Source organism: Photobacterium sanctipauli (genome assembly GCF_003026495.1).
Classification (GTDB): Bacteria; Pseudomonadota; Gammaproteobacteria; order Enterobacterales; family Vibrionaceae; genus Photobacterium; species Photobacterium sanctipauli.
Genome location: NZ_PYMA01000007.1, coordinates 168649 through 225790 on the forward strand (window position 1 = coordinate 168649; position 57142 = coordinate 225790).

Genomic DNA, 57142 nt, shown 5'->3' on the forward strand with positions numbered 1-57142 from the left:
GATAAAGGCAATGGCGAACAGCATCGGTACCTCAAAGGTCATCGAGCCGCGCCACATGGTGGCAACCCAGTTGAAGACCTTCACCCCAGTCGGCACCGATATCAGCATGGTGCAATACATGAAGAACAACTCGGCGGCCACCGGCATCCCGGTCGTGAACATATGGTGTGCCCAAACCAAGAAGCTCAAGCCGGCAATCGATGCCGTCGCGTACACCATTGAGCTATAGCCAAAGAGCTTCTTGCGAGAAAACGCGGGTATAATCGCCGAAATGATACCGAAGCTCGGCAAAATCATAATGTAAACTTCAGGGTGGCCGAAGAACCAGAATATATGCTGGAACATCACCGGATCCCCGCCGCCCGCAGCGTCGAAGAAGCTGGTGCCAAAGTATTTATCGGTCAATACCATGGTCACCGCCCCCGCCAGCACCGGCATGACCGCAATAAGCAAGAAAGCGGTAATGAGCCAGGTCCAAACGAATAGCGGCATTTTCATGTAGGTCATGCCCGGTGCCCGCAGGTTGACAATCGTCACGACCACGTTGATGGCACCCATGATGGAGCTGATCCCCATGATATGGATAGCAAAGACAAACAAGCCTGTGCTTTCGGGGCTATAGGTGGTCGACAGCGGCGCATAGAAAGTCCAGCCGAAGTTTGGCCCGCCCCCTTCCATGAACAGCGAAGCAAGCAGCATGGCGAAGGCAAACGGCAGGATCCAAAAGCTCCAGTTGTTCATTCGCGGCAGTGCCATATCCGGCGCCCCAATCATCATTGGGATCATCCAGTTAGCCAAGCCGGTAAAGGCCGGCATCACCGCGCCAAATACCATGATCAGGCCGTGAACGGTGGTCATCTGGTTGAAAAAGTTCGGCTCAACCAACTGCAGGCCGGGCTGGAACAACTCTGCGCGGATCACCATCGCCATCGCCCCGCCAATCAGGAACATGGCAAAGCTAAACATCAGGTACAGCGAGCCGATGTCCTTGTGGTTGGTGGTAAACAGCCAACGCTTCCAGCCTGTCTGGTGGTTATCGTGATGCTCATGCTCGGTCTGGGTTTCCTCGACCTCGGTTTGCTCACGCAACATATCCGTCATGGTTTTTCTCTCCCCTAAAACTCTTCACCATCCAGCACTGCCTGAACCTCGGCAGCTTGGACTGTTTCACCAGTACTGTTCCCCCAGGCATTACGCTCATAGGTGATCACGGCAGCCAGCGCCTTCAGGCTGAGCTGCGGCCCGAAGGCCTGCATCGCGGTACCCGGCTTGCCGTGGACCACCACGCTGATATGCTCAAGCTTGGCAGCGGAGTCGATTGACACACCCTGCCCTGCCAATGCAGGGAAGGCGCCCGGCAAGCCTTGGCCGTTGGCCTGGTGGCACATTGCACAGCGGGTGTTGTAGACCTTCTCACCCAAATCCATCAGCTCATCCATCGACATTTGCATGTCCAGCAAGCGCTGCTCTTCTTCCCTCGCTTCGCGTTGGGCAACCTTGGTCGCCTGCAGCCATTCCTCATACTCATCCTGCGGTTTGGCAATCACCACCACCGGCATAAAGCCATGGTCTTTACCGCACAATTCGGCACACTGGCCGCGGTAGATCCCCGGCTCGTCAATGCGGGTCCAAGCTTCGTTGATAAAACCCGGGTTGGCGTCTTTCTTCACGGCGAAATCAGGCACCCACCAGGAGTGGATAACATCTTGCGAGGTGATCAAGAAGCGCACCTTTTTGCCAATCGGCAAAACCAACGGGCGGTCGACTTCCAGCAGGTAGTTGTCTCGCTTCTCGCGGAGGTTTTCAATTTGGGCAGAAGACGTTGCAAGGTGGGAGTAAAATTGGACATCTTCGTCGAAATAGCTGTAATGCCATTTCCATTGCGAGCCCGTGACCTGAATGGTCATATCAGGCTTGGAGGTATCTTCCATCGCCAGTAATGTCTGGGTTGCCGGTACGGCCATCACAATCAGGATAACAAACGGGATCACCGTCCAGAGGATTTCGACCTTGGTACTTTCATGGAAGGACGCGGCGATCGCGCCTTTCGACTTGCGGTGGTGGATAATGGCCCAAAACATCACCCCGAAAACCACCAGGCCGATCGCTACACAGATGTAGAAAATGGTCATGTGGAGCTCAAATACCCGCTGGCTGACTTCTGTCACCCCCTGCGTCATATTGAGCGGCATGGATTGGGTTTCACCGTAAGTCGGCAAAGCAAGTAACATACCCAAAGCGCAGATCAATTGGCGAATCATCACCCGGATCCCTCCTGTCCTATCCTGTTTCCGTGCCTTTCTGCCGCACCAAGCGGTGCCGAATAGCACGAATATCATTCAATGAAACAACGCCTTCCTATCACTAGAAAGCGAAAAGCAGCGCAAGTTCGGTTAACACTTTGTTTACAATTAACTTAGGACAGGATCGAAGAAATGAGCAATAAATTATCGGGAAAAAAATGCGACCCGCGTCACTATGGCACAATGCATGCTAGTGGATTATTGGGTCGACTATGGCATCTATAGGCGAATATGCAGGAGAACCGGTAGCAGGCGGTATTTCAAACCGGGGATCTTGGCAATCCAGCGTTGCCATGAGCGCCAGCGCGAACAAGGCTTATCCAGCGGGCTATAGCGGCCCACCGCTTCTGCCCAGGGTATCAGGTCAAGCAGCTGGCGCTGCGGATCAGCATACCCGTGCGAATACGCCGCCACGCCCATTTTTTGGGCCAATGGCGAATGGCAGAGATCGCCCGCCAGCACCAGGCACACCTCAACTTTATTGAAATGGCAGCCAATGGCTTGGAGGAACTTGGAAACCACGCCGGTATCGCAATGCAGCAGTGCCTGATCGCACAGGAGCATGACGGGGCAAGATGCCGTGCCGGGTAGCGCCTGTAGCCAGGCGAGATCGGTGATCGAGCCGGTGATCATCCGGTAGCGTTCGCTATCGTGGAACAGGCGCTGGCGCCAAACCAGATTCTCGGTGATATCGATATCAAACCAACGGCACAACCCGTTATCAACCCGATAGAAGCGGGTATCCAGACCGGCACCGATATTGATGATCCGCCCGCCGGGATGGCGGCGAAGAAAATCCTCAACCTGGCGATCGCACTGCAACGTCAGGCTCGCATGCAATAGCTGCTGCTCGGTAACATTGCCCGCAAGGCAATCTGGCTTGAGGCTGCACTGGCGACAAGCTGCCGCGGCCATTGGGTCGTAAATTAGGCGATCATCAGCCAAGCTCTCGCGGCTACGGAGCCAGAGCGGCTGAAGCAAATCAGATGGGATATCGTAGCGAGTTGACTGGGCCATTATCACCTCCTAAACACTTAAGAAGATGATAATGACTATCATTAACAATTGCAAAGTCTAAACAATGCAATTGGGAATAGATGGATATTTCAGAATAAAATAGCGCTTTTCCGCTTACATCCAGTCAGTATTACGGATCACCCCGACGGCGATGCCTTCAATACTGAGGTGCTGGGAACTCAAATCAACCACAATCGGTGAAAACTCTTCGTTTTCGGCATGAAGCAATACCTGCGAGCCTTTCTTCTCAAGGCGCTTCACCGTTACATCGTCATCGACACGGGCAACCACGACCTGGCCGTTGTGAACATCCTGGGTCTTGTGCACGGCCAGCAAGTCGCCGTCCATAATTCCGATGTCTTTCATACTCATACCATTAACACGCAGCAAGAAATCGGCACGGGGCTTGAATAAGGCCGGGTCAACTTCATAGTGGGTCTCGACATGCTCTTGGGCCAAGATTGGCTCACCGGCAGCCACCTGGCCGATCAGCGGCAGGCCTGCGTCTTCGTTGTCGTCGGTATTCAGCAGTAGGCGGATCCCCCGCGAGGCACCCGGAATAATTTCAATCACTTCTTTGCGAGCCAGTGCCTTGAGGTGCTCCTCGGCAGCATTGGCAGAGCGGAAGCCTAGTTCACGGGCTATTTCAGCACGTGTTGGCGGCATTCCAGTATCTTCAATTTTTGCTTTGATCAAATCAAAGACTTCTTGTTGGCGCGGCGTTAACGGCTTCATAGCTCACCCTGTCTTTTTATACAGTTCACTGTGAGTATATCCAGTGTTAGCGCGCTTGAAAAGGGCATTGTTCAGGAAAACAGCAATTTTAGCCGTGATGCAGCCAAAAGCGGCAAATTAAAAAGGGGTGATCTGTTAGTCACTGACTATAAAGATGAAATATATAAAAACATTATGCAAAATAATATTTAACCGCCAAGATGTGCTATTTCGCTGCTTATCGCTGCGTTTTTTCTGCTATCCTTGCCACGCATTAAGAATTCGAGGCTAGTAAAAAGATATGTCAAGTTGGCAGAAAATCTACCAAAAAATACTGGATTTGCCGCTTTCTCTGCTGGTTAAAACCAATTCCATTCCCTCAGATCCCGTTGCTGATTTGGAGCTTGACCTAGAACGACCGATTGTTTACATCTTGCCGTTCAGCTCCAACACCGATCTTATGACGCTGCGCCGCAGCACCCAAGAACTCGGCCTGCCTGATCCGCTAACCCCGCTGGAGATTAACGGCCAGCTATATACCCGCTATGTCTATATCGCCAGCGGGCCAAGCGTGTTCGGCACCAATGGCGACTTGCCGCCAGAATCCATCGAGCTATTCACTGCCCTGCTAGAACAACACAAACAAGACAGTAAATTGGATGTCCAGGTTGTGCCTGCATCGATTCTGTGGGGACGCAAGCCAGGCAAAGAAGATAACCACCGCCCTATCCTGCGCCCGCTAAACGGCCCGGAAAAGTTCTTCACCATTCTTGGCCACGGCCGGGACTGCATGGTACGCCTAAGCCCGGCAGTGTCGCTGCGCTACATGGCCGACCACCACGGTACCGACGACTCGATTGCCAACAAGCTGGCCCGTGTTGCCCGCATCCACTTCTCGCGCCAGCAGTTGGCGGCATCGGGGCCCAAGCTGCCTGATCGCCAAGTGCTGTTCAACCGCCTGCTGGCATCCAAGGCTATCGAGAAGGTGGTCGCCGAAGAAGCGGCAGCACGCGATGTACCTGTCGAGAAGGTGCGCAAAGAAGCCATCGACATGATGGAAGAAATCGCCGCCGACTTCTCCTACTCGCTGATCAAAAACGGCGAGCGCTTTCTTGGCTGGCTGTGGAACAAGCTCTACCAGGGGCTGAACATCCACAACGCCCAGCGTGTGCGCCGCTTGGCGCAAGACGGCCATGAAATTGTGTATGTGCCGTGCCACCGCAGCCACATGGACTACCTGCTGCTTTCCTACGTACTGTACCGGGAGGGCTTGGTACCGCCGCACATTGCTGCCGGTATCAACCTGAACTTCTTCCCTGCCGGTCCTATTTTCCGCCGCGGCGGGGCTTTTTTCATTCGCCGTAGCTTCAAGGGCAACCGCCTGTACTCAACCGTCTTCCGCGAATACTTGGCTGAGCTGTTTGCCAAGGGTTATTCGGTGGAGTACTTCAGCGAGGGCGGCCGCTCGCGTACCGGCCGTCTACTGCCAGCCAAAACCGGCATGCTGTCGATGACAATCCAAGCCATGCTGCGCGGCCTCAACCGCCCGGTTACGCTGGTGCCTGTCTACATCGGCTACGAACACGTGATGGAAGTAGCGACCTATGCCAAGGAGCTGCGTGGCAAGCGCAAAGAAAAAGAAAACGTCGGCCAGGTACTGCGCACCTTGCGCAAGCTTCGCAACCTAGGCCAGGGCTACGTTAACTTTGGTGAGCCAATCCCGCTTAACCACTACCTTAACGAGCACGTGCCTGAGTGGCACAAAGACATCGACCCTATCGAGCCACAGCGTCCAAACTGGCTGAACCCGGTGGTCAACGATCTGGCTGTGAAGATGATGACGCACATCAACGATGCCGCCGCCACCAACGCCTTGACGCTATGTGGCCTGGCCCTGCTGTCGTCCCGCCAGCGCGCCCTGAGCCGCGAAGAGCTTGAGCAGCAGATGGATTGCTACTTGCAGCTGATGCGCAACGTGCCTTACTCGGATCAGTTCACCATGCCGGATGCCGATGCCAAGGCTATGGTCGAGCATGCCATCGAAATGGACAAGTTTGTGGTTGAGCGCGACAGCCTGGGCGAGATGGTGTCGCTAAATCGTCAGCAGGCGATCTTGATGACCTACTACCGCAACAACATTATCCACCTGTTTGCGTTGCCATCACTGATTGCCAACATCGTGATCCAGCACCAAAGCCTGTCGGTTAAAGCGATTCAGGACCAAGTGGCCGATCTCTACCCGTTCCTGAAAGCCGAGTTGTTCCTGCGCTTTGACGAAAGCGAGCTTGCAGAGGTGGTTGAGTCGCAGATCGAAGAGTTGGCCCGCCAGCGCCTGATCTTGCGCGACGGCGATACCGTTAGCCTGAACAACAGCCGGATTGGCCCGCTTCACCTGCTGGCCCGCACCATCACCGAGACCTTGCAGCGCTATGCTATCGCCCTGACCCTGCTGCGCTCCGAGCCGCAGCTGATGAAGAGCGATCTGGAGCAGCAGAGCCAAATGATGGCACAGCGCCTAAGCCGCCTGCACGGTATCAACGCGCCGGAGTTCTTCGACAAGGGTGTCTTTGCCACCTTGGTAAAAACCCTGCGCAGCGAAGGCTACCTCAACGAAGAGTGCCACGCCGTATCGCAACCGGTCGAGCACCTTGCCGAGTTGCTGGCCGCCTTAGTATCACCGGAAGTGAAGCTGACTATCCAAGCCGTGATGAACCGCGAAGAGCGCCTGGAAGATACCGACGCCGATGCGTAAACCGCAATACTATACTTAAGCGAAACGGGCTGCCTTGCAGCCCGTTTTTGTTTTCGCCAAACACCAAACTCCCGCACTATTTCGGATTGCGTACAGGCAATTGAGCTTTTTATCTATCGTGCCCCAAAAGCTGTACGCAACAGCAAAAGGCAAATACAGCCATTAAAATCAAACACTTAAACCAAGCTCTATATATACCGAGTCAATTGGCGTACACCTTGTACAGCTTTTAGCTTGCGATAACCCAAAAGCTAGCCCGCCGGGCAACAACTTATCACCAAGCATAAAAAAAGCGCCCGTAGGCGCTTTTTACTGTTTCGATAGCGTTATATACACACGCTAATGGCAATACCGATACAAACGAGCATGCCAAAATAATTGTTGTTCAAGAAAGCCTTGAAGCAGGGTTCGCGCTCGCGCTCGCGGATCAGCATTTGCTGGAATACGAACAGCGACGATGCCAATAGCAAGAACCAAAAGTACACCTGTGAGAGCGACAATACCGCGCCGATCACAATCAGCAATACCAAGGTACCCAATTGCAGCAAGCCGACAATCATCTTGTCGAATCGGCCAAATAAAATAGCCGTCGATTTGATCCCGACCTTAAGGTCGTCATCCCGATCAACCATGGCATACAAGGTGTCATAAGCAATGGTCCAAAGGATATTGGCCGCAAACAACAACCATGCCACCAATGGCAGCTCACCCGCCTGTGCGGCATACGCCATCGGGATCGACCAGCCAAACGCCATTCCCAATACCAGTTGCGGCAAATGGGTATAGCGCTTCATAAACGGATACGCCGCGGCCAAAGCCAGACCCACCACCGATAGCATGATCGTCAAGGTGTTCATGGTCAGCACCAGCAAGAAGGACACCAAGACCAGCATTGCAAACAGTGCCAATGCCTCGCGCTCCGACACCTTGCCAGAAGGCATCGGCCGCTGGGCGGTGCGCTTCACATGGCCGTCAAAGTTGCGATCAGCAAAGTCATTGATCACGCAGCCTGCCGCCCGCATGAAAATCACCCCGAGGACAAAGACCGCCAGCACATGCAGATCGGGGATCCCATCGGCGGCGAGGAACAAGGCCCACAAGGTCGGCCACAGTAGTAACAAACTCCCAATCGGGCGATCAAAGCGCGCCAACTGCCAAAAAGCTTTCGCTTTGGTCATTTCCAATGTTGAGTCTCCTTATATAACGGGGCTTCCTGCAAAAATAACTCTGCCACCAATAGCGGCTTTTCATTTACCCACAAACGGGAACGGCGGGCCCATAGCGGTGCCGACGCATTGCCAACGTTCGCCACCACCAATGCATCCCGGCGGGCACTGCGGTCAGTGAAAATCCGAAAACCAAGCGGCATTTCCCCTAACTGCGCCAAATCTTGCTCTTGCCCGGTGAGGGTCGACAACGGGATCAAGGTGCGGGCAAAAACCCAAGGTTGGCCATCGCCAAACAATACGACCTTGCGCAACAAGCAATCATTGTTGCCAATCAGGGCGCGTTCATCGTCCTGAAGCTGTTCACGCCCTATCTTTACCTGCTCGATCAGCGAGACGGTAAATTCGCTACAATGACGCTCGAACCGGCGCGACAGCGAATCACGTTCAAGCAACCAATGCCCAAACTCGGTCCCTTCTATGGCAGCTTCTTTCGGTGCTTGCCATTTTGCACCATCCAATAAGGGCTTGTACAACTGCTTGAATTTCGACATTTTTCCAATAAAAACCCTACCCTTCGCCTATCAAAGGCTTGGTAGAATCCGGTTAATTTATTACCATGAAGAAACACTATTGTAGCAAGCTGTAACGTGTACGAATATCGTTACGATCGAAAGATGACAATTCATCACCAGAAAATTATGTAACCCAATGAGTGTACTAATGAAATCAATAATCTCGAGTCTTGTAATCCTATTTGCGGCTATCACGGCGTCTTTCCCCGCCCTTGCCGAAGCCGAAGGCACTGCCTCACCACAGTACACCTATTACACGCTTGCCCCGGATATCACCACCAACTACACCACCCAGGGCAAAAAGCTCGGCTACCTGCGCCTGCAAGTTGATTTGATGGTTGCCGACCCGAAACTGGTGAAAGAAGTCGAGCACCATGCCCCGCTGATCCGCGACGCCATCATCAGCATCATTGGCCAACAGCCAGAAGCCCGGATCAAGTCTTTGGCGGGACGGGAGGAAATCCGCCAGGCCTGCCTGAGCAAGGTCAACGAGCTGCTGATCACCGAAACCAACCAAAAGCTGGTCACCGAGTTACTGTTCACCAAGTATCTATACCAATAACGACACCAATAACCACACCAATAACAGCCAATGCGGACACAAGCCGGCAAGCGGTTCACCCCGCTTGCCTGGCATAAAAAAACCGGTACCCCTATGTGGTACCGGTTTTTTTGTTGGTTATCGCTTCGCGACTAGCTCGCAATCGATAGGCGCTGGCGGCTATCAAGGTAATCTGCCACGGCCTGCTGCTGCGATTCATTCAGGTACAAGCCAAGCTTGCTGCGGCGCCAAAGGGCGTCTTGCGCATCGCAAACAAACTCATGCTCGACCAAGTAATCGAGTTCGCGGGCATAGAAGCCCTCGCCAAAATGCTCACCCATATCGGCTTCGCCTCTCACCCCAGCCATGATCTGCTCGGTGCGGCTACCATAGTTGGTCACAAGGCGCTCGGCAGTCAGTGCCGGCATCCAAGGATAGGTACGGGTTAGCATCGAGATACGCCATTTGGCATTGAACCCTGCCTCGCCACCCGGTAGGTAGCTCTGCGCCGTCCACGGCTGTCCCATTGTCGGGAAAAAGGGTGCCAGCTTGACCATCGCCGTTTCCGCCAGCTTGCGATAGGTTGTCAGCTTGCCGCCAAAGATAGACAGCAACGGCGCTTCGTCGCCTTGCTGCTCGAGATCCAGGGTGTAGTCGCGGGTGATCGCCTGAGGCGAATCCGACTCATCATCGCATAGCGGGCGAACACCGCTATAGGTCCACACCACATCGTCACGGGCAATTTGGTGGTTGAAGTGCTGGTTGTAGACATCGAGCAGGTAACCGATTTCCGACTCGTCGATGGCGACCTCACGCGGATCCCCCTTGTACTCGACATCAGTGGTGCCGATTATCGAGAAGCGGTCCAAGTAAGGGATCACAAACACAATCCGGTTATCTTCATTCTGCAGGATGTAGGCCTGCTCCTGATCATGCACGCGCGGCACCACGATGTGCGATCCCTTGATCAGGCGGATATTACGCGGCGACGGGGTATCCAAGCCATTGTCATAGAATTCCTTCACCCAAGGGCCGGCCGCGTTGACCAACGCGCGGCTACGGCGTTCAAAGGTTTCGTTGCTTTGCATGTCGCGCAGTGTCACCAACCATTGGCCATCTTGGCGTACCGCCCTTTCAACTCGGCAGTAGTTACGCACTTCGCCGCCACGCTCTGCCACTTCCATCGCATTGAGCAATACCAAACGCGCATCATCAACCCAGCAATCCGAGTATTCGAAACCCTTGGTGATCTCTGGCTTTAGTACCGACTCGTCACCAAACTTGAGGCCGCAGCTGGCTGGCAGGGTGGCACGCTTGCCAAGGTTATCGTAGAGGAACAACCCGGCACGGATCATCCAGGCCGGGCGCAGGTGCGGGCGGTGCGGCAAGCGAAAACGCATCGGGCGGGCAATGTGCGGGATCTTGCGCAGTAGCACTTCACGCTCGGCCAAGGCTTCGCCCACCAGCCTGAACTCGTAGTGCTCAAGGTAGCGCAAACCACCATGGATAAGCTTGGAGCTGGCGGAAGAAGTAGCAGAAGCAAAGTCCTTGGCTTCGTATAACCCTACGGTTAACCCACGGCCCGCGGCATCGGCGGCAATACCCGCCCCGTTGATCCCGCCACCAACCACAATAATATCAAGAACCTCGTTGCCCACTGCCATGCCTTTACCTCTAACGAAAATGAAAAGTTCCAAAACGCGCATTTATGTTCGATATCGAGCACTATAGACAATTTTTTGATTGAGATCATTATTAATATTTTCGTTTTTTCACAATCTCATGATCACGCTAACATTTTGGCAAAAAAAACGGGCTACCAAAGGTAACCCGTTTTCTCATGTGTTCGCTGACTGCAGTGTAAGTGTTATTGAATGATCTCGGTATGGATATCCAATTCGGCCAAGCGCTTGGCCAGCTCCTCTGGCGGTTGCTGATCGGTGAACAGCATATCCACCTGGCTAATATCGCCCAGGTTCACCATCGCATTGCGGCCAAACTTGGTGTGGTCGGCACCCAGCATTACGCAGCGGCTGTTTTCAATGATTGCCTGCTTCACCCTCACCTCGTGGTAGTCAAAGTCAAGCAATGAACCATCAAGCTCGATACCGCTGATCCCCAAAATACCGAAGTCCAAACGGAACTGGGAAATGAAATCCAGGGTCGCCTCGCCCACAATGCCACCGTCACGGTTGCGCACTTCGCCACCTGCCAAGATCACCCTAAAGTCATCTTTGCCGGTCAGGATACTGGCGACATTGAGGTTGTTGGTCACGATACGCAAATCATTGTGGTCAAGCAGGGCGCGGGCCACTGCTTCCGGGGTGGTACCGATATCGATAAAGAGTGTCGCCCCGTCAGGAATATGCTGGACCATGGCCTGGGCAATGTTGTCTTTCTCGGCCAGCTGCATCACCTTACGGGTGTTGTACGAGGTATTCACCGAGCTGGATGGAATGGTTGCCCCACCGTGGTGACGACGGATCTTATTGTCGGCTGCCAATTCATTTAAATCGCGACGAATCGTCTGCGGGCTGACATTAAAACGCTCCACAAGATCGTCGGTGCTGACATATCCCTGGGTCTTAACGAGATCAATAATTTCCTGGTGACGTTTGCTCTGCTTCACTGCTGGCGCGGCTCCTATTTCATCCAAAAAGCTGGCATAAAAACAAGGCTTCGCAACTGCGAAGCCTTGTCATCTTACCTAGTGCTAGTTAAAGATGCCAATGATGGCGCCTTCAATCATGCATTTTGTTGTGCTTGCTCACTAACACGCTGGCGATGCACTTTACTTTCGCCCAGCAGCGCAAGTACAAGGAAGAAAATAGATAAGCCACAAGATGCAGTTAGCACCATAAAGCCGCCATCCCAGCCAAAGTGGTCAACGGTGTAGCCCAAGATGGCATTTGCAGCCACCGCGCCACCAAGGTAGCCGAACAGGCCAGTTAATCCAGCTGCCGTACCTGCCGCCTTCTTCGGCGCAAGCTCTAGCGCGTACAAGCCAATCAGCATAACAGGGCCATAAATCAAGAAGCCGATAGCCACCAATGCCATCATATCAATCGTCGGGTTGCCGGCCGGGTTGAACCAGTAAACCAATACCGCCAGGGTCACCAATACCATGAACAAGATACCGGCAGGCGCACGGCGGCCCTTGAAGAACTTATCCGACATCCAGCCACACAATAGCGTACCCGGGATCCCCGCCCACTCGTACAGGAAGTAGGCCCAAGACGATTTATCCACGGTGAAATCCTTCACTTCGCTCAGGTAAACCGGCGCCCAGTCCAGCACACCGTAGCGGATCAGGTAAACGAAGGCATTGGCAATCGCAATGAACCACAACAGCTTGTTGTTAAACACATACTTGAAGAAGATTTCCTTGGCGGTCATCTCTTTCTCGTGCGATGCGTCGTAGCTATCAGGGTAGTCGTTCTTGTGCTCTTCAATCGACGGCAAGCCGCATGATTGCGGGGTATCGCGCATCACCAACAGGGTAAAGGCAGCCACCAACAGCGCAAAGAAGGCAGGAACATAAAATGCGGTGCGCCAATCATCGTTGAATGCCCATAGGCCAAGCAGGAACATTGGGCCAATCAAGCCACCACCCACGTTATGGGCAACATTCCAAACCGACACAATTTCACCGCGCTCCTTGCGCGACCACCAGTGCACCATGGTCCGGCCACAAGCAGGCCACCCCATCCCCTGGAACCAACCGTTCAGGAACAGCAAGATAAACATGGCCGCAATACTGCCCGTTGCCCATGGCATGAAGCCAAAGCACAACATGATGAGTGCCGACATCGTCAAACCCGCCGCGAGGAAGTAACGCGGGTTGGAGCGGTCGGACACGCTGCCCATCAAGAATTTCGACAAGCCGTAGGCAATAGACACCGCCGCCAATGCGACACCCAAGTCGCCCCGGCTGTAGCCATATTCCTCAATCAGGTATGGCATGGCCAAGCTGAAATTTTTACGGACAAGGTAGTAACCGGCGTAGCCAAAGAAAATACCGATAAATAACTGCCAGCGCAGGCGCTTGTATGTGGAGTCGATTTGCCCATCCGGCAGGCGCTCCCGATGCAGAGCAGGTGTAAAGATGCCAAACATTCAATGTTCCTTTTTATAGTATTTATGTGTCTTTTTAGATAAAACGAGCACGGGGCGAGCGAAAATAACCAATAACACTCAATGAGCGCAAATTATTGCTCGAACAAAGGTAAGAAAATGTGAATGGAATCAAATACACAGATTTCTATGCTGGAATATTGATAAAAGTAGGCACTTTTAAGCCATATTTACGGGGGAGTGCCACATATCAACAAAAAAGGTGAACACCATTGCTGGTATTCACCCCATTAAGCCCAAATTAGGGCATGATCAAAGCGAAGGGAGGAGCTTAGTGACGGCGCCCCTTGGTGGCATCAAACAGCGCCAAGCCGCAACCGCTGAGCAAACCAAATAAATGCGCCATGTTCGCGATAGCCATGAACGGCTGGATAAAGCCAATCACCAACCACACCAACATAAAGCCGACATAAGCTCGCGGCAGCGACAAGCCCTGCTGCGGGCTCAGCCATCCCATCCACCATATATAGCCCATCAAGGCGTATACCACCCCGGACAGCCCTCCAAAATAGTAGCTAGGGCCGGGATCGCTCAACCAAAATTGGGCAAAGCCCGAAATTAGCGCCGAAACCAAAAAGACCTGAACCAATTTGGCCACACCGCTATGTTGCTCGAGCTGGCCGCCAAGCAGCCACCACCATAGGCAGTTAAACACAATATGCAGTGCCGAAAAGTGGATCAGCGCATGGGAGAAGAAGCGCCACAGCTGCCACTGATCCCCTTCCATCGAGGGAAAATGCAACCAATCAAACAAGGTTTGCTGGAAGCCCAGAAGCCACAGTACATAAATCACAACAGTGGTAACCATTACCGACAGGCTGAACGGCCCCGCTTGGGACTTCACCACCTTCAATAGGTTGGGGCTGTTGTAGTAGAACTTGGCGGTGCGGCTTTCTGCCACATCCCACGAAGCGGCTTGGTACTTGGCAGCATAAGGATCAGCCAGGAACATATGCAGCTCGGCTTCGGCTTCGACCAGGTGCGTGCTATCTTCCAACCAAATAGCAAAGCGCCCCTCCGGCTCTGGCGCGAGGCTCAAGGCAATCCCCCTCGACGCCATGTAGTCGATAAATGCCTGTGCCTGTCGCGGGTTACTCATTCCGGCTAAGCGATACATCCCACTCTCCACTTCAATTGCGCAGCTTCCCCCAAAGCCTGGAGGCTATGCCGTCTGAATACATGGGTACGATTGGCGCTTCCATGCCTCGAAGCCACCGTCGAGGCTATAGACACAATCATACCCTTGGTTAATTAGGTACTGAGCGGCGCCCTGGCTGCTGATCCCGTGATAGCACATCACAATCACCGGCTGCTCAAAGTCCACCTCGTCCATAAAGGCCACCATTGTATCATTGGTCAGGTGGAAGGCACCCTCGGGATGGGACAGCGCGTAAGATTGCGGGTCGCGAATATCGACCAACACCGCGTTTTCAGACGCTTGGTTTAGTAACGCATACGCCTGCTCGACGCCGATATGTTCAAATTGATCCATGAAGTACTGACTCTCTATAAGTGTGATCCGCGATAATGATCTTGTGCCCGCCACAAAATGTGACGATCGTCCGTTTTCAAGATCACCCGCTGCTTTAATTGTTATTTGCCATTGTACCCCACCAAGTTACTCACAACCCCATAGAGATAACAAGGGTAATCCCAATAAGAAAATTACGTGACAAAGCCAGTCAGGGCAAGGGGTTGCTACATGGATTTATTCATCGCACCCCATCGCTGTACAATTTACCACCAGCTGTGGAAAAATCTGTGGATTGCGTTGATAATGTGGTTTTACAAATTTGGATCCACTATATGTAGTTAGGATCATAAAGAAAACTGTGGATAAAGAAGTTATCCACACTCAGATCCCCTTGTTTGTGTGAGCTATCTCCCAGATTTCAGCCACAAAAAAACCAGCCACAGGCTGGTTTTTAAAAATCATGGTTTGTGGATAGTTTTCGACGATCCTAGATCGCGTCACCCACTGCTTCTTTCAGCTTTTTCATGGCATTTTTTTCAAGCTGGCGGATCCTTTCAGCAGATACGCTGTAGTGATCAGCCAATTCTTGCAAGGTTGCCTTGTTCTCATCCAGCCAACGAGAACGAACAATATGCTGGCTACGCTCATCCAAGCCAGCCAACGCCGATGACAGGCGGTTGTTTGCATGGGTTTCCCAGTTGTTTTCCTCGTAGCTCAATGCCACGTCCGAAGACTTGTCTTCCAGGAAGTAGACCGGTGCCGTGTAGCCGCTATCGCGATCGTCGTCTTCCGACGGCATTTCAAAAGCGGGATCCTGCGCCGCCAAGCGCGATTCCATCTCTCGTACATCGCTGGCATCAACGCCAAGCTGCTCTGCCACCATCTCAACTTCATCGTTATTGAACCAGCCCAGGCGTTTTTTCGACTTGCGCAGGTTGAAGAACAGTTTTCGCTGGGCCTTGGTGGTGGCAACTTTGACAATACGCCAGTTACGCAACACGTATTCATGAATTTCAGCTTTGATCCAGTGCACCGCGAACGACACCAAGCGCACGCCAACCTCTGGGTTGAAGCGCTTAACAGCCTTCATCAAGCCGATATTGCCTTCCTGTACCAAGTCGGCCATAGGAAGACCGTAGCCAGAGTAGCCACGTGCCACATGCACAACAAATCGTAGGTGAGACATAACCAGCGCCTTCGCCGAATTAATATCACCATCAAAGTGAAGACGCTCAGCTAACTCGCGCTCCTGCTCGGCTGACAGCATTGGATAGCTGTTCACGCTCTGGACGTAACTATCCAGACTATCGGCAGAAACTAGAGCCATTGAAGTCATCTCTTGTGCCATTCAACAAACCTCGTGTGTTTTTTGTACCAAAGCGAAATTGCTTGAACCCGTAATAATGCCCAGAAATCGAACGCTATTGCAAGCCGGGGGCGTAATTTACACTATTTATAGAACGAAAAACGTCAGATAGGTTCAATTTCTTTTAAATGGCGTCCGGCAGAAAGCCTGGCGGCCAACAGGCCAAGAAACGCTGCCACCATCAATAAAATCAAGGTTTCATCCCAGCTAAGCCCGACCAATCGGAACTCGCTGGCATAAAGATCGGCCAGGGAGGCAACCGAACCATCAAGCAGCACGGTCACCAATGCGGTCAGTACCCAAGCCACAACACCACCTATCAACCCGTACCATACACCAGTATAGAGGTAAGGGCGGAGAATGAAGCTGTCGGTGGCACCCACCAACTTCATGACCTGAATTTCATCTTTCTGATTCAATACTTGCAAACGCAGGGTATTACCGACAATCAGGAATACCGCAAACAACATCAAGCCGGAGATGATCATGGCCAGCGTGGTGGCCAACTGCTTGATTGCATCGAGCCGCTGCAGCCAATCGCTGTCGAGCCTCACTTCCTCAACGGCCGCTTCCACCCTTAGCTTGGCCGCCAGCTGCCCCGCCTTGTCACTGGTCTGCCAACTGTCGCTAGGCCGAACAACCAGCACGGCTGGCAGTGGATTGTCATCCAGCAAGCTCAGCGCCTGATCGAACCCGGCCTGCTGGCGGAACTCAGCCAACCCTTGCTGGGGGGAGATATATTCCACTTCGGCCACTTCCGGCCATCCAAGCAACTGATCGCGAACCTCATTCGCCACCGACTCCGGCGTCTGTTGTTCGAGGTAGAGGGTCAACTGGGTCGGGCTCTGCCACTGCTGCGCCACCAAGGTGATATTCTTGGCAAACAGGTAAAAGCTCGCGGGCAGGGTCAAGGCAAACGCCAACACAGCCAGGGTCAGGACGTTACCCAGCGGGCGGCGGAACATATCAGTTAGTGCTTGCTTACATTGCTGCTGGTGCAGACTAAAAAAGCCAGTCTTCTCACGCGCCACGGGCTATCTCCCTTAGCATTCCCTGGTGTAAATCCAAGCGACGGTAGTTATGGGTTGTGAGCAACGAGGTATCGTGGGTGGCCATCAAGACCGTCACCCCTACCCGGTTAAACTCCTCGAACAGTGCCATGATTTGCTGGGACAACGCCGCATCAAGGTTACCGGTCGGTTCATCGGCCAGCAGCACCAACGGCTTGTTGACGATCGCCCTCGCGATACCCACGCGCTGCTGCTCACCGCCCGATAGCTGGATCGGCAGGCAGCGGGCTTTGTCGAGCAGCCCCACCTTGTCCAGGGCGGCCGACACCCGCCGCTTGATCTCGTTTTCCGTGGCCTGTTCAACCCGCAACGGCATCGCAACATTATCGTAAATGCTGCGATCCATCAGGAGCTTGTGGTCCTGAAAGATAATCCCGATATTGCGGCGCAAGAACGGGATCTGCTTGTTGTCGATACGCGTTATATCGTGCCCGTTAAACAAGATCTTGCCATCACTTGGACGTTCAATCGCACATATCAGTTTCAGCAGGGTACTCTTACCTGCGCCGGAGTGCCCGGTTAAGAACGCCATGTCTGCGGGTTGCAGATGAAAATCTACTTTTTGCAGGGCCTGACGCCCGCCTCGATAAGCCTTACTGACCTGCTGAAACCGGATCACGATTTATTCCTCGTCACTAAATAGCGCTTCGATAAACTCATCGGCAGCAAAAGGACGAAGATCTTCGATCCCCTCACCAATACCGATGTAGCGGATTGGGATGTTGAACTGATCGGCAATCGCAAAGATCACACCACCCTTGGCCGTACCATCAAGCTTGGTCAGGGTAATGCCGGTGACCGGTGCAACCTCGCTGAACAGCTTGGCTTGGCTAATCGCATTCTGGCCAGTCCCCGCATCCACCGTCAGCATGATTTCATGCGGGGCGTGCGGATCCACCTTCTTCATCACGCGCACGATCTTGCGCAGCTCTTCCATCAGGTTGCCTTTGTTCTGCAGGCGGCCCGCGGTATCGGCAATCACCACATCGACATTTTTCGCCTTGGCCGATTCAATCGCATCGAAAATCACCGAGGCACTGTCGGCACCGGTATGCTGGGCAACCACTGGGACATTGTTGCGCTCACCCCATACCTGCAGCTGCTCAACAGCAGCGGCACGGAAGGTATCACCCGCCGCCAACATCACCGACTTGCCTTCGCTCTGGAACTGCTTGGCCAACTTACCGATGGTGGTCGTTTTACCCACACCGTTAACACCAACCATCAAGATAACGTAAGGCTTCTTGCTGGTATCAACGACCAAAGGCTGCTCAACCTTCGCCAGCATCTCGCTAAGCTCATCTTTGAGCAAGCCGTACAGGGCTTCGCCGTCTTGCAAGTCTTTACGGCTCGCCTTATCGGTCAGGCTCTCGATGATCTTCAGCGTGGTGTCCATGCCGACATCGGCAACAAGCAGTTGCTCTTCCAACTCTTCAAACAAGTCGTCATCGATTTTCTTGCCGCGGAACAAGCCCATGAAGCCAGAGCCGAAGTTGGTCTTGGTCTTTTTCAGCCCTTTCATCAAGCGGGCAAAGAAGCCCTCGCTCTTTGGCTTTTCTTGTTCAACGACAGCCGCTTCGCTAGCAGGCGTATCTGCTATGATTGCAGTTTCTGCTTCACCTTCAGCCTCTGCCGCGGCTTGGGCAGCGGCTTTTGCTTCGGCTTCTGCCGCCGCTTTGGCTGCTGCTTCCGCTTCGGCCTCTGCCGCTGCTTTGGCTGCTGCTTCTGCTTCGGCCTCTGCCGCCGCTTTGGCTGCTGCTTCCGCTTCGGCCTCTGCCGCCGCCTTGGCTGCTGCTTCCACTTCGGCTTCTGCCGCCGCTTTGGCTGCTGCTTCTGCCTCAACCTCTGCTGCCGCTTTGGCGTCAGCTACTTGTGCATCATCATTGGTTTCCACATCACTGTGGGCATCTTTTTGTTCTGTTTGCTCGGCTTGCTCCTCAGAGCCAAAACCCAGCCACGAAAATAATCCGCGTTTCTTTTTTTCTGCCATTGGCAAATCCTAGAGCTTGATTGGTACAATTTGCAGCTTTAACACAGGTGTATACCTCAAGAGGTACCCTAAATCGCGCATATTAAGACGGTTTAGGTATACTATCATTTTCTAAACGGTCGAAGAAATCTATGACGAGACGCAGACAACAAACAGGGCGAAATATGCCAAATAATCGCCGTGAAGGATTCGTAAGGATCATCAGCGGACGCTGGCGCGGGCGAAAACTGCCTGTTCATGATGTTGAAGGCCTTCGACCAACGACCGACCGGGTAAAGGAAACGGTGTTTAACTGGCTGGCGCAAGATCTATTTGAAGCCAATTGCCTCGACCTTTTCACCGGTAGCGGCAGCCTGAGCTTTGAAGCCCTCTCCCGCGGTGCCAGCCATGTCACCATGCTGGAACTCGACAAGAAGGCGGCCGAGCAGCTCGAAAAAAACCGCACCATGATCGGTGCCGACAATGCCAAGGTGCACAACACCGATAGCTTGGCTTTTTTGAAGCAACCGGGCACGCCGTTTGATATCGTATTTATCGACCCGCCGTTTCGTAAGAAACTGCTACCAGAAGTGTTTGACTTGCTTGAACAAAACAACTGGCTGGCACCGAACGCTGTGATTTATATCGAAGCAGAGAAAGAGCTTGGTGAGTTGGATACCCCGGCCCACTGGCATATGAACAAGGAAAAAGCAGCCGGACAGGTTTGCTACCGTTTATTTGAAAGAGAAGAAGCATGAAAGCATTGATTTTACTGGCCAAGGCAGCAATTGGTTTTGTCTGGTTCGTCCTACTGGTTAACATTTTCCACCCATTCCCGGGTGTTGCCGCCATGGCACTGTACATCATGACCGCCTTCCTATTCATGATGCACGGCCTGCAAATGTTGATTTTTATCGGCGCCTTCGGTGACAAAATCAAGATGTCGCGCTGGGAGAAGTGGTCGATACTGATCTTTGGTATCTTCGCCCTGCTCGACATCCGTCGCAAGCATATGATGTAAAAAAAGAAGCGAGGCCATTGGCCTCGCTTCTTTTTATCGCGACCGATCACGGCTAGCCGCCGATAGCAAAAAACTCACGGACCCCGTTTAGGAACATTTGGGTCGAAATCATAATCAGCAACAGCCCCATCAAGCGTTCCACGGCTTTTAGCCCCTTCTCGCCCAATACGCGGTTAAATACCTCATAGAACATCAAAATAATAAATGATGCGCCCCAAGCCAGCAGCACCGCGATAACCCAGTCGCCCGTTCGCCCCGGCTCTTGGTTCGATAACAATAGTAGCGAAGCCAGCACCGACGGCCCGGCAATCATCGGGATCGCCATCGGCACGATAAACGGCTCCTCGCCCGCGGCCAGGCCCGTCACCCCACCCGGTTGAGGGAAAATCATCCGGATAGCAATCAGGAACAAAATAATGCCCCCAGAAATACTGACCGTCTCATTCGACACGTGGAGGAAGTTCAGCATTTGCTGACCACCGAATAAAAACAGCAACAAAATCACCAAGGCAATCAACAATTCACGGATCATAATGAATCGTCGTCTTTTAGGTTCAATATGTCGCAAAATCGACAACATTACCGGCAAGTTACCAAGCGGATCCATGATCAGAAATAGCATGACCGCCGCAGAAATTATTTCCACAGAGCAGACCTCAGACAGAGCGTAATAGTAAGAAAAGAAAGAGATGTAACCAGATCGGCTGACATGCCAATCAGAGGCGGGAGAGTATAACAAACGAACAATAGGGTGGCGATATTTTTGCCACCCTAAAGATAACAATAAAGATTACCGCCAAATAGCAGTTAGTGGCTGCACATACGGTCGCGATTAGCCGTAATAATATCACCATCTTTAACAACTTTGCGGCGATCGAGCAGGAAAGCCATCAGGGCATCAAAGGTAAGATCTTGCTGGCTGCAAGTGTGGAAGCGAACATCTTCACCATATTCAGCCTCAACAGCTTGCTTTAGGGATGCCATCGTAAATGTTGCTTCTTCAGCCAGCAGCATATTCAGGACGTTGTGGGCATGGACTTGGTTCATTACCGGGCTCTCAAGTTGTCATTCAGTCACCACAGTCTAAATCGGCAACCCCAGTGCTGGATTGACCCAAGACAATAAATTGCATTTTATATGAATGTTATTAATCGGCCGAGTCATTCTCCCAGCCACACTGCCAGCAGATTTCAAATTGCCCTTCATTCATTTCACCACATTGTTGGCAATGCCACTCTGGGCGATCAGCTGTTTGGTAATGCTCAATGAACGACTTGGCCACCGCCAGTTGGGCGGGCGCCACCCATAGCGTGACTTCGACCACATCGGCAGGCAACTCGCCAGCGGCAGCACCCAAACCTTCCCCGCTGAGCCGGACTTCGATACCTTCGCTTTCCAACATTCCCTTCACACTATGCGCCTCTAGCGCATTGGCGGCCTTGTATAGCTGACTCCAGTTTTCCACCCTATCCTCCCAAGCAAGTTGAAACAGCCGTGCCTGTTACCAAGACCCAGCAGGCAATCATTTTATTGCATGTCTAAACCAGCAAGCTCGCAACAAACAATGATTGCGCCATGAAGTAGCTGCCCATCACCACGACAGCCGAGGGTTTAAACGGGCCACGAAAGCGCTCGATCGCCAGGCAGAGATCCGAGAACATAAAAATTAAGGCACCACCAAAAGCCAATGCGGCAGCAGTGCTTCCCGACGTTAGCCAGTACTCACCCGCAGCCCACGCCATTTGTACTATCACCGCAATATACACCGCGACCGGCAGGAGCATTTTGCCCAGTGATGGCAGCAGCAATAAAAAGACAATGACCCCCGCGGCAGCAAGCATTGCCGGCAACCACCAAATCATGCCCCCATCCAGTTGGCTCCAGAACCCGACAGAATAAGCGATATGGGCGAAGAGAAAACTCACCAAGCCTGCAATAAATCGATCCTTTGGCAGCATAAGAAAAACATCACCAACCAAAGAAAGTACCAACCCGGCAATTAAGGCATCATGGTAAACCCCTGCAACATCGGCATTCCATGCCAAGCCCAGCAATAGCACCATAGTAAAAGGCTTAAAGAAGAAATACTGCCACCTAGGACCGCAGTATGAAGCTGTTATATGAATAAATGCAGAAAGAGCAATGGCTAACCAAGCCCACATAGTTTCACCGTTATTGTTATGAATACCAAACAGGGTAACTATTCGTCATCCAGAGGCAAACACTAGTTTAGAAAGACATAGGTGATTGTCTAGCTTACATAGCGAATAACTGGCTCCCTATCATAATAATTTATGCTTTCTCCCCACTACCTTTTACTGCGTCAATGTTGGCATGATTGCCTTCTCCCACAAACACAAAAAGCAAACGTTTGGCTCGCCTATTAAGACTGAATAACAGGCATACTGGTTTTTTATCCTGGTAATCATGAGGAAAAACAGAAAGTAAAACATGAAAAAACAAAAATATAATCAAATAAAATCAATAAATTATAAGAAACAAAGCCATCAAAGTTACCTATAGAATGGCGTAGCAACTATTACCCTATAATTTCAATACACTCCACTCATAATCCATCCAGCAATACAGAATTATGCAGCCAACCTATTTTGCCAAGGTATAACCCCACGATAGAAAACAGCCCAACTCAGTATTAACCGAGATATATGATCTTGGCGCAACCAGAGCTCAATTTTCAAAACAAACCTGGAAAGCCGAGGTAAAGCCTAATTTAAACAAAGAGAAACACACAAATAAAACAAATAAAAACAATAAGTTAAATCCATATTGGTTTTTAAAACTTAGCAGCTCACTTTTCACACACTGCAATAAAACACAATTTAAAATAGGAAAATACGCCATTAAACTCTCCATAAACTATTTTTATTACATCAATATGACAATTTGACTTGAGAACTGTATAAAATTAGTGCTATTCTTATTTACATCATCTACCAAGCAGCAAGAAAGGAGCCTTATCATGTTCACTACTTCACAAAAACAAGGGCTTATGATGATCGCAGTGGTTGTCGGTTTAATGACGCTGCCTGTGATTTACTAAGCAAAAAAAATTCATAAAAAAAGGTGCCTTTCGGCACCTTTTTTTATGAATTCATGATCCATTCCCGTTATCGAAGCCCTGTCAAAATAGCGCTTTACTCTCAAGGCGTTAAGTTAATCCGATGCCAATGCATCGAATAGAACCAAATGGCCAGGGCCGTTACCCCCAACACCAATACCACGGCGGCAGTCCAGACAAAGCGGCCACTCCTCGGGGTCAGCTCTTTCTCGCAAGCCTTGCAGGCGGCAATAAACCCCTTTTTGTCATCCAGCTTATAGCCTTCTTCATGCACGGTCTTGTTACGCACCGATGCGATAAAACGCAGCTTAGGAATAATTTCATGTGGCAGGCGCTCTTCGCAGCTGTTGATCAGCTGATGCAGGCCCTTGCCCTCAGCGTGATAATGTTCGCGCAGCAAATGTTCGATACGCCTTGAGCGCGTTACCACTAACTCAATATTTGCCATAACTTACGTTCCCTTGTTTACCTTTCCTTAACTTACCGCGAGTTGGCAATAAAACAAAGCACGGAGACATTGTTTTACACAACCGACTATCGCTACGCCACATCGCTTGGTGCTTAAAGGGCATAGCGACAAGCCAATTCCCAGCCCAGATCACGCTTTGCCCGCTGGGTGGTATTTTCTCTGGCCCCCTTCTTGAATAATGATGCCAGCAATGAATTTTCAACTATCAAGGAGGACGCCAATGCCAACCTGGGTGATTTTGGCTATTTTCGCATTATTGGTTGCCGCTTTTCTCTACTATGTCCGCTTCTACCGCCGCCATATGCTGGGAGAGAACGCTCCCGAGAAGAAAATAGAGGTGCAAATCCTCGACAAGCAAAGCGTCGCGGTGATAGGCGCCAAACCCGGCGAAGACGACGAGGAATACTGGGTCTATGTCCAACCGACCAAGGGCGGGCCCAAGCGAGAGTTTATGGTCGGGGTCCACTATTACCATGCCCTTAACCCGGGCGACAAAGGGATCATGACCTACCAGGGCGTGACTTTCCGCCACTTCGCCCTCCAGCGCGATTAACCCCGCCGCTCTAAGTCCTGCTCCTTCGCCCCGATTACGGCACCAACCACGCTGTTTTGGGGCTTCTAGCCAACATCCAACTTGCCCATAGCGCCAGCCCGGTGATCACCACCGTCCACAACGGGATCATGATAATCGGATGGAGGAAGTACCAATCGAACGCCCTTACAGGCCAAAGGAAGATCGGGTGCAGCAGGTAAATGCCCAGGCTGTAGCGGCTCATAAAGGCCAACCGAGATAGCCATTGCTCGTTCATCTTATCGGCGATATAGCGCCCGAGGGCAAAAATCATGGCTGCAATCAGTGCCGTGTTCAGCGTTTTATAGGACATCCATCGCCCTACCGTATATTCCCCGTGGGCGAAGCTCTGGCTAACCACCATATAGTCGGTTAGCAACAGCCCGGCGAGCCCCAACGGCAGCAACCACTTCAGGGTAGGCCATTGCAATTGGTACAGGCTATAGCCAAGTACCAGGTAACCGCTATAAAGGATGAATTCGTAGGTCCATGGGCCGTCTATATAAAAGAGGAACAAGGTGGTGAGCAATAGCCACAGTGAGGTCAGCGCGATAACCGCAACCCGGTCGTAGTGCTGCACAAAATGGCGCAGGAAAGGCACCACAAAGTAAAGCGGAATGAAATAATAGAAGAAGCCTAGGTGATAATAGGTTTCATGGACAGGCAACGCCTTGAGGGTTTCCCATGCCACCTCGCCTGAATACCCCGCCAGCGAGGCACCCGATAACCCGGCATAGAACAGCGACCATACCAGAAACGGGACCAATACCTTGCCCAGGCGCCGCGATACGTAATACTTCAAATCGAACGGGCGGGTGTCGGTCAACATCAAAGCCCCGGTGATCATAATAAAGATGGGCACCGCCCAGCGGCTAAAGCTGTTGAAGGAGGTCGCAGTGATCCAAGCGCTATTGGAAATTTCACCAAACAGCTCCCGGTAAGGGCCAAGCACATGTATCACCACCACAGCCACGGCTGCGATACACCGCAACACGTCGAAAAAAACGACTTTATCCCGCACTCTCGCCCCCTTACCTATCCTCATCCCACTACTTCAATATAGCAACAGCCCTAGCTTGCTATTAGCAAACTAGGGCTTTATCGTAGCAGGACTTTTCAGGCCAGGGTTATTTTTGTGTCAAAAATACTAGACACGGATAACCAATTAAGGCTGCTGTCGGGTTGCCGCCAGTACGATTTCACGGATACACAAGTGTTGCGGCTGCTGGTAGGCATAGTCGATCGCATTGGCAATATCTTGCGGCGCAATCACCCCACCCATACCTTCTTTCCACTCTTCGTAGCCGGCTTTGATTTCATCGCTGGTCGTGTGGCTCAACAACTCGGTATCCACCGCGCCCGGTGCAATAGTAATGAAGCGAACATTATCATCCGCGACTTCCTCGCGAATGTTTTCGGTGATCGCATGCACCGCAAACTTGGTGCCGCAGTAGGCGGCATGGTTAGGGAAGGTTTTACGGCCCGCAATCGAGCTGATGTTGATCACTGTCCCGCCCTGGCGGGCTTTCATCTTCGCCAATACCGCATGGATACCATTAAGCAGCCCCATCACGTTGACATCGAACATGGTTTTCCATTCGGCAGGATCCTGCTCGTGGGCCAGGCCAAGCAGCATCACACCCGCGTTGTTTACCAGGCAATCTACCGGGCCGTACTGGGCTTCTGCTTCTTCGATAGCGGCTGATACCGCGGCACCGTCGGTCACATCAACCTGGCGGCAAAGTGTATTCGGCAAACCCAATGCGGTTAGACGGTCAACTCGACGCGCCAATAATAGTAGTGGATGGCCTTGAGCAGACAAGGTACGGGCTGTTGCCTCACCAATACCAGAGCTTGCACCTGTGATCACAACCAAAGACTTAGACATAGTTTCACCTTTATATAGACAGAGAAAAAGCTACCGGGTTACCCCAACAACTCAAGCGATCAGCGGCCGTCTGACGATGGCGGCTACTATAACGAGCCCATCCCTCAATGAAAAATATCGTTTTCTTTTGTTTGTCATAAATTTTAGCTATGGATACTGCTCTAAAGCCCTCAGGGTGCGACTTTCATTCCGTAAAATCGTTATCAAATCGTTATAAAATTTGATGAATTAGTAAGCTTAGGTTCATTTTTGTGAAATCAGGCACACTAATATTGTGCCTCATCTTCTAATTGCCTGATCTTTGGTAGCCCGAACAAGGTTTACAACTGACCATTAATCAACCCAATGCATAAACATCAACCCTAAGGTGATGACAGAACATCACAAAAGCAAAAATAAACATCAAAGATTTAACCAAAAATAGACAAAAAACCATCAATTGACATATTTAGACACAATTATATCTTGTTTGTGGCATTAACAATGGCGTAACCTTCCCACCGTTATAGATGTACCCATTGATGGGATTAAAACGATAAACGGAGGTCGTGATGCAATCATCTGCTTCACAGCAAACACAACAACAACCAAAGAAAACGTTATTTACCCGTTTTCTTGATACTGTCGAGTGGCTAGGTAACCTACTACCACACCCAATCACTCTTTTCGCCCTTTTCTGTGTCGCGATTCTTGTCGCTTCAGGTATTGCTGGCTACTTTGGCGTATCTGTTGTCGATCCTCGCCCTGAAGGCGCAGCCGGTCGTGCTGCAGACGGCATGATCCACGTGGTCAGCCTGTTCAACGCCGAAGGCCTACAGAAAATTGTTGCTAACCTAGTTACTAACTTCACAGGCTTTGCCCCTCTGGGTACTGTACTTGTGGCAATGCTAGGTGTTGCGATTGCCGAGCACTCAGGCATGCTATCTTCAGCAATGCGTGGCTTGGTAATGGGTGCCTCAAAGCGTATGGTGACACTGGTTGTCGTTTTCGCTGGTATCATTTCAAACACGGCTTCTGAGCTAGGTTACGTAGTACTTGTACCGCTAGCAGCGATGCTATTCCACTCGCTGGGTCGTCACCCGCTTGCAGGTCTAGCAGCAGCGTTCGCCGGTGTATCTGGTGGCTACAGTGCAAACCTACTACTAGGTACTGTTGACCCGCTTCTATCGGGCATTACCCAAACAGCAGCGCAGATGATCGACCCGAACTACTCGGTTGGCCCAGAGGTTAACTGGTACTTCATGTTCGCATCGACATTCGCTATCACTATCATGGGTGCGTTTGTTACCGAGAAAATCGTTGAGCCGAAGCTGGGTAAATACAACCCGGAAGAAGCAAGCGAAGATCTAGGTAAAGACAAGCTAGGCAAGATCACCGACCTTGAGAAGAAAGGCCTGAAAATGGCTGGCCTGGCTGCACTGGTTGTTGCTGGTCTTCTAGCCCTGACAATCGTGCCTGAGAACGGCATCCTACGTCACCCAGAAACGGGTCTGGTTGCAGGCTCACCGTTCCTGAAAGGTATCGTAGCGTTCATCTTCGTTGTATTCGCTGTACCAGGTTTCGTATACGGTAAAGTTGTTGGCACCATGAAGACTGACCGCGATGTTATCGATGCGATGTCTAAGTCGATGTCTTCGATGGGTATGTACATCGTGCTGGTATTCTTCGCCGCTCAGTTCGTTGCTTTCTTCAAGTGGACTAACTTCGGTCAGGTGTTCGCGGTAGCAGGTGCTGACTTCCTGCAGTCAGTTGGCCTAACAGGCCCAATGCTGTTCTTCGCCTTCATCCTAATGTGTGGCTTCATCAACCTGATGATCGGTTCTGCATCGGCACAGTGGGCAGTAACAGCGCCAATCTTCGTCCCAATGCTAATGCTTGTTGGCTACGCGCCAGAGACTATCCAGGCGGCTTACCGTATCGGTGACTCAGTAACCAACATCATCACACCAATGATGAGCTACTTCGGTATGATCCTAGCGGTAGCAACTCGCTATAAGAAGAACCTGGGTCTAGGTACGCTGATCTCGACCATGCTGCCATACTCTATCGTATTCGTGGTAGGCTGGAGCATCATGTTCTACGTATGGGTATTCGTACTGGGTATCCCAGTAGGTCCGGGCGCTGCAACTTACTACAACGTTGCAGGCTAATCCCAGCCGATAGACTGACAAGTCCCCCAAACGCCGAGCTTATGCTCGGCGTTTTGTTTTCCCGCCTTTGTGTTCACCCGCGAAACCATTATCATAGTTGGCATCACCCCCGAGTTGGTTGCGACTATGGATCTTCGTCTACTTCGCTTCTTCGTTGCTGTCTACGAAGAAAAAAACATTACCCTTGCTGCCGAGCGCTGCTACGTGTCCCAGCCTTCGATTTCCAATGCCATCAAGCAATTGGAGTCTGAGCTCAACACCACGTTGTTCGAGCGCCACAAAAAGGGGGTTAACCTCAGCGACGAGGCCCACTACCTCTACCCGCTCGCGGTCAGGTTGCTGGCCGACGTCAACCGCCTGCCAAGCCTATTCCAGCAACGCACCGAGTGCCTGCCGCTCAAGTTGGCCAATTTTCCCGACCTCAGCCAGTCCGAGCTGGCTGGCGTGATGGCATGCCTGAGGGCACAAGAGCCCAACCTGCTGCTCGAGCTGGTCGACCACGATGCCCCCGCCGATGGCAGGATCACACTGGATATGTTCAAGGGTGACGACGAGATATTCTTGCCGCTATGGGATGAGGACTACGTACTTTGCATGCTGCCGGAGCACCCGCTGGCCCAGCACAGCACCGTGCGCCCTGAGCAGCTCCACCAGCATGACTTCATCGAGTGCCCGCCCTGCGAGGCGCACCAGCAGACCATCGGCTTGCTGGCCTGCGACGGGCTGGCCGTTAACCTGGTGGCCAAGGCCGAGCACAAAACCCAGGTCATGCACTTGGTGCAAGCCGGCTTTGGTATTTCATTCTTGCCAACAGGGGTGCTTGAAACCGCCAATCGCTTGGTGACGGTGCCTCTGGAAGGGCCGAGGATGTTCCGCAGGCTGGGGCTTTGCTATCCATCAAACAAGACGCTGAACCCCGCCTTGGCGGCTGCGGTTAAGGCGCTAAGCCAATACAAGCAATGATGGCCGAGGGAAGGCTGCTAGTTCGTTGCCGATTGCGGCGTTGCATGCACGTAGCGGGACGACCATTCGAGCGATAGCCGGTAGCTGCGCGCCACCAGCTCGTCACTGATCCCCAGGAGTTCGCAGCACTGTTGCACCGCGGCCCAATCCGCCTGCTCGTAAGCATCAAGCAACACCAGTATCTGCCCCAGCGGCCCCTCGCGCTTGAGCAGCGCATTACACATCTCGGGCTCGAGGGGCAGCAGCGGGATAAGCTGCTCCAGCGGGCTATCCAGCAACGCATCAATCAGCGAAAACAACCCGGTCAAAAACGCTTTTTCCCCCGCGATAGGCAAGGTGCTGTTTTCCGCCAATACCTCGCACATACGGCCACGCTGCAGTGACATCGCATACAGCTCTCGGGGCTTGTCGATAGACGCCTGCGCAGTGGCAACCGCGCTGACAAACATCTTGAGCTTTTCCTCACCCAGGTATACCAATGCCTGACGGAAGGTACTGATAGGCACTAAAGTGCGGCTGGCTGCGGTGTTCACATAGCGCAGCAGCAAATAGGACAAGGAAACGTCGGCAATGATGATCTGCTCGATGCGCTCAAAGTCGACCTCTTCGCGGCACACCTCCTGCAGCAAGCGCAGGGTCGATAGCCGCTCGGGTTTCACCAACCGGTTTTTCAGCAGCTCCGGCTTGCTAAAGTAATAGCCTTGGAAAAAGTGGAAGCCGGCATCAATGGCAGCGGTGAATTCTTGGTGGCTCTCCACCTTCTCAGCCAGGAACATCAGCCTGCGGTGACGGTTCTGCGCCACGTACTCGCATGCCCTTTCCAGCCCAATCGACATCAGGTCGAGCTTGATAATATGGACATACGGCAAGAAGCGTTGCCAGCGCCGATCCATATCGAAATCGTCCAGCGCGATCATATAGCCCAGCTTGTTCAGCCGGCGAATGGCCAAGAACAGCTCGTCATCTGGCTCGCAGCTTTCCAACACCTCGATCACTACCCGCTTTTTGGGCAGCAGGGTCGGCAGCAGCCTCACTAGGCTCTTATAGGGAAAATTGATGAAGCAGCGCTTGCCATGGGTGGCGGGGTTTTCGCCAACCGCCAGAAAGTTCTCGACCAGCAGGCGGCAGGTTGCCCTGTTTTCTTCAATATCGGGAAATGCATTGCTCTCGCCATCACGAAACAACAGTTCATAGCCAGCGGTCCGCTGCTGGCGGTTAAAGATAGGCTGGCGTGCAACATAAGAGTACATATTATGAAGAAAAACCCTGTCCATTAATACAAGCTAAAACAGCAAGTTAGGTAGTGTAACACTGTTCCTGAATAAAGTTATGCCTTGGCCGTTGCCAGCAATGCACCACAGCCGATAAACATCGAGCCGAACACACGGTTGAGTGCCGCCATCACGCGCTGGGAGCGAATATAGCCAGCCAGGCGGGATGCCAACGTGACATAAGACAGCATGACCAAGGTATCTACCGCAACCGTCGTCACCCCGAGGATCAGCAGTTGCTCAGCCTGGGGCTGGGTTGGCGACAGGAATTGCGGAAAAAGTGCCACCAGGAACACGACCGTTTTAGGGTTGGTCAGATTAACGAGGATAGCCTGGCGGCATAGTTGGATGCTGGAAATCGCCGCGCTCGGGGCACTCACCGACATCACGGCCTGCTCGCGCCATTTTTGGATACCGAGCCAGATCAGGTAGGCCACGCCAACCCATTTGATAAGGGTAAAGGCTTGCGCCGACTGGGCAATCACCGCCCCGAGGCCAACCCCGACCAGGGCAATATGGATAGCCAGGCCAATTTGCAGGCCGAGGATAGATGCAAGGGACTTGCGCCAGCCATAGACCATGCCGTTGCTAATTGAGTTCACCGTGCCGGATCCCGGCGCCGAGCTGAACACTATCGCCGTTGCCAGATAGGCCAGCCAAACATCAATACTCACAACTCGTCTCCTACACTAGTGATTAACTCTAATTTGCCAGCGCATTATACTATATAATTGGGCAAACCGGTGTAACAAGGCACAAAATCGCTACACGTTAACAGTAGTTCATGCCCAAAGCCAACACAATCGCTATACTTCCTTCTATCTCAGTGCGTTATACTTAGCCATGACGCTGTTAACTAGGAAGCCCAATGACCATCCAACCACCCCATATTTTCAACTTCACCCAAGAGTCCCATTATCTTGAGATCATGGCGGGCTCGGTCACCGAGCTTTGGCAGCAACGTGAAGAGGGGGAGTTCAGCGGCGTCGACCAAGTCACCATCCGCTGGACGGCTATCACCCAGCAGCAAGCGGACAAAATGATCCTGTTGGTCAACGGCCGGGTGGAAAGCTACTGGAAATACCAAGAGCTGATCCACGACTTGGCACAGCAAGGCTATGATGTTTACGCCATCGACCACCGCGGCCAAGGTGTTTCCGGCCGACTGGCCGACGACAGCGAGTTGGGGCACGTTGAAGAGTTCGACGACTATGTCACCGATCTCGAAACATTTTTCCGCACCGTGATCACACCGAAGGGCTACCGGCAACACTTTATGCTGGCCCACTCAATGGGCGGGACCATTGGCAGCCTGTTCCTTGCCCGCAACCCGGGCGCCATCGACAGCGCGGTACTCAGCGCCCCGATGCACGGTATCAATATCAAAAACTGGATGCGTCCTATCGCCTCGCCCCTTGCCAGGGTGGTCGAGCAACTGCAACGCCAGCCGGATTACGCCCCGGGGCAAGTACCCTATTACCCGAAGCCTTTTGTCGACAACCCGCTGTGCCAAAGCGAGGTGCGCTACCACTGGTTCCGTGATCTCTACGAGAAAATGCCCGAGCTGAAAATTGGCGGCCCGAGCGCCCGTTGGGTTTGGCAGGGGATCGCCGCTGCCAAGCAGAGCATTGCCCTCGCCACGCAAATCACCTCGCCGGTACTCCTGTTGCAGGCCAGCGACGATACCATCATCGACAACCAGGCCCATTACCGCTTCTGCCAAGCCATGCAGGATGCCGACAAGCCCTGCGAGCTCAAGGTGATCCACGGTGCCCGCCACGAACTCTTGTTCGAAAGCGATAAATACCGTCAGCCGGTACTGGCCGCCGCGATCAACCACTTCCGTAAAGCGGAAATCGAAAACGGGTAAATTAACCTCCTTATTAATAGGTGATCTGGTTTACTATTACCCCGCTTTCCCAAGGCTTGCCAGATAATTCAACGCAGCTAGCTGCCTCCTGTTTTCAGCAGTTAGCGCCAGCTAGGCATACCTTGGGCCTCTGTCCCTATTGCGAGAGGTTTCATGTACAAAATTATTGCATCTGATCTAGACGGCACACTACTTACCCCCGATCACAAGCTGGCACCGTTTACCAAAGACGTGCTAAACCAACTCCACCAGCAAGGAAAAGACTTTATCTTTGCCACTGGCCGCCACCATGTCGATGTTGCGGGTATGCGCGAAGAGTTGGGGATCCCTGCCTACATGATCACCTCCAATGGCGCCCGGGTGCACAACTGCAAAAACGAAGTGATCTTCCAGCAAAATGTTCAACCTGATGTGATCACTGGCATTATTGCCATGACCAAAAACGATCCCGAACTGATGATCCACATCTACCACAACGATGACTGGCTGCTAAATAAGGAAGATCCGGCCCTGCGTGAGTTCCACGATACTTTCAGCTACCAGCTGTTTGATACCGACAACCCACCGCTTGAGGGCGTGGCGAAAATCTTCTTTACCCGTGATGGCCGTGGCGAATACGACCATGACAGGCTGGTCGAGTGGGAAGATAAAATCAATGCACAATTTGGCGACAAGGCCAATGTTGCCTTCTCGACCCCATGGTGCCTGGAAGTGATGGATGCCGGTGTATCGAAAGGCCACGCGTTGGAAGCTGTTGCCAAAGAAAAAGGCTATGCGCTGGCAGACTGCATTGCCTTCGGCGATGGCATGAACGATGTCGAAATGCTGAGCATGGCCGGCAAGGGCTTGGTGATGGGCACGTCGCACGAGAAAGTGAAGCGTGCGCTGCCGGAGAACGAGGTGATCGGTGCCTGCCAAGACGAGGCTGTCGCCCACTACCTGACCGAGCTATTGCTAAAATAAGCCGCAACCAAGCCTGTAGGCGAACCCCGATAAGCTGCCAACCCGGCAGCTTTTTTCATTCTCCGCCCCCTAGAACTGCCCAGTCATTTGCAGGATTTCCTGCCACTGCGCCTCGGTAACCGGCATAATACTCAGACGGTTGCCCCGTTTTACCAACGGCATTTCGGCCAATTGCGGATTCGCTTTCATTCGCTTGAGCGACACCAACCGCAAGTGGCGTTGGTACTCGATATCCACCATGATCCAGCGAGGGTTGTCCGGCGACGCCTTGGGGTCGTAATAGGGGCTGTGCGGATCAAACTGGAAGTGGTCCGGATAGGCCTCCTTCACCACCTTGGCAATCCCCACCACCCCGACATCCTTGCACGAGGAATGGTAGATAAGGATCTCATCCCCCAATTTGATGTCGTCACGCATCATATTTCTCGCCTGATAGTTCCTGACCCCCTCCCAGCAAGAAACTTTTTGCCGTTTTAGGGTGTCTATGGAGAAAGTATCGGGCTCTGTCTTAAATAACCAATAGGCCATCCTAGTGCTCTTCTTTTTTATCTGATATCACTGACTTTAGCCCCCAAACTACCACATTAAGGGAATTTGATGACACTCCAACGTTCAGCCTTTGCTTCGCTAGCACTGCTCACCTTGCTCACGGGGTGCGCCGAAGGCCCGGTTAGCCAACAAGCCGCCACCCCGACCACCTCCCAGCCGGAAGATACCGCCGAAGCAGGCAAGGTCCAGGCCTTCATGCTACGGGGCAATGTGGTGCTGGGCCATGAAAGCCGTAGCATCCAACCCTGTGGCAGCAGCCAGCAGTATTGGCTCCAGTTGCCGCTCAGTATGCAGCAAGATGTCGATGCCATAACCCGGCCGGGCTACGAGCCAATGTACGGTGAGTTTATCGGCTTTCTTGAACCCGCCCCCGAAGTCGGGTTTGCCGCCGGCTATGACGCAGTTTTCAAGGTAAAACAACTGAACCTGCTATCCAATGAGATGCGCCAAGGCTGCCAGCAACCGCCCCATGCCACCCGCGTATTTGGTAACGAGCCGGGCTGGACGGTCGAAGTCAAGGACGGGCAAGCCAGCCTGCTCCGTATCGGCCACGACACCGAGCTACAAGCCGTCACCGAGCAGCAAAGCCAGAGCGGGCAACAGCGATACGCCGGCAAGGACTTCAACTTGGTCATGACCAAGGGGCAGTGCAACGACACCATGAGCGACTCGGTATTCGGCTGGCAGGCCAAGCTGGAATGGCAAGGCCAGCAATACCAAGGCTGTGCGACCTTAGGCTCCAGTGATGCCACCCGGGGCTGGGTCGGCCAATACCAAGGCACCAGCATGATGGGCGATACCCCGTTGTTTACGACCACCATCAAGCTCAACCCTGATCATAGCGCCACGACCGAGTATGATTACCCCGGTGACGAGCCCAGCCTCAACGAGACGGGCTTTTGGCAACAGACGAGTGCCACCCAAGTGAAGGTGACCATGGTCAGCCACCAAGGACGGCGTTTGATCAGCGAGCGCTTGTTCACCCTTGAAGACGGCCAACTGACCACCCAAGAAGAAACCATCAACGGGCAAACCTTCCCGCTGGGCGGAGCAGGCTTAGTGCTAGCGCCAGTAGCCGCGACCGATTAACCGCTTGCGATGGCCAACAAGCCCTATTGCATGAAGGCGTTATTGCATAAAAACCAGGGGGTATGCCACACTCTGCGGTATACCCAACCTGACAGAATATCGCCGATATGAGTACTCCCCTTGCCTGCCCCCGTTGCGGGTTCAAGCACAACTGCATCTGCCATGCCGAGCCAGCCTTGCGCTGCCCGGTCCCGTTTGTCCTGCTCACCCACCCAAGGGAAATGGGCAAGGACACCAATACCGGCAACTTGATGATGCGCAGCCTCCCCCATTGCCAACGTCAGGTATGGGATAGGGTCAATCCGCCCCGGGAGCTGCTCGATATGCTAGCCGACCAGCAATACCAACCGTGGCTCTTGTTCCCGGGGGACGAACAAGTACCGGCAAGCCAATACCAGGCCGCCTCGGGCAAAACCCCGCTGATCATCATTCTTGATGCCACTTGGCAGGAAGCCAAAAAAATGGTGCGCCGCAGCGCTTGGCTGTCCGGCCTACCGCGGCTGGAACTGTCCCCCGCCGCCGCTTCCGCCTACCAGCTCAGGCGCAACCAGCAGGCGGGTAACCTATGCACCTGCGAAGCCGGGATCACGCTCCTTGGGCAATTGGGCTATGACGGCGATGCCGAGCAGCTACAGCGCTATTTCAACGCATTTATCGATACCTTCCATGCCGACAAGAGCGGCCATAAGAAATCGGATTCGGCCTAAGGCGCCTGGAGCCACAGTCCAACCCCGCTTGGCCTGCCCAACCTCTGAATTTCAACCCGCCGGCTTGATCGCTGGACAAAATAGCACCTATACTAAAACCGACTGACTAGTCGGTTTTAGCCTTTAACCTTGTTGAATACGGAGAGCAGCAGATGACGGTCGTGGAAAAAATCAATGTCACCCCTAGCCTTTGCCAGCACATGGACAGTACGCTCGCAACCCAAAGAGCGGCATTTCAAGCAGCTCCCCTGCCGTCACTGGAACAACGGATCCTACAGCTCAAAGCCTTAAAGCAAGCCATCAAGCAACATAAGGAAGCCCTGTGCGTGGCACTCGAGGAAGACTACGGCAAGCGTAGCCACCAAGACACCATGCTCTCAGATATCCTGCCAAGTATTGCCGGTATCAACTACAGCCTGCGCCGGCTTAAGCGGTGGATGAAACCCTCGCGCCGCCATGCCGGGTTGCTGCTGACCCCGGCCAAAGTCAGTGTCCACTACCAGCCCCTTGGCGTTGTCGGGATCATCGTGCCCTGGAACTTCCCGGTCACCCTGAGCCTGGGCCCGTTAATCGCCGCCATCGGTGCCGGTAACCGTGCCATGATCAAGCTGAGCGAATTTACCCCGGCCACCAATAAAGTGCTGAAGTCACTGATTGCCGATGCGTTTGACAACGACTATGTCACCACCTTCGAAGGCGAGGCGGAAGCCGCCGCCCATTTCAGCCGCTTGCCATTCGACCACCTTATCTTCACCGGCTCGACCGCCGTCGGCCACCACGTGATGCGGGCGGCTGCCGACAACCTCACCCCGGTTACCCTGGAGCTCGGCGGCAAGTCTCCGGTATTGATTGCCGATGATATTGCCATGGAGCTCGCCGTCGAGCGGCTGATCTTCGGCAAGTGTATGAACGCCGGCCAGATCTGTGTCGCGCCTGACTATATCTTGGTCCCGGAAGGGAAAGAGCAAGCCTTCATCAGCGAGTTCAAGCGCCAGTTCAACCGGCTTTACCCGCAAGGGGTCAACAGCCCCGACTTCACCTCGGTGATCAATACCCGCCAATACCAGCGTTTAACCAGCTGGCTTGAGGAAGCCGAAAAATTAGGGGCGAAAGTACACCCTTGCCACAACCATGCCCGCGATGATGCGCAGCACCGGATGATCCCGCACCTGCTTAGCCAGGTCCCCGACGAGGCCACCTTGATGCAGCAGGAGATTTTTGGCCCGTTGCTACCGATAGTCAGCTACAAGGGGCTGGATCAGGCCATTGACTACATCCAGCAGCGCCCGCGCCCACTCGCCCTGTACCTGATGAGCCTCGAGCCCGAAACCCAAAACAAGGTACGCCAGCTTACCCACTCCGGCGGCATGGCCATCAACGACACGGTATTGCACGTGGCTGCCGACGACGCCCCGTTTGGCGGGATCGGACCTTCGGGCATCGGCCATTACCATGGCAAAGAGGGGTTCCTTGCCCTTTCCCATGCCAAAACCGTGCTGGCGCGCGGCAAGCTCACCACCACATCGCTGATCACCCCGCCTTACGGCCGTTGGTGGCAAAAGCTGATGCTGGCCTTCTTCACCCGCTAGGAGAGCTCAGTGAGCAAGCAGCAGCAAATCCTCGATACCGCCCTGGCCCTGTTCGCCCGCCAAGGGATCGGTGCCACCACCACCGCCAGCATCGCCAAGCAGGCGGGCGTGGCGACGGGCACCCTGTTCCACCACTTTCCAACCAAGCAAGCCTTGGTGCGTGCGCTGCACATGGATATCAAAACCCGGCTCGCGGCAGCAATGACCCGGCAGGCACCGGACGGTGCCCTACAAGATCAGGTACGCTACCACTGGACTCAGGCTTTAAGCTGGGCACAAGCTCATCCTGACGATCTGCAGTTCATGCTGCTATTCAACCACGATCCGGAATATACCCTCGCCGAGCACCATGACTACATGGCCAGTGCCATGGGCTTCTTACCAACCCTGATCGAGCAGGCACAGCAGCAAGGGCAAGTTGCCCCGCTACCGCTCCCGCTGGTGCTGAATTTCTGCCACCACCATTTCCTGTCGACGGCCCGGCTGTTTGCCGAGCAACCCGCGCTCGCCCAGCAGGCCGGGTATCAGGAAGGGGCATTTTGCATCTTGTGGCAAGCGCTGCAGCCAACCCCTTAGCTCATAAAAAAATAGCCCATAAAAAAACAGTCCATAAAAAAACGGGAGCCTGCTGGCTCCCGTTTCATCATTGTCTTTCTCGCCCATGCAGCCATGGACATGGCAACCGCGTATTACGCCTGGTTGTTGGCGTACTGGCTTAGCTCTTCTACACTAACCGCGGTAATGAACTCACCGTCGAGGTAGAAGTTCACTTCATCACCGGCCTTCTCACCGCGTAGTACCGCGCGCTCACCGCCTTGGTAAACCACGTTCATTTCCAGGGTCTTGTCATCCAGCTGGCGGAAACTCGCAGCTTCAATATCGCTGTTCTGCACGCTAGCCAACGGCACTGTTGTCATCGATTTGTCGAGCTTGCCGTTCACCTTGAAGATCGCGTCAACCGGCGTATCGGCAACCGCTGGCGACTTGCCCGTGATCGGATTTTTACCGGTCCAGAACTCAACAGTGTTGAAGATAAACAAATCCGCCGTCGCGGCAATGCCGTACACTGGGCTTAGCAAAACAAACAGGCCGGCACGGCCGTAACGGTTATCTACCGCACTCAGGTTCGCTTTTGTCACTAGCTGGGATGTCCCCATCTGGCCAATACAGCCCGTTAGTGAGGTAGCTAGAATGGTCATCGCGACAGCCTTCATGGCGATTGCTTTCATCAGGTCAACTCCGGAAATTTTATTGTTAAAATAAAGCGGGCGGATTATAGGCTTTTTTTGCTAGCAGACCAGCGAAATCGACAAGTTTTTGACAGGATTTTACCTATGTGACAGCACTGAAACACAGAAGTAAATGCGGAGTGAAAAAACAATGACCAGGCAATGTATCGATGATAGCCAAACTGATTCGGGGTGAATAAGTAAAACGGCATCAATAACAAGCGGCGCCAGGTGCGCCGCTTCAAGGTCGTCAGTGATTGGGTTAGGGACAGTATTAAGCGTACTGCCCGGCCACAAAACCCGAGCTCCATGCCCATTGGAAGTTATAGCCGCCCAGCCAACCGCTGACGTCCATCACCTCGCCGACAAAGAACAGTCCCGGCACCTTTTTGGTTTCCATGGTCTTCGACGACAACTCGTCGGTATCGACCCCGCCCAAGGTCACTTCCGCGGTGCGGTAGCCTTCGGTACCGTTCGGGGCAATCGACCACTGGTGGAAATAGTTGGCCATCGCCGTGATGTCTTTCGGGTTGAACTGCTTGAGTGGCTTGTCGGTGAGATCGCCCCGCTCGATCAGGACTTCAATCAAGCGCTTTGGCAGCAAGCGCGATAGCGAATTCTTCAGGCTCTGGTTCGGGTGCTTGTCGCGCATCGCGTTCAGGGTCTCTTCCAGATCCAAATCAGGCAGCAGATCGATCGTGACCTTTTGCCCCGGCGTCCAGTATGACGAGATCTGCAGCACCACCGGCCCCGACAGGCCACGGTGGGTAAACAGCAGGTTTTCCTTGAAGCTGGTACCGTCCTCGGCCTCAATCACCGCAGGGAACGCAATCCCGGATAGGTCGGCAAAGGCTTCCTTCTCTTCCTTATGCAGGGTAAACGGCACCAAGCCTGCCGTGGTCGGGACCATTTTCAGCCCGAACTGCTCGGCTAGCTGATAACCGAACGGGGTGGCCCCCAGCTTTGGCATCGACAAGCCACCCGTTGCCACCACCAAGGATTCACACTCTACCATATCGGTATTCAACTTCAGGCTAAACCCGTGCTCGGTTTTCTCGATATCATGAACATCGACCCGGTAGCGCTGCTGGACCGTTGGCAGATCACATTCGGCCAATAGCATCGCGACGATATCCTTGGCCGAGTCTTCGCAGAACAGCTGGCCGTGGTCGCGCTCTTCAAAGGCGATACCGTGCTTGGCGATCATCGAAATGAAGTCCCACTGGGTATATTGCGACAGGGCAGATTTCACGAAATGGGGATTGCGGCAAACATAGTTGTTGGCCGCGACGTCGTAGTTGGTAAAGTTACAGCGGCCACCGCCAGAGATCAGGATCTTGCGCCCCGGCTTCTTGCCATGATCAACCACCAGCACAGAGCGGCCGCGCTTGCCCGCCTCGGCTGCACACATCAGGCCTGCCGCGCCAGCGCCAATAATTACTACATCGAACTTTTCTGCCATATCTCTACCGTAACGACTCGAGCTAAACGAATAAAAAAGGGATGCGGAAACCTCTATTGGTCTGCATCCCTTATCAACGCGGCTATTCTACCCACCTAATGGGCGAATAGAAACCGTTATCCCGCTTCGAGTGTTAACTTGTATTTGCGACTGCCCGGCAAATTAAATACCCAGGTAAGCCACAACAAAGATCGAGACAAAAAATACCATTAGGTAAGTACTGGCCAGAATGAACAGCTTACGTACCTTAATGCATTTCGCCATAAACACCGGATCGTGGTGCTTTTCGTATTGTTGACTGCGGATGTAATGGAATAGCCTGATTTGCTTGGTGACATTTCCCTGGGATGAGAAAAAGCCCCGGCCATCAACCTGTTGGTAAAGAAGAGGATCGCATTCGCGCATGACTGCTAGGAGAGTACGCAAGGTACTAACATAGCGAGAAACATTCACCACAGCGACCAAAAAAAGTGCGAATATAATTGCATCACCACTCATAATATAGCCCCCGAACAACGTGACTTCGCAGCTGGCGGGAGTGGTGATGGGAGCGGATTAACCGCCCCCGTCCACATTAGCCAGCCTGTGTATCCATAACTGATGAAGACCCAGCTTTAGCCATAGCGGCAAGATCTTTGTCGATAAAGAACAGGGCTTTGCCGTCTTCACCAACCAGCTCAATCTTATCGAGTATGCCTTTAAATAGTTTTTCTTCTTCGTGCTGCTCTGCCACATACCACTGCAAGAAGTTAAACGTCGAGTAGTCTTGAGTTGTAAACGCAACATGAGCAAGCTTGTTAATCTTTTCGGTGATTAGCTGTTCGTGCTCATAAGTTTCACGGAATACATCGCCCAACGATGCAAACTCATGCTTAGGTGCTTCAATTGAGCCCAGGATAGGCATCGCCCCTGTCTCGCTTACGTAAGTAAACAGACGTTGCATGTGCTCCATCTCTTCAACGGCATGGGCACGCAAAAACTCTGCCGCGCCATCAAACCCCTTGTCTTCACACCATGCACTCATTTGCAGGTAAAGATTTGAAGAGAAGAACTCCAAATTGATTTGCTCGTTAAGTTTTTCAACCATTGCTTGAGCTAACATCTCACTACTCCTATCTATTCTAGTTTATACCAATCTCGTCGATAGGTATGAAAACGCCTTTTCCCCATTGTCACAATGCAATAATGAGAATGCAACTCAACGGTACTATTGAGGAACAATCTTCTTTGTCCGCTTCATCTTTCAGCTATAACCATCAAAAACCACTGAAAATTCAAACGAATTTTTTTACCACACCTGACCATTTTTTCTCTCAGCAAGATGCGATCCAACCGATATATTTTCTTCGCTCCCGGTGCTAGCATGAAAGAAACCACCTAGCTCAAGGAGTGAAAGGCATGGCTTATAAACATATTCTGGTTGCAATCGACCTCTCAGAAGACAGCGCGATCCTCGTCGGCAAGGCTGCCCAACTGGCCAAGGCTGTTGACGCCAAGTTGTCGCTTATCCATATCGATGTGAACTATGCCGAGCTGTACACCGGCCTGATAGATATCAACCTTTCCGATGCCCAGCACCGCATGGCCGATGACGCCCAACAGCAACTGCAGGCATTGGCTGAAAAAGCCAACTACCCGGTCTCCCATACCTTGGTTGGCAGCGGCGATCTCGGTGAGGAAATCTGCCACGCTATCGACGATCTCGATATCGAGCTGGTTGTCTGCGGCCACCACCAGGATTTCTGGAGCAAAATCCTCAGCTCGGCCAAGCAACTGATCAACCGCACCCCGGTTGACATGCTGATGGTACCGCTCAAATAAGTCAACCAAGTGACGCTCAACGTCCAATACCGACTTCTTACGTAACACCTGGCGGTCACGATCACTGCTCGCGACCGCTACTCCTACCAGCCCTATCAAATTCCTGGCGGCATGTCGCTTGGTGCCAATATTCGCTACACTAGCGCCCAATCGTTCTTGAGAAAAAGCAACCACTATGGGCTACCTATCCGCTGTCACCCTGTTATGGGCATTTTCGTTTAGCTTGATCGGCGTATACCTCGCCGGGCAGGTTGATGCATGGTTTTCGGTACTAACCCGCGTCTCGCTCGCGGCCTTGGTCTTTTTGCCATTTTTGCGCAAGCAGCACCTTCACCTGTCGCTATCGCTGAAGCTGATGACGGTCGGCGCCTTCCAGCTTGGCATCATGTACTGCTTCTACTACCAATCGTTCTTGTACCTGAGCGTACCCGAGGTGTTGCTGTTCACCATTTTCACCCCGATTTACGTCACCTTGATCTACGACTTGCTGCACCGCCGCTTCTCGGCCTGGTACCTGATCACCGCCGCCATTGCGGTACTCGGTGCCGCGGTGATCAAGTTCGAGGGCATCAACGAGAACTTCATTACCGGCTTCTTCATCGTTCAGGGAGCCAACCTGTGCTTCGCCATCGGCCAAGTTGGCTACAAGCGGATCATGGAGCAGGAGCAAGCCGAGTTGCCGCAGCACACGGTGTTCGGGTTGTTCTACTTGGGTGCCATATGTGTCGCGCTGCCGATGTTCCTGCTATTTGGCAACACCGACAAGCTGCCGACCACCGGCACCCAGTGGGGAATTTTGATCTACCTTGGCACAGTGGCCTCCGGCTTGGGCTATTTCGTCTGGAACAAAGGGGCAACCATGGTCAATGCCGGGGCCTTGGCCATCATGAACAATGCCTTGGTACCAGCAGGCCTGATTGTGAATATCGTGATTTGGAACCGGGATGTCGACTACCCTCGCCTGCTGATCGGCGGGGTGCTGATCATGGTGTCTTTGTGGGTGAACGAAACCTGGGTCAAGCGCAAGGTCGAAATGGCGCGGGCGTAATATATCAAGCTTCAAGTAACAAGGTGCAAAAACAACAAAGGCGAACCCATGATGGGTTCGCCTTTTGGTTCGATGGCTCTTTTTATGGCTTTATAGCACCATAGGGACGCGCTGTCCCATAGCCCCGCTTTTCATCAACTGTTCATCAAATAAAGGCAAACGCATCGGCAAACATGCGATCGCGCTCGGCGCCCTTCTCGGCAGAGAACTGCTCGCGGGCCGCGCCTGCCATTTCGAAACGGCCGCAAATGTAAATGTCGTAGGCCGACAGGCTGACGAAATCATCACTCACCGCTTCAAGTACATTGCCAACCTTGCCCTGCCAGTCTGCCGGCGCCGCTTCGACTACCGGTACGTAGGTCAGGTTTTGGTGCTGGGCTGCCAGTGCCTTCAGCTCGTCGTTGGCATACAGCTGGCACTCGTCGCGCCCGCCCCAGTACACGAAAATAGGCTGGCTAACGCCACGGCTCAGGCAGTTGTCCAAGATACTGCGTACGTAAGAAAACCCCGTACCGCCGGCAATCAGCAGCAACGGCTTGTCGCTGTCCTCGCGAACCCATGCCTCGCCGTGCGGCGCTTCCACCTCGAACGGCGTGCCCGCATCCAATGCCGCCTTCATGGCATCAACCACTTCGATGGCATACGGGTTATGCTCCGCGGCACCAATGTGCAGCTCGATTTCATTGTCACGGCAAGGGCTGCTGGCGATCGAAAACGGGCGCTTGTCTTTTTCGCCCATCACCGCCAACAGGTACTGTCCTGCCTTGAAATCAATCGGATTTTCCGGCTGAAGCAGGATTTTAAAGGTGTTACATGCCAATGACTCGACTGACTTTACTTCGCATTTGATGGACATTCTCTTCCTCTAGTCTAGCTCTAGTACCAAGTCACTTTCCGCCACTGCCTGACAGGCAAAGATCCAACCCTCGGCTTGCTCTTTCTCAGTAAGCATAGGCTCTAGCTGGTAACTTATCTCGCCTGTTTGCTTACGGCACATGCACATCGCGCATGCGCCCACCTGGCAGCGGTTGGGGAAAGCAATGCCTGAGTTGAGCGCAGCCTCCAGCACCGTTTGCTGCCCATCGGCAGTAAACGTGATGTCATGGGGCAACAGGCGTACTTGATGCATATTATCGTTCTCACGCCCGGCAGCACCGGGCAGCTAATTCAATTCGGTTTACTTCAGGATACCTATTTCATCCCAGATCGCATCCACTTTCGCGACAATTTCGGGATCTTTGGCTATCGGGGTGCCCCACTCCCGGCTCGCTTCGCCCGGCAGCTTGTTGGTGGCATCCATCCCCATTTTCGAGCCGGCTTCGCCATCCAGCAGCAGGGTGTCGCGGCTAGGATCCATCCGGGTCGTGATCGCCCAGATAACATCATGCCAGTCGCGAACATTGACATCGCCGTCGCAGACAATCAGCCACTTGGTGCCCAGTTGTTGCTCCAAGCGCGACCAAATACCCTGCATCACTTTCGGCCCTTGGCCCAGCTCGGTTTTCTCGATACTGACAATCGCCATCCGGCCCGAGGCGGCTTCCTGCGGTAGGTGAAAATCGATGATCTCGGGAAACTCAGCGCGAACCGCCGCCACCAAGGCATCACGATCTACCGAGAGTGTACCAGCAGACTCGGCTCCCGCCGAATTGGCCAACTCCGCGACCCACTTCTTGGTCGCATCCAGGCCCATCTTCGAGCCCAGGCCGGCCACCGGCGAGGCAAAGTCGAGCGAGTCGATCGGGGTATTCTCAATCATTAGGGTATCGCGCAGCGGATCCATCCGGGTGGTCACCGCATCAATCACGCTGTTCCAGTCGCGGGCATCGACATCGTCGTCGCACACCACCACGAACTTGGTGTACATAAACTGGCGCAAGAACGACCATACCCCCATCATCACCCGCTTGGCATGACCCGGATACTGCTTCTTCATAGTCACCACCGCCATGCGGTAGGAACACCCTTCCGGCGGCAGGTAGAAGTCCTCAATTTCCGGGAACTGCTTTTGCAAAATAGGCACAAAGACTTCGTTCAGCGCCACCCCCAGCACCGCGGGCTCATCCGGCGGACGGCCGGTATAGGTACTGTGGTAGATTGGGTTTTCGCGCATTGTCACATGGGTGATGGTGAACACATGGTGGCGCTCGACCTCGTTGTAATAGCCGGTGTGGTCGCCATACGGCCCTTCAACGGCAAATTCGTCCGGGTCGATATACCCTTCCATCACAATCTCGGCACTGGCCGGCACTTCCAGCTCATTACTCAGGCTTTTGACCACTTCGGTTTTGCTGCCGCGCAGCAACCCGGCAAACGCGTACTCAGACAAGGTGTCCGGCACCGGCGTGACCGCCCCGAGAATCGTGGCCGGATCGGCCCCGAATGCCACCGTCACCGGGAAAGGCTTGCCCGGGTTGGTTTCCATCCAGTCTCGCAAGTCCAGGGCACCACCGCGGTGGGCCAGCCAGCGCATGATGATTTTGTTCTTGCCAATCTTTTGCTGGCGGTAAATCCCAAGGTTTTGGCGCTTTTTGTGCGGTCCCTTGGTAATGGTCAGCCCCCAGGTCAGCAGCGGCGCCACGTCACCGGGCCAGCAGCTCATCACCGGGATCTTATCAAGGTCGACTTCATCGCCCTGCCATACCACTTCCTGGCACGGTGCCTTGCGCAGCCGCTTGACCGGCATGTTCAATACCTGCTTGAACACCGGCAGCTTGTCGATGGCATCGCGGAAGCCCCGTGGTGGCTCAGGCTCCTTCAAGTAGGCCAGCAACTTGCCAACCTCGCGCAGCTCTTTGACTTCCTGGCGCCCCATCCCCATCGCCACACGGGCCGGGGTGCCGAACAAGTTCGCCAGCACTGGCATGTCGTAGCCAACCGGGTTTTCAAATAGCAATGCCGGACCGCCCGCCCGCAGCGTACGGTCGGCAATTTCGGTGATTTCCTGATCGGGATCGACAGGTTGCGTAATACGCTTTAATTGGCCTTGCTGTTCGAGGTAGCCAATAAATTCTCGCAAATCCTTGAACTTCATAGCGATGCAGTTACCCATTTCAAATACGCAGCACCCGGTACAAGGACCGGGTGCTGCAAATAATTATCATGCCATTATAACGAGTTGTTAACGTCTGGATAGCGGAAAATACCGTAAACCGATGGCTAGGGGAGCTGGGTCACAGCCGCCTCGAAGTTCCGTTGCAATACCTTGCTGCTACTCACCAGCGCCAACTGCTCCAGCCAGTCCAAGTAACCGTTGCGAGCCAACTCGAATGCCACCAGCTTGCCGTCTTCGACTTCATCGAGCTTGCCCTTGAGGAATTGCCGCGCCGTTGGCGGAAGCGGGTTGAGCCCCACCAGCGAGCGGTAGGCCTGCAGTTTGAGTGATGGGTTAATGGTCGCGGCCATGATTTGCTCGAGCGCCTCGGGCTCGCTTGCCCGTTCGGTCAGGCGCTGCAGCTCCGCCACGCTGTACTGATCGCTGCGCCTGCGCCATAGCAGGTGGTACACCGCCTCCTCGCCCGATGCCGCAGCCAAGGCGGCAATAATGGCATTGTCCGGCAGCCAGACCAATTTGGAATCCGAGGTGAACTGGGCGGCCAACGCTATCACCGCCTGATCCGACAACGAAGGCAGTTGGGCCAAGAAGATATCGCGGCGGGTGGTCTGGGTTGGCAGGTCCCTCTGGATCCACTCAGACAACACCAGCTCGCCAACTTCAGCCTGGACCACCATCTTCTGCGCCAGCAAGGTCTGCTGCCACTTCAGCACCAGGCCGCGTGCCTGGGCGCCATAGTGGAAGGCACTTTGGGTCACTAGGTAGCCATCGCCCTGCTGGACGACATTGAATGCCGGCTTTCGCTCGGCCTGCGCCTGCAACCAATCCGCCTTGGCTTGGTCAAGCACATCCAATTCAACCGCGTGGGCAACCAGCTGGCTCCGCACCGCCTCCTGCTTGAGGCCGGAGATCTGGGACAGCTCGAATTCCAATGCGCGGAAATCACTGGTGTTATAGAGATCGCTCAGCACATCGACCTGCTGCTGAACTTGGGAAGAAGACATCACACGGCTGACTTCCTGCTCTGTCACTTCCGTGGCAGAGGCTGTCGCCATGCTTCCGATAAGAAGCCCTATCAACATGCACCGTCCTAGTCGCATGCCACCTCCTTGGTGAATGATGAGGAGAGAAAAGTAATTGCCAAAGCCATCCTGGTTACCAGCAACAATCAACACACTATATCGGTATTTACCCGACTTCACCACTAGCGAAAACGAAAGTAAAAAGTGAAAATCGAACACCGCTCGATAATGATACCGAAACTCCCAGCAATAAAAAACGCCACTCGAGGTGGCGTTTGAACAAACTGTGAGTCAAGCAACTAAATTATGACTTTTGACGGCGCATCGCGTCAAAGAATTCGTCATTTGTTTTAGTCATAGATAGCTTGTCGATCAAAAATTCCATGCTATCGGTTTCACCCATTGGGTGAACAATCTTACGCAGGATCCACATCTTCTGCAGTTCATCCGCTTTCGCCAGTAGCTCTTCGCGGCGGGTACCAGAGCGGTTGAAGTCAATCGCAGGGAATACACGCTTCTCGGCAATCTTACGCGATAGGTGCAGTTCCATGTTACCTGTACCCTTGAACTCTTCGTAGATCACTTCGTCCATCTTAGAGCCGGTATCAACCAGTGCCGTGGCGATGATAGTCAGGCTGCCGCCTTCCTCAACGTTACGTGCCGCACCGAAGAAACGCTTAGGACGGTGCAAGGCGTTAGCGTCCACACCACCTGTCAGTACTTTGCCCGATGATGGGATCACGGTGTTGTATGCGCGTGCCAGACGGGTGATAGAGTCAAGCAGGATAACAACGTCTTTCTTGTGCTCAACCAGGCGCTTGGCTTTCTCGATCACCATCTCAGCAACCTGAACGTGGCGTGATGCCGGCTCGTCGAAGGTAGAGGCAACAACCTCGCCCTTGACCAGGCGCTGCATCTCGGTCACTTCTTCCGGGCGCTCGTCGATCAGCAGTACCATTAGCTCACACTCTGGGTGGTTGTAAGCAATGCTCTGAGCAATGTTCTGTAGCAGCATGGTCTTACCCGCTTTAGGCGGAGCAACAATCAGACCACGCTGACCCTTACCGATTGGCGATGCCAAATCAAGCACACGTGCGGTAATGTCTTCCGTCGAACCGTTACCACGCTCCATACGCATACGATCGTTAGCGTGAAGCGGCGTCAGGTTTTCGAACAGGATCTTGTTACGCGCGTTGTCTGGCTTGTCGTGGTTAACTTCATTTACCTTCAGTAGCGCAAAGTAACGCTCGCCATCTTTCGGAGGACGGATCTTCCCGGCAATTGTGTCACCAGTACGAAGATTGAAACGGCGGATTTGGCTAGGAGAAACGTAGATGTCGTCAGGGCCGGCAAGGTAAGAACTGTCTGCTGAGCGAAGGAAGCCGAAGCCATCTTGAAGAATCTCTAGAACACCATCGCCAAAAATGTCCTCACCACTTTTCGCATGCTGCTTGAGAATAGAGAAGATAATATCTTGTTTTCTCAAACGCGCTAGGTTTTCTAATCCTAAGCTCTCGCCAAGCGCAACCAACTTGGAAATAGGTTGGTTTTTCAATTCAGTCAGATTCATAGTGGTGGGTTTCTTGTCAGTCAAAATAGGGGTTCTATGTTAATTGAGATAGAGTCGACCAATGGGGCTGGTCAAGGAATGAACAAAAGTATAATTTACGTGCAATAAGTTAGCACTAAACATCACATCAGTCTAGCTTAGACCGAAGTCAAACCATGCACAACGAGAAATTGTGCACGGTTCGAAGCAGAGTTGCTTATAGGTTCGCGTCTAGGAACTCTTTAAGCTGGCTCTTTGACAGCGCACCAACTTTGGTCGCCGCTACACCACCGTCTTTGAACAGCAACAGTGTTGGAATACCACGGATGCCAAACTTAGGCGGAGTTGCAGCATTCTGATCGATATTCAATTTACCGATTGTTAGCTTGCCTTCGTACTCGTCCGCGATTTCGTCAAGAATTGGGGCAATCATCTTACAAGGACCACACCATTCAGCCCAAAAATCGACTAGTACCGGGCCCGCAGCATTAATTACATCGCTATCAAAACTTGCATCTGTTAGCTGCACAATCTTGTCGCTCATCTTCCACTCCAATGGTTGATTTTCTTAGCTGATTTGATTTTAACCAGCAAATCGTTGCCCTATTTGAATGGAATCCGTTTCGTATTGCAACCCTAAGCTGATATTCTATACGAATGAAGACGACTCACATCACAGAGCAAAAATTTGCCGACCTGGGTTTAGAACCTCAGGTTTTACAAGGATTGGAGGCCAAAGGCTTCCATCATTGTACGCCGATCCAGGCGCTGGCATTGCCGGTAGTGCTCTCCGGCCGTGACATTGCTGGTCAGGCTCAAACAGGCACAGGGAAAACCCTGGCTTTCCTGACCGCGACTATTAACCACTTGATGCTGACACCACCAGCAGAGGATCGTAAAACCAACCATCCTCGTGCCATTATTATGGCACCAACCCGTGAACTGGCAATCCAGATTTACAACGATGCTGCCCCGCTGCTAGAAAGCACAGGCCTAAAAGCCGGCCTAGCATACGGTGGCGAAGCCTACGAAAAACAGCAGAAGAAGCTGGAAGCTGGCGTCGATATCTTGATTGGTACTTGTGGCCGCATTATCGATTTCTACAAGCAGCGCGTGATTGACCTGCGTTCAATCCAGGTTGTTGTACTCGATGAAGCTGACCGCATGTTCGATCTGGGCTTTATCAAAGACATCCGTTTCTTGTTCCGCCGCATGCCAGCACCTCAGGCTCGCCTGAACATGCTGTTCTCTGCCACACTGTCTTACCGTGTGAAAGAGTTGGCGTTCGAGCACATGAACAGCCCGGAAAGCGTGATTGTCGAGCCTGAGCAAAAAACAGGCCACCGTATCCAGGAAGAGCTGTTCTACCCGTCGAACCAAGACAAGATGCGCCTGCTGCAAACCTTGGTCGAGGAAGAGTGGCCGGATCGTGCCATTATCTTTGCCAACACCAAGCACCGTTGTGAAGATATCTGGGCTCACCTGGCTGCCGACAAGCACCGCGTAGGCCTGCTAACCGGTGACGTGCCGCAGAAGAAGCGCGTTCGCATCCTTGAGCAATTCACCCAAGGCGATCTTGATGTCCTGGTTGCGACAGACGTTGCTGCCCGCGGCCTGCACATTCCTCAGGTAACCCACGTATTCAACTACGACCTACCTGACGATGCCGAAGACTATGTTCACCGTATTGGCCGTACCGGCCGTGCTGGTGCCAGCGGCCACTCGATCAGCTTCGCTTGTGAAGAGTATGCTATCAACCTGCCGGCCATCGAAACCTACATCGAGCACGCGATCCCGCTGTCGAAGTACGATGCCGATGCGCTTTTAGACGATCTACCAGCACCGGTAAGCATTCCACGCGCGCCGCGCCAAGGTGGTAACCGTCGCAGCGGTGGTTCACAGCGTCAAGGCCAGTCGCGTCAGCGCAGCCGTCGCCGTCCACAACAGAACAAACAGCAGTAAACGAAGATATGCCCATGGAAAGAACAGTATCCCCTTTGTACGCCGCGATTGACCTTGGCTCGAACAGCTTCCACATGTGGATAGTCAAGGAAGTAGCTGGCAGTGTGCAGACCCTGGCGAAAATCAAGCGCAAGGTGCGCCTGGCTGCCGGTCTGAACAGCGATAACACACTCAGCGACGAAGCCATGCAGCGAGGCTGGGACTGCCTAAGCCTGTTTGCAGAGCGCCTGCAAGACATCCCGGATGCCAACATCCGCATTGTGGGTACCGCGGCATTGCGTACAGCGATAAATGCTGATGCTTTTCTTTCCCGAGCAAAGACGATTCTTGGCCACCCCGTCAATATTATTCCCGGCGAGGAAGAAGCCCGAATCATCTACCAAGGTGTTGCCCACACTTCCGGCGGCAGCGGTAAGCGCCTCGTGGTCGATATCGGTGGTGCCAGTACCGAGGTGATCATCGGCGAAGGGTTCGATGCCAGCGCACTGACTAGCCTGAAAGTAGGTTGTGTTACGTGGTTAGAGCGCTACTTCAAGGATCGCTACCTGACTGAAGACAACTTCAACGCCGCCATCACCGCGGCAAAAACCGCGATCGAGCCGATTGTCGAGCAATACCAGAAACTTGGCTGGGAAACCTGTGTCGGTGCCAGCGGCACTGTACAAGCACTACAGGAAATTATGCTGGCACAGGGGATGGATGAAGTCATCACCTTGCAAAAGCTCAAGCGTATGCAGCGACAGGCCATGCAGTATGAGCGCCTGGAAGACCTTGATATCGAAGGTCTAACGCTGGAGCGTGCCCTGGTTTTCCCAAGCGGGCTATCTATCCTGATCGCGATTTTCGAGTCGCTCGGCATTGAGTCGATGACCCTTGCCGGCGGCGCACTGCGTGAAGGCATGGTGTACGAGATGATGAGCCAGATGCGCCACGACAATGTGCGCGAGCGCACCCTGATGAGCCTTCAGGCGCGTTTCCAGCTAGATACCCAGCACGCCGATACCGTCGCGGCAACCGCGCTATCGCTGCTCCAGGGTTGCGACACTGAGTGGCAGTTGGAGCCCCAGGCGCAATACCTGCTGCATGCCAGCGCGGCCTTGCATGAGATTGGCACCACTATCGAGTTCAAGAAAAGTGGCGAACACTCGGCGTACCTGATCAGCAACAGCGATCTACCGGGCTTTACCCGGGCCCAAAAGCACCTGATCGCCGAACTATTGCGCCGCTTCCGCGAGCAATTGACCAGCATGCCGGAGCAACACGCCCTGTCGGCACAGAGCGCAACCCGGATCCTGCGCCTGCTCCGCCTTGCCGTGATCCTGTGCCACCGCCGCGACCACCAGCAGCAGCCACCGTTTAGCCTGTCGGCCAACGACAGCAAGCTAACCCTGACCCTGCCTGCGCAATGGCTGGCAGCCAACCCGCTAACCGATGCCGAGTTGCAGCAAGAGGCAACCCGCCAAACGGATATGGGCTGGCCGATGGTGATCACCGCAAGCTAACCGCCCGCAGCAAGAACAAAAAAAGCACCCTCGGGTGCTTTTTTATTTTGGGGCGAAAAGGGCGCGCGGAGCTGATAACCGTTCCCCTCCTAATTGGTAATTCAAACGCAGGAATTTTACTCGGGTTCAAAGAGAAAGCGCGGAGTTGATGATAATCAATGAGCACTTTCGATGCAGAAGCCGAGCAAAATAACCAGTTTGAAAGCCAATTAGCCAGTGATGCCGCTGTGGCGGAGTAATGCATCGATCTGCGGCTCGCGGCCACGGAATCGCTTAAACAACGCCATCGGCTCCTCGCTGCCGCCTCGCTCAAGAATACAGTCAAGGAAGTCGCCGCCGGTTTGGGTGTTGAAGATCCCCTCCTCCTCGAAACGCGAGTAGGCATCCGACGACAAGACCTCGGCCCATAGGTAGCTGTAGTAGCCTGCGCTGTAGCCGCCTGCAAAAATGTGGCTGAAGCTATGCGGGAAGCGTCCCCACTCTGGGCTTGGTACCACGGAAACACGCGACTTGATGTCGAACAGCGTATCTAGCACCTTGGCGCCGACCTCGGGATCGTATTCGGTGTATAGGGTAAAGTCGAACAGGCCGAACTCCAGCTGGCGCAAGATCCCCATCGCCGACTGGAAGTTTTTCGCAGCCAGCATTTTATCGAGCATTTCCTTCGGTAGCGGCTCGCCAGTTTCATAATGGCCGGAAATAAACGCCAGCGCCTCTTCTTCCCAGCACCAGTTCTCCAGGAATTGGCTTGGCAGCTCAACGGCATCCCATGGCACGCCGTTAATGCCGGAAACAGCCGGCACTTCCACTTGGGTAAGCATGTGGTGGATACCGTGGCCGGTTTCATGGAATAGGGTAACCACTTCGTCGTGGGTAAACAGCGCCGGCTTATCGCCCACCGGCTTGTTGAAGTTACATGTCAGGTAGGCCACCGGCGCCTGCAAGCTACCGTCTTCACGGGTACGGCGGACAATGCACTCGTCCATCCAGGCTCCGCCACGCTTGTGCTCGCGGGCATACAAATCAAGGTAGAAGCTACCGCGCAGCTGCCCTTCGCCATCGAAGATATCGTAGAACTTCACAGACTCGTGCCAGGTATCGACGCCTTCGCGCTCGGCCACGTTCATGCCGAACACGCGCTTTAGCACCTCGAACAGGCCTGCAACCACTTTCTGCTCCGGGAAGTACGGGCGTAATTGCTCGTCGGAAATGCTGTAGCGGTGCTGTTTCAGCTTTTCGGCATAAAAGGCAAAGTCCCATGGCTCAAGCGACTCGGCACCGAACTCGGCGCGGGCATAATCGCGCAGCTCCTGCACCTCGCGCTCGCCCTGCGGCTTGGCACGGGTGGCCAAATCGTTCAAGAAGCCCAGTACTTGCTCTGGGGTCTCAGCCATCTTGGTTGCCAGTGATTTTTCACTGTAGGTATTGAAGCCCAGCAAACGCGCAATTTCGTGGCTCAGCTTAAGCTTCTCGGCAATGATATCGGTATTGTCCCACTTGCCGGCATTCGGGCCGCGATCAGAGGCGCGGGTAACAAACGCTTCGTACATTTCCTGGCGCAGCGCTGCATTCTCACAATAAGTCATGACTGGCAGGTAAGACGGGATATCAAGGGTGAATAGGTAACCTTCTTGCTCCTTGGCCTGGGCCGCCGCCTGTGCGGCCTGCAGGGCTGATTCAGGCAAACCGACCAATTCGGCTTCATCGGTCACCAGCTTGCTCCAACCCATGGTCGCATCCAGCACGTTGTTGCTAAACGTCGAGGCCAACTCAGATAGGCGTTTGCTGATCTCGCCATAACGGTGCTGCTCTTTGGCTGGCAGGCCAATGCCCGACAGTTCAAACTCCTTGAGGGCATCGGTGATCGACTTCTGCTGGGCTTGGCTCAACGCACCGAAGCTGTCGTCAGCCTTGATGGCCTTGTAAGCGTCATACAAACCTTTGTGTTGGCCAACCCATGTGCCATAGTCGGACAGCAACGGCAGGCAGCTTTCGTACGCTTCGCGGAGCTCATTGCTGTTCTTGACCGCGTTCAAATGGCCGACCGGCGACCAAATACGGCTCAGGCGATCATCGCTTTCCGCCAACGGCACACAAATCGACGCCCAGCTCGGCGGCACATCCTTCGCCAATACCGCCTCGACGGCTGCACGGCAATCCGCAATCGCCTGCTCTACCGCAGGTTTGACATGCTCAGGCTGAATTTGAGAAAACGGAGGCAGATCCGTCATGGTGAGTAATGGGTTAGACATGCGCTATTCCTTAAATCGGTAATCCCTTAATAGATGCGTCTTCTGACAAGCAAATTCAATCCCTTAATGACGCGATTTCCTGCTTAGCTCCTCTAATAGTAACCCAGATTTAACCGCCGGATTGATGAAAGTCATCACGGCTTTGTGGATCTTCGCCCGCAATTCGCCATAATACAGACCCAATTCATCACTAACTTCTGTCGAGATCCCAGCCATGCTGAGCTACCGCCACAGTTTCCATGCCGGTAACCACGCCGATGTGGTCAAACACATTGTACAAAGCCTGATCCTTGATGCGCTCAAGCAAAAGGACAAGCCATTTGTTTACCATGACACCCATTCCGGTGTCGGCCGCTACGATCTGCAAGACGAGCGCAGCGAAAAAACCGGCGAGTTCAAAGAAGGCATTGCCCGGATCTGGTCTCGCGATGATATCCCGGCAGAAGTGGCGTCCTACCTTGAGGCGATCAAGGTACTCAACGACGGTGAGGAGCTGCGCTATTACCCGGGCTCGCCGAAAGTTGCCCGCGCCCAGCTGCGCGAGCAAGATCGCATGGTATTGACCGAACTGCACCCAAGCGACTTCCCATTGCTGCTGCAAGAGTTCCGCGGCGATCGCCAGGTTAAGATATACAAAGAAGACGGTTTTGCCCGCCTAAAAGGCAGCTTGCCACCCAAAGAGCGCCGTGGCGTGGTGTTGATTGACCCACCCTACGAGCTAAAGCACGAATACATGGATGTCGTTCACGCGATCGCGGAAAGCTACAAGCGCTGGGCAACCGGCACCTACGCGATTTGGTACCCAGTGGTTTACCGCGAGAACATCGACAAGATGCTGAAGGGGCTGGAAAAGCTCGGCATCCGCAAGATCCTGCAACTTGAGCTGGGGGTCGAACCAGACACCAACGAGCGCGGGATGACGGCATCGGGCATGATTGTGATCAACCCGCCCTGGAAGCTGGAAAGCCAGATGAAGGCCATCCTGCCTTGGCTACAACAGGCCATCGCCCCAAGCCGTGGCCACCACACCGTGGAATGGGTAGTGCCTGAGTAGTGCATTCAAAGGCAATGAACACGTGCTAGGCGGGGATCCCCCGCCTTTTTTATACCTGCTTGCCTACGCCCATATTCTCGAACTCTCCCTCTCGTAACTCGTCCCATTCTTGATTACACTAGGGCAAACACAGCAATGATTGCTGTTACCAAATCAATAAAATCATTGGAGTAAAGTCATGGCAAAGCATTTTGATTACATCTGTATCGGCGGTGGCAGCGGCGGTATTGCATCGGCCAACCGTGCCGCTATGTACGGCGCAAAAGTCGCGTTGATTGAAGCCAAAGCACTTGGCGGTACTTGTGTAAACGTGGGCTGTGTACCGAAGAAAGTGATGTGGCACGGCGCGCAAATTGCTGAAGCAATGCACCTTTACGCCAAAGACTACGGCTTCGACGTGGATGTGAAAAACTTCGACTGGAGCAAGTTGGTAGAAAGCCGCGAAGCCTACATCGGCCGTATCCACACCGCTTACGACAACGTTTTGGGCAAGAACAACATTGAAGTGATCAACGGCTTTGCCCGCTTTGTCGACGAAAAAACCGTTGAAGTGAACGGCGAGCACTACACCGCCGACCACATCCTGATCGCCGTTGGTGGCGAGCCAACCATTCCGAATATCCCGGGTGCCGAGCACGGTATCGACTCAAACGGCTTCTTCGAGCTAAACGAGCAACCGAAGCGTACCGCGGTTATCGGTGCTGGCTATATTGCCGTTGAGATCGCCGGCGTACTCAGCGCGCTGGGTACCGATACCCACCTGTTCGTACGTAAAGAGTCGCCGCTACGCAGCTTCGACCCGATGATCATCGAGACCTTGGTAGAGGTGATGGATGCCGAAGGCCCAACACTGCACACCCACTCGGTGCCAAAAGAAGTGGTAAAAGAAGCAGACGGCACTATCACCCTGCACTTTGAGAACGGCGAGTCGCACAACGCCGACACCCTGATCTGGGCTATCGGCCGCCACCCGACCACCGACAAAATCAACCTAGCAGCAACAGGCGTTGAAACCAACAACCGTGGCTACATCAAGGTTGACGAATACCAGCGCACCAATGTTGACGGCATCTACTGTGTCGGTGACATCATGGAAGGCGGTATCGAGCTAACACCGGTTGCAGTAAAAGCTGGCCGCCAGCTTTCAGAGCGCCTGTTCAACAACAAGCCTGAAGCCAAGATGGACTACAAGCTGGTACCAACAGTGGTATTCAGCCACCCACCAATCGGCACTATCGGCCTAACCGAGCCAGAAGCCATTGCAGAGTACGGTGAAGAAAACGTGAAAGTGTACAAGTCGGGCTTCACCGCAATGTACACCGCGGTTACCTCGCACCGCCAGCCGTGCAAGATGAAGCTGGTCTGTGCCGGCCCAGACGAGAAAGTCGTTGGCCTGCATGGTATCGGCTTCACCGTTGACGAGATGATCCAGGGCTTCGGCGTTGCGATGAAGATGGGCGCAACCAAGGCCGACTTCGATAGCGTTGTTGCTATCCACCCAACCGGCTCTGAAGAATTCGTGACCATGCGCTAAGCACAAGGCTGCGTTTTAACGGGGCAGGCATGGATATGCCTGCCCTTTTTTCTACCTGCCAATCGGTACTCTCCCCCAGTACCGGCATTAAATTTCACCCCGCCCCGCAAGCCCGACCGCCACCAAAGTAAGATCAAGCAGATAGATACCCACAACCTGCCGGGAAAAGTGAATAAAAACACGCGATCATCCGAAAAGTATTCCAATTTAGGGTCAGAAACGGTAACCTTGCCGCTCCTGATTATGGATGATCAGTGAATATTTATTCCTCGACGGATAAAGCAGTTATTTACTTCCATTTTAAAACAATGATTTAAGGTCAGGCATGCAGGATCAGGTTATTGCTAAATCAGGTAACAAGGCCAACTGGCTGATGTTCCTTCTTCCCTCGC

General features: G+C 53.4%; 57 protein-coding genes (2 of these 57 running past the window's edge). 20 read left to right on the plus strand and 37 right to left on the minus strand.

Annotated elements, in window-relative coordinates:
* The 4 genes from ctaD to lexA all read right to left on the minus strand — a co-directional run.
* Window positions 1–1101, minus strand: partial view of a cytochrome c oxidase subunit I gene (ctaD, locus tag C9I98_RS13220; protein ID WP_107272073.1) — the 5' portion only. 507 nt of this gene lie to the left of the window's left edge; the window shows 1101 of its 1608 coding nt (coding positions 1–1101); its start codon is at window positions 1099–1101; its stop codon lies off the left edge, out of view.
* Window positions 1102–1115: 14 nt separating this feature from the next.
* Window positions 1116–2231, minus strand: a complete 1116-nt coding sequence (gene coxB / locus C9I98_RS13225) for a cytochrome c oxidase subunit II (RefSeq protein WP_476742056.1) — start codon at window positions 2229–2231, stop codon at window positions 1116–1118.
* Between the two features lie 291 nt (window positions 2232–2522).
* Window positions 2523–3320 carry a class I SAM-dependent methyltransferase gene (locus C9I98_RS13230; RefSeq protein ID WP_036818643.1) on the minus strand — a complete coding sequence of 266 codons (798 nt, stop codon included), beginning with the start codon at window positions 3318–3320 and terminating at the stop codon, window positions 2523–2525.
* Between the two features lie 114 nt (window positions 3321–3434).
* Complete coding sequence (gene lexA, locus C9I98_RS13235) at window positions 3435–4055, minus strand: transcriptional repressor LexA (RefSeq protein ID WP_036818644.1); 621 nt, start codon at window positions 4053–4055, stop codon at window positions 3435–3437.
* A 280-nt stretch (window positions 4056–4335) separates the two neighbouring features.
* Between lexA and plsB the strand changes: the two genes are divergently transcribed.
* Window positions 4336–6786: a glycerol-3-phosphate 1-O-acyltransferase PlsB gene (plsB, locus tag C9I98_RS13240; RefSeq protein WP_036818646.1), complete on the plus strand. Its 2451-nt coding sequence runs from the start codon at window positions 4336–4338 to the stop codon at window positions 6784–6786.
* Window positions 6787–7112: 326 nt separating this feature from the next.
* Here plsB and ubiA read toward each other — a convergent pair whose 3' ends face one another.
* Window positions 7113–7964: a 4-hydroxybenzoate octaprenyltransferase gene (ubiA, locus tag C9I98_RS13245; protein WP_081878869.1), complete on the minus strand. Its 852-nt coding sequence runs from the start codon at window positions 7962–7964 to the stop codon at window positions 7113–7115.
* Entirely contained in the window at window positions 7961–8506 is a 546-nt protein-coding gene (locus C9I98_RS13250) for a chorismate--pyruvate lyase family protein (protein ID WP_036818650.1), read from the minus strand. Before C9I98_RS13250 ends, ubiA begins: the two co-directional genes overlap by 4 nt.
* Window positions 8507–8675: 169 nt before the next feature.
* Between C9I98_RS13250 and C9I98_RS13255 the strand changes: the two genes are divergently transcribed.
* Complete coding sequence (locus C9I98_RS13255; protein ID WP_036818652.1) at window positions 8676–9089, plus strand: flagellar basal body-associated protein FliL; 414 nt, start codon at window positions 8676–8678, stop codon at window positions 9087–9089.
* 131 nt (window positions 9090–9220) lie between these two features.
* Here C9I98_RS13255 and glpD read toward each other — a convergent pair whose 3' ends face one another.
* The 9 genes from glpD to ftsY form a co-directional block, all read right to left on the minus strand.
* Window positions 9221–10732, minus strand: coding sequence for a glycerol-3-phosphate dehydrogenase (gene glpD, locus C9I98_RS13260; protein WP_107272074.1), 1512 nt, complete (start codon window positions 10730–10732; stop codon window positions 9221–9223).
* A 203-nt stretch (window positions 10733–10935) separates the two neighbouring features.
* Complete coding sequence (locus C9I98_RS13265; RefSeq protein ID WP_107272075.1) at window positions 10936–11697, minus strand: DeoR/GlpR family transcriptional regulator; 762 nt, start codon at window positions 11695–11697, stop codon at window positions 10936–10938.
* Between the two features lie 116 nt (window positions 11698–11813).
* On the minus strand, window positions 11814–13184 hold the full coding sequence (gene glpT / locus C9I98_RS13270; protein WP_036822578.1) for a glycerol-3-phosphate transporter: 1371 nt from the start codon (window positions 13182–13184) through the stop codon (window positions 11814–11816).
* 289 nt (window positions 13185–13473) lie between these two features.
* Window positions 13474–14319, minus strand: coding sequence for a rhomboid family intramembrane serine protease GlpG (glpG, locus tag C9I98_RS13275; protein WP_036822576.1), 846 nt, complete (start codon window positions 14317–14319; stop codon window positions 13474–13476).
* 45 nt (window positions 14320–14364) lie between these two features.
* The gene (gene glpE / locus C9I98_RS13280; protein WP_036822572.1) at window positions 14365–14694 is read right to left on the minus strand and encodes a thiosulfate sulfurtransferase GlpE; all 330 of its coding nucleotides are present in this window, start codon (window positions 14692–14694) and stop codon (window positions 14365–14367) included.
* Between the two features lie 469 nt (window positions 14695–15163).
* On the minus strand, window positions 15164–16024 hold the full coding sequence (gene rpoH, locus C9I98_RS13285; RefSeq protein WP_036822569.1) for an RNA polymerase sigma factor RpoH: 861 nt from the start codon (window positions 16022–16024) through the stop codon (window positions 15164–15166).
* A gap of 122 nt (window positions 16025–16146) precedes the next feature.
* The gene (ftsX, locus tag C9I98_RS13290; RefSeq protein ID WP_036822566.1) at window positions 16147–17073 is read right to left on the minus strand and encodes a permease-like cell division protein FtsX; all 927 of its coding nucleotides are present in this window, start codon (window positions 17071–17073) and stop codon (window positions 16147–16149) included.
* Complete coding sequence (gene ftsE, locus C9I98_RS13295) at window positions 17063–17731, minus strand: cell division ATP-binding protein FtsE (RefSeq protein ID WP_036822563.1); 669 nt, start codon at window positions 17729–17731, stop codon at window positions 17063–17065. Before ftsE ends, ftsX begins: the two co-directional genes overlap by 11 nt.
* Before the next feature lie 3 nt (window positions 17732–17734).
* Window positions 17735–19102, minus strand: coding sequence for a signal recognition particle-docking protein FtsY (gene ftsY / locus C9I98_RS13300; RefSeq protein WP_036822560.1), 1368 nt, complete (start codon window positions 19100–19102; stop codon window positions 17735–17737).
* Between the two features lie 131 nt (window positions 19103–19233).
* On the opposite strand from ftsY, the gene rsmD reads away from it, so the two are divergent.
* Both rsmD and C9I98_RS13310 read left to right on the plus strand, forming a co-directional pair.
* A complete protein-coding gene (gene rsmD / locus C9I98_RS13305) occupies window positions 19234–19839 on the plus strand; it encodes a 16S rRNA (guanine(966)-N(2))-methyltransferase RsmD (protein WP_036822557.1) in 606 nt (201 codons plus the stop codon).
* On the plus strand, window positions 19836–20102 hold the full coding sequence (locus tag C9I98_RS13310; RefSeq protein WP_107272076.1) for a DUF1145 domain-containing protein: 267 nt from the start codon (window positions 19836–19838) through the stop codon (window positions 20100–20102). Before rsmD ends, C9I98_RS13310 begins: the two co-directional genes overlap by 4 nt.
* Before the next feature lie 52 nt (window positions 20103–20154).
* On the opposite strand, the gene C9I98_RS13315 is transcribed toward C9I98_RS13310, so the two are convergent.
* From C9I98_RS13315 to C9I98_RS13340, 5 genes are all read right to left on the minus strand, one after another.
* On the minus strand, window positions 20155–20748 hold the full coding sequence (locus C9I98_RS13315) for a YhgN family NAAT transporter (protein ID WP_036829019.1): 594 nt from the start codon (window positions 20746–20748) through the stop codon (window positions 20155–20157).
* A gap of 161 nt (window positions 20749–20909) precedes the next feature.
* Window positions 20910–21149 carry a YecH family metal-binding protein gene (locus C9I98_RS13320; RefSeq protein WP_036829020.1) on the minus strand — a complete coding sequence of 80 codons (240 nt, stop codon included), beginning with the start codon at window positions 21147–21149 and terminating at the stop codon, window positions 20910–20912.
* Between the two features lie 100 nt (window positions 21150–21249).
* Window positions 21250–21504 carry a DUF7577 domain-containing protein gene (locus C9I98_RS13325; RefSeq protein WP_051902562.1) on the minus strand — a complete coding sequence of 85 codons (255 nt, stop codon included), beginning with the start codon at window positions 21502–21504 and terminating at the stop codon, window positions 21250–21252.
* Window positions 21505–21640: 136 nt separating this feature from the next.
* A complete protein-coding gene (locus C9I98_RS13330; RefSeq protein WP_036829023.1) occupies window positions 21641–22264 on the minus strand; it encodes a lysoplasmalogenase in 624 nt (207 codons plus the stop codon).
* Window positions 22265–23263: 999 nt separating this feature from the next.
* Entirely contained in the window at window positions 23264–23629 is a 366-nt protein-coding gene (locus tag C9I98_RS13340) for a hypothetical protein (protein WP_036827622.1), read from the minus strand.
* Between the two features lie 241 nt (window positions 23630–23870).
* On the opposite strand from C9I98_RS13340, the gene C9I98_RS13345 reads away from it, so the two are divergent.
* On the plus strand, window positions 23871–24203 hold the full coding sequence (locus C9I98_RS13345) for a DUF2500 domain-containing protein (protein WP_036827624.1): 333 nt from the start codon (window positions 23871–23873) through the stop codon (window positions 24201–24203).
* Window positions 24204–24237: 34 nt separating this feature from the next.
* On the opposite strand, the gene C9I98_RS13350 is transcribed toward C9I98_RS13345, so the two are convergent.
* Window positions 24238–25242: an acyltransferase gene (locus tag C9I98_RS13350; protein ID WP_107272078.1), complete on the minus strand. Its 1005-nt coding sequence runs from the start codon at window positions 25240–25242 to the stop codon at window positions 24238–24240.
* A gap of 144 nt (window positions 25243–25386) precedes the next feature.
* A complete protein-coding gene (locus C9I98_RS13355; RefSeq protein ID WP_036819022.1) occupies window positions 25387–26109 on the minus strand; it encodes an SDR family oxidoreductase in 723 nt (240 codons plus the stop codon).
* A gap of 551 nt (window positions 26110–26660) precedes the next feature.
* Between C9I98_RS13355 and C9I98_RS13360 the strand changes: the two genes are divergently transcribed.
* Together C9I98_RS13360 and C9I98_RS13365 are read left to right on the plus strand one after the other, a co-directional pair.
* Window positions 26661–28259: an AbgT family transporter gene (locus C9I98_RS13360; protein WP_036819019.1), complete on the plus strand. Its 1599-nt coding sequence runs from the start codon at window positions 26661–26663 to the stop codon at window positions 28257–28259.
* A 126-nt stretch (window positions 28260–28385) separates the two neighbouring features.
* Window positions 28386–29222 carry a LysR family transcriptional regulator gene (locus C9I98_RS13365; RefSeq protein WP_107272096.1) on the plus strand — a complete coding sequence of 279 codons (837 nt, stop codon included), beginning with the start codon at window positions 28386–28388 and terminating at the stop codon, window positions 29220–29222.
* A gap of 17 nt (window positions 29223–29239) precedes the next feature.
* Here C9I98_RS13365 and C9I98_RS13370 read toward each other — a convergent pair whose 3' ends face one another.
* Both C9I98_RS13370 and rhtB read right to left on the minus strand, forming a co-directional pair.
* A complete protein-coding gene (locus C9I98_RS13370; protein WP_036830839.1) occupies window positions 29240–30472 on the minus strand; it encodes an EAL and HDOD domain-containing protein in 1233 nt (410 codons plus the stop codon).
* A 77-nt stretch (window positions 30473–30549) separates the two neighbouring features.
* Window positions 30550–31167, minus strand: coding sequence for a homoserine/homoserine lactone efflux protein (gene rhtB, locus C9I98_RS13375; protein WP_036830836.1), 618 nt, complete (start codon window positions 31165–31167; stop codon window positions 30550–30552).
* A 194-nt stretch (window positions 31168–31361) separates the two neighbouring features.
* Here rhtB and C9I98_RS13380 point away from each other — a divergent pair, with 194 nt between their 5' ends.
* Entirely contained in the window at window positions 31362–32363 is a 1002-nt protein-coding gene (locus tag C9I98_RS13380; protein WP_081879126.1) for an alpha/beta fold hydrolase, read from the plus strand.
* A 153-nt stretch (window positions 32364–32516) separates the two neighbouring features.
* Complete coding sequence (locus C9I98_RS13385; RefSeq protein WP_107272079.1) at window positions 32517–33326, plus strand: Cof-type HAD-IIB family hydrolase; 810 nt, start codon at window positions 32517–32519, stop codon at window positions 33324–33326.
* A gap of 69 nt (window positions 33327–33395) precedes the next feature.
* Here C9I98_RS13385 and C9I98_RS13390 read toward each other — a convergent pair whose 3' ends face one another.
* A complete protein-coding gene (locus C9I98_RS13390) occupies window positions 33396–33854 on the minus strand; it encodes an EVE domain-containing protein (protein ID WP_036821288.1) in 459 nt (152 codons plus the stop codon).
* A 69-nt stretch (window positions 33855–33923) separates the two neighbouring features.
* Here C9I98_RS13390 and C9I98_RS13395 point away from each other — a divergent pair, with 69 nt between their 5' ends.
* Window positions 33924–34964 carry a COG3650 family protein gene (locus C9I98_RS13395; protein ID WP_036821286.1) on the plus strand — a complete coding sequence of 347 codons (1041 nt, stop codon included), beginning with the start codon at window positions 33924–33926 and terminating at the stop codon, window positions 34962–34964.
* Window positions 34965–34987: 23 nt separating this feature from the next.
* On the opposite strand, the gene C9I98_RS26655 is transcribed toward C9I98_RS13395, so the two are convergent.
* Window positions 34988–35128 (minus strand): hypothetical protein, encoded by a 141-nt coding sequence (locus tag C9I98_RS26655; protein ID WP_170111218.1) that lies wholly within the window; start codon window positions 35126–35128, stop codon window positions 34988–34990.
* On the opposite strand from C9I98_RS26655, the gene C9I98_RS13400 reads away from it, so the two are divergent.
* From C9I98_RS13400 to C9I98_RS13410, 3 genes are all read left to right on the plus strand, one after another.
* On the plus strand, window positions 35072–35671 hold the full coding sequence (locus C9I98_RS13400) for a tRNA-uridine aminocarboxypropyltransferase (protein ID WP_036821284.1): 600 nt from the start codon (window positions 35072–35074) through the stop codon (window positions 35669–35671). The two genes, C9I98_RS26655 and C9I98_RS13400, sit on opposite strands and share 57 nt — an antisense overlap.
* Before the next feature lie 152 nt (window positions 35672–35823).
* A complete protein-coding gene (locus C9I98_RS13405) occupies window positions 35824–37260 on the plus strand; it encodes a coniferyl aldehyde dehydrogenase (RefSeq protein ID WP_107272080.1) in 1437 nt (478 codons plus the stop codon).
* A 9-nt stretch (window positions 37261–37269) separates the two neighbouring features.
* The gene (locus C9I98_RS13410) at window positions 37270–37836 is read left to right on the plus strand and encodes a TetR/AcrR family transcriptional regulator (RefSeq protein ID WP_036820652.1); all 567 of its coding nucleotides are present in this window, start codon (window positions 37270–37272) and stop codon (window positions 37834–37836) included.
* 113 nt (window positions 37837–37949) lie between these two features.
* On the opposite strand, the gene C9I98_RS13415 is transcribed toward C9I98_RS13410, so the two are convergent.
* The 4 genes from C9I98_RS13415 to ftnA all read right to left on the minus strand — a co-directional run bounded on the left by C9I98_RS13415 (window position 37950) and on the right by ftnA (window position 41053).
* Window positions 37950–38489 carry a DUF3332 domain-containing protein gene (locus C9I98_RS13415; protein ID WP_036820655.1) on the minus strand — a complete coding sequence of 180 codons (540 nt, stop codon included), beginning with the start codon at window positions 38487–38489 and terminating at the stop codon, window positions 37950–37952.
* Window positions 38490–38763: 274 nt separating this feature from the next.
* Window positions 38764–39951, minus strand: coding sequence for a BaiN/RdsA family NAD(P)/FAD-dependent oxidoreductase (locus C9I98_RS13420; RefSeq protein ID WP_036820658.1), 1188 nt, complete (start codon window positions 39949–39951; stop codon window positions 38764–38766).
* A gap of 162 nt (window positions 39952–40113) precedes the next feature.
* Window positions 40114–40452, minus strand: a complete 339-nt coding sequence (gene uspB / locus C9I98_RS13425; protein WP_173424673.1) for a universal stress protein UspB — start codon at window positions 40450–40452, stop codon at window positions 40114–40116.
* Between the two features lie 73 nt (window positions 40453–40525).
* On the minus strand, window positions 40526–41053 hold the full coding sequence (ftnA, locus tag C9I98_RS13430) for a non-heme ferritin (RefSeq protein ID WP_036820664.1): 528 nt from the start codon (window positions 41051–41053) through the stop codon (window positions 40526–40528).
* A gap of 296 nt (window positions 41054–41349) precedes the next feature.
* Between ftnA and C9I98_RS13435 the strand changes: the two genes are divergently transcribed.
* A complete protein-coding gene (locus tag C9I98_RS13435; protein ID WP_036820666.1) occupies window positions 41350–41772 on the plus strand; it encodes a universal stress protein in 423 nt (140 codons plus the stop codon).
* Window positions 41773–41947: 175 nt separating this feature from the next.
* Window positions 41948–42820 (plus strand): carboxylate/amino acid/amine transporter, encoded by an 873-nt coding sequence (locus C9I98_RS13440; protein ID WP_107272081.1) that lies wholly within the window; start codon window positions 41948–41950, stop codon window positions 42818–42820.
* 145 nt (window positions 42821–42965) lie between these two features.
* Here the strand turns inward: C9I98_RS13440 and fre are convergent, their stop codons facing one another.
* The 6 genes from fre to trxA form a co-directional block, all read right to left on the minus strand.
* Window positions 42966–43676 (minus strand): NAD(P)H-flavin reductase, encoded by a 711-nt coding sequence (gene fre / locus C9I98_RS13445; protein WP_036821775.1) that lies wholly within the window; start codon window positions 43674–43676, stop codon window positions 42966–42968.
* A 9-nt stretch (window positions 43677–43685) separates the two neighbouring features.
* Complete coding sequence (locus C9I98_RS13450; RefSeq protein ID WP_036821772.1) at window positions 43686–43949, minus strand: 2Fe-2S iron-sulfur cluster-binding protein; 264 nt, start codon at window positions 43947–43949, stop codon at window positions 43686–43688.
* 48 nt (window positions 43950–43997) lie between these two features.
* A complete protein-coding gene (gene ubiD, locus C9I98_RS13455; RefSeq protein WP_036821778.1) occupies window positions 43998–45854 on the minus strand; it encodes a 4-hydroxy-3-polyprenylbenzoate decarboxylase in 1857 nt (618 codons plus the stop codon).
* A gap of 125 nt (window positions 45855–45979) precedes the next feature.
* Entirely contained in the window at window positions 45980–46957 is a 978-nt protein-coding gene (locus C9I98_RS13460; RefSeq protein WP_036821769.1) for a hypothetical protein, read from the minus strand.
* 244 nt (window positions 46958–47201) lie between these two features.
* Entirely contained in the window at window positions 47202–48467 is a 1266-nt protein-coding gene (gene rho, locus C9I98_RS13465; RefSeq protein WP_036821767.1) for a transcription termination factor Rho, read from the minus strand.
* Between the two features lie 196 nt (window positions 48468–48663).
* Window positions 48664–48990 (minus strand): thioredoxin TrxA, encoded by a 327-nt coding sequence (gene trxA, locus C9I98_RS13470; RefSeq protein ID WP_036821764.1) that lies wholly within the window; start codon window positions 48988–48990, stop codon window positions 48664–48666.
* A gap of 113 nt (window positions 48991–49103) precedes the next feature.
* Here trxA and rhlB point away from each other — a divergent pair, with 113 nt between their 5' ends.
* Window positions 49104–50408, plus strand: a complete 1305-nt coding sequence (rhlB, locus tag C9I98_RS13475; RefSeq protein WP_036821761.1) for an ATP-dependent RNA helicase RhlB — start codon at window positions 49104–49106, stop codon at window positions 50406–50408.
* A 14-nt stretch (window positions 50409–50422) separates the two neighbouring features.
* Window positions 50423–51910 carry a guanosine-5'-triphosphate,3'-diphosphate diphosphatase gene (gene gppA, locus C9I98_RS13480; protein ID WP_107272082.1) on the plus strand — a complete coding sequence of 496 codons (1488 nt, stop codon included), beginning with the start codon at window positions 50423–50425 and terminating at the stop codon, window positions 51908–51910.
* 209 nt (window positions 51911–52119) lie between these two features.
* Here the strand turns inward: gppA and prlC are convergent, their stop codons facing one another.
* Window positions 52120–54162, minus strand: coding sequence for an oligopeptidase A (prlC, locus tag C9I98_RS13485; protein WP_036822029.1), 2043 nt, complete (start codon window positions 54160–54162; stop codon window positions 52120–52122).
* A 214-nt stretch (window positions 54163–54376) separates the two neighbouring features.
* Between prlC and C9I98_RS13490 the strand changes: the two genes are divergently transcribed.
* The 3 genes from C9I98_RS13490 to C9I98_RS13500 form a co-directional block, all read left to right on the plus strand.
* Complete coding sequence (locus C9I98_RS13490; protein WP_036822033.1) at window positions 54377–55216, plus strand: 23S rRNA (adenine(2030)-N(6))-methyltransferase RlmJ; 840 nt, start codon at window positions 54377–54379, stop codon at window positions 55214–55216.
* Window positions 55217–55394: 178 nt separating this feature from the next.
* Window positions 55395–56750, plus strand: coding sequence for a glutathione-disulfide reductase (gene gorA / locus C9I98_RS13495; protein ID WP_107272083.1), 1356 nt, complete (start codon window positions 55395–55397; stop codon window positions 56748–56750).
* 325 nt (window positions 56751–57075) lie between these two features.
* Window positions 57076–57142: the 5' portion of a YjiH family protein gene (locus C9I98_RS13500; RefSeq protein ID WP_107272084.1), read on the plus strand. It continues 1301 nt past the right edge of the window; 67 of the gene's 1368 nt are visible here — the first part of the coding sequence; the start codon lies at window positions 57076–57078; the stop codon falls past the right edge of the window.

What these genes read in the sequence shown, in the direction of transcription:
- C9I98_RS13440 (WP_107272081.1), top strand. Translation starts at nt 41,948, where the DNA reads ATGGGCTACCTATCCGCTGTCACCCTGTTATGGGCATTTTCGTTTAGC.
- rho (WP_036821767.1), bottom strand. Translation starts at nt 48,467, where the DNA reads ATGAATCTGACTGAATTGAAAAACCAACCTATTTCCAAGTTGGTTGCG.
- fre (WP_036821775.1), bottom strand. Translation starts at nt 43,676, where the DNA reads ATGTCCATCAAATGCGAAGTAAAGTCAGTCGAGTCATTGGCATGTAAC.
- gppA (WP_107272082.1), top strand. Translation starts at nt 50,423, where the DNA reads ATGGAAAGAACAGTATCCCCTTTGTACGCCGCGATTGACCTTGGCTCG.
- C9I98_RS13340 (WP_036827622.1), bottom strand. Translation starts at nt 23,629, where the DNA reads ATGGCAAATATTGAGTTAGTGGTAACGCGCTCAAGGCGTATCGAACAT.
- C9I98_RS13320 (WP_036829020.1), bottom strand. Translation starts at nt 21,149, where the DNA reads ATGAACCAAGTCCATGCCCACAACGTCCTGAATATGCTGCTGGCTGAA.
- C9I98_RS13435 (WP_036820666.1), top strand. Translation starts at nt 41,350, where the DNA reads ATGGCTTATAAACATATTCTGGTTGCAATCGACCTCTCAGAAGACAGC.
- ftsY (WP_036822560.1), bottom strand. Translation starts at nt 19,102, where the DNA reads ATGGCAGAAAAAAAGAAACGCGGATTATTTTCGTGGCTGGGTTTTGGC.
- ftnA (WP_036820664.1), bottom strand. Translation starts at nt 41,053, where the DNA reads ATGTTAGCTCAAGCAATGGTTGAAAAACTTAACGAGCAAATCAATTTG.
- glpG (WP_036822576.1), bottom strand. Translation starts at nt 14,319, where the DNA reads ATGTATCGCTTAGCCGGAATGAGTAACCCGCGACAGGCACAGGCATTT.
- prlC (WP_036822029.1), bottom strand. Translation starts at nt 54,162, where the DNA reads ATGTCTAACCCATTACTCACCATGACGGATCTGCCTCCGTTTTCTCAA.
- glpE (WP_036822572.1), bottom strand. Translation starts at nt 14,694, where the DNA reads ATGGATCAATTTGAACATATCGGCGTCGAGCAGGCGTATGCGTTACTA.
- C9I98_RS13415 (WP_036820655.1), bottom strand. Translation starts at nt 38,489, where the DNA reads ATGAAAGCAATCGCCATGAAGGCTGTCGCGATGACCATTCTAGCTACC.
- C9I98_RS13360 (WP_036819019.1), top strand. Translation starts at nt 26,661, where the DNA reads ATGCAATCATCTGCTTCACAGCAAACACAACAACAACCAAAGAAAACG.
- C9I98_RS13395 (WP_036821286.1), top strand. Translation starts at nt 33,924, where the DNA reads ATGACACTCCAACGTTCAGCCTTTGCTTCGCTAGCACTGCTCACCTTG.
- ubiD (WP_036821778.1), bottom strand. Translation starts at nt 45,854, where the DNA reads ATGAAGTTCAAGGATTTGCGAGAATTTATTGGCTACCTCGAACAGCAA.
- C9I98_RS13365 (WP_107272096.1), top strand. Translation starts at nt 28,386, where the DNA reads ATGGATCTTCGTCTACTTCGCTTCTTCGTTGCTGTCTACGAAGAAAAA.
- C9I98_RS13420 (WP_036820658.1), bottom strand. Translation starts at nt 39,951, where the DNA reads ATGGCAGAAAAGTTCGATGTAGTAATTATTGGCGCTGGCGCGGCAGGC.
- C9I98_RS13355 (WP_036819022.1), bottom strand. Translation starts at nt 26,109, where the DNA reads ATGTCTAAGTCTTTGGTTGTGATCACAGGTGCAAGCTCTGGTATTGGT.
- C9I98_RS13345 (WP_036827624.1), top strand. Translation starts at nt 23,871, where the DNA reads ATGCCAACCTGGGTGATTTTGGCTATTTTCGCATTATTGGTTGCCGCT.
- lexA (WP_036818644.1), bottom strand. Translation starts at nt 4,055, where the DNA reads ATGAAGCCGTTAACGCCGCGCCAACAAGAAGTCTTTGATTTGATCAAA.
- C9I98_RS26655 (WP_170111218.1), bottom strand. Translation starts at nt 35,128, where the DNA reads ATGGCAGATGCAGTTGTGCTTGAACCCGCAACGGGGGCAGGCAAGGGG.
- C9I98_RS13380 (WP_081879126.1), top strand. Translation starts at nt 31,362, where the DNA reads ATGACCATCCAACCACCCCATATTTTCAACTTCACCCAAGAGTCCCAT.
- C9I98_RS13230 (WP_036818643.1), bottom strand. Translation starts at nt 3,320, where the DNA reads ATGGCCCAGTCAACTCGCTACGATATCCCATCTGATTTGCTTCAGCCG.
- C9I98_RS13385 (WP_107272079.1), top strand. Translation starts at nt 32,517, where the DNA reads ATGTACAAAATTATTGCATCTGATCTAGACGGCACACTACTTACCCCC.
- C9I98_RS13370 (WP_036830839.1), bottom strand. Translation starts at nt 30,472, where the DNA reads ATGTACTCTTATGTTGCACGCCAGCCTATCTTTAACCGCCAGCAGCGG.
- C9I98_RS13460 (WP_036821769.1), bottom strand. Translation starts at nt 46,957, where the DNA reads ATGTTGATAGGGCTTCTTATCGGAAGCATGGCGACAGCCTCTGCCACG.
- trxA (WP_036821764.1), bottom strand. Translation starts at nt 48,990, where the DNA reads ATGAGCGACAAGATTGTGCAGCTAACAGATGCAAGTTTTGATAGCGAT.
- C9I98_RS13405 (WP_107272080.1), top strand. Translation starts at nt 35,824, where the DNA reads ATGACGGTCGTGGAAAAAATCAATGTCACCCCTAGCCTTTGCCAGCAC.
- glpT (WP_036822578.1), bottom strand. Translation starts at nt 13,184, where the DNA reads ATGTTTGGCATCTTTACACCTGCTCTGCATCGGGAGCGCCTGCCGGAT.
- C9I98_RS13255 (WP_036818652.1), top strand. Translation starts at nt 8,676, where the DNA reads ATGAAATCAATAATCTCGAGTCTTGTAATCCTATTTGCGGCTATCACG.
- C9I98_RS13325 (WP_051902562.1), bottom strand. Translation starts at nt 21,504, where the DNA reads ATGTTGGAAAGCGAAGGTATCGAAGTCCGGCTCAGCGGGGAAGGTTTG.
- C9I98_RS13330 (WP_036829023.1), bottom strand. Translation starts at nt 22,264, where the DNA reads ATGTGGGCTTGGTTAGCCATTGCTCTTTCTGCATTTATTCATATAACA.
- C9I98_RS13390 (WP_036821288.1), bottom strand. Translation starts at nt 33,854, where the DNA reads ATGGCCTATTGGTTATTTAAGACAGAGCCCGATACTTTCTCCATAGAC.
- gorA (WP_107272083.1), top strand. Translation starts at nt 55,395, where the DNA reads ATGGCAAAGCATTTTGATTACATCTGTATCGGCGGTGGCAGCGGCGGT.
- rsmD (WP_036822557.1), top strand. Translation starts at nt 19,234, where the DNA reads ATGACGAGACGCAGACAACAAACAGGGCGAAATATGCCAAATAATCGC.
- coxB (WP_476742056.1), bottom strand. Translation starts at nt 2,231, where the DNA reads ATGTTACTTGCTTTGCCGACTTACGGTGAAACCCAATCCATGCCGCTC.
- C9I98_RS13400 (WP_036821284.1), top strand. Translation starts at nt 35,072, where the DNA reads ATGAGTACTCCCCTTGCCTGCCCCCGTTGCGGGTTCAAGCACAACTGC.
- C9I98_RS13490 (WP_036822033.1), top strand. Translation starts at nt 54,377, where the DNA reads ATGCTGAGCTACCGCCACAGTTTCCATGCCGGTAACCACGCCGATGTG.
- glpD (WP_107272074.1), bottom strand. Translation starts at nt 10,732, where the DNA reads ATGGCAGTGGGCAACGAGGTTCTTGATATTATTGTGGTTGGTGGCGGG.
- rhlB (WP_036821761.1), top strand. Translation starts at nt 49,104, where the DNA reads ATGAAGACGACTCACATCACAGAGCAAAAATTTGCCGACCTGGGTTTA.
- rpoH (WP_036822569.1), bottom strand. Translation starts at nt 16,024, where the DNA reads ATGGCACAAGAGATGACTTCAATGGCTCTAGTTTCTGCCGATAGTCTG.
- C9I98_RS13310 (WP_107272076.1), top strand. Translation starts at nt 19,836, where the DNA reads ATGAAAGCATTGATTTTACTGGCCAAGGCAGCAATTGGTTTTGTCTGG.
- C9I98_RS13250 (WP_036818650.1), bottom strand. Translation starts at nt 8,506, where the DNA reads ATGTCGAAATTCAAGCAGTTGTACAAGCCCTTATTGGATGGTGCAAAA.
- plsB (WP_036818646.1), top strand. Translation starts at nt 4,336, where the DNA reads ATGTCAAGTTGGCAGAAAATCTACCAAAAAATACTGGATTTGCCGCTT.
- C9I98_RS13450 (WP_036821772.1), bottom strand. Translation starts at nt 43,949, where the DNA reads ATGCATCAAGTACGCCTGTTGCCCCATGACATCACGTTTACTGCCGAT.
- ubiA (WP_081878869.1), bottom strand. Translation starts at nt 7,964, where the DNA reads ATGACCAAAGCGAAAGCTTTTTGGCAGTTGGCGCGCTTTGATCGCCCG.